At 38.6% G+C, this 57,671-nt stretch carries 51 protein-coding genes; 35 read left to right on the forward strand and 16 right to left on the reverse strand.

Going from position 1 to position 57,671, the window contains the following annotated elements; all coding sequences use genetic code 11:
• Positions 1-390 precede the first annotated feature (390 nt).
• The 5 genes from ACIQXP_RS23065 to porW all read right to left on the reverse strand — a co-directional run bounded on the left by ACIQXP_RS23065 (position 391) and on the right by porW (position 9,438).
• Positions 391-1,764, reverse strand: a complete 1,374-nt coding sequence (locus tag ACIQXP_RS23065) for a DNA/RNA non-specific endonuclease (protein WP_387508123.1) — start codon at positions 1,762-1,764, stop codon at positions 391-393.
• A gap of 34 nt (positions 1,765-1,798) precedes the next feature.
• Positions 1,799-2,197: a nuclease A inhibitor family protein gene (locus ACIQXP_RS23070; RefSeq protein ID WP_387508125.1), complete on the reverse strand. Its 399-nt coding sequence runs from the start codon at positions 2,195-2,197 to the stop codon at positions 1,799-1,801.
• Positions 2,198-2,325: 128 nt separating this feature from the next.
• Positions 2,326-4,128 carry an excinuclease ABC subunit UvrC gene (gene uvrC / locus ACIQXP_RS23075; protein ID WP_387508127.1) on the reverse strand — a complete coding sequence of 601 codons (1,803 nt, stop codon included), beginning with the start codon at positions 4,126-4,128 and terminating at the stop codon, positions 2,326-2,328.
• Between the two features lie 191 nt (positions 4,129-4,319).
• Positions 4,320-6,539 (reverse strand): transglycosylase domain-containing protein, encoded by a 2,220-nt coding sequence (locus ACIQXP_RS23080; RefSeq protein WP_387508129.1) that lies wholly within the window; start codon positions 6,537-6,539, stop codon positions 4,320-4,322.
• 136 nt (positions 6,540-6,675) lie between these two features.
• Positions 6,676-9,438, reverse strand: a complete 2,763-nt coding sequence (gene porW / locus ACIQXP_RS23085; RefSeq protein WP_387508131.1) for a type IX secretion system periplasmic lipoprotein PorW/SprE — start codon at positions 9,436-9,438, stop codon at positions 6,676-6,678.
• A gap of 109 nt (positions 9,439-9,547) precedes the next feature.
• Between porW and ACIQXP_RS23090 the strand changes: the two genes are divergently transcribed.
• From ACIQXP_RS23090 to ACIQXP_RS23130, 9 genes are all read left to right on the forward strand, one after another.
• The gene (locus tag ACIQXP_RS23090) at positions 9,548-9,772 is read left to right on the forward strand and encodes an AtpZ/AtpI family protein (protein ID WP_293745196.1); all 225 of its coding nucleotides are present in this window, start codon (positions 9,548-9,550) and stop codon (positions 9,770-9,772) included.
• 327 nt (positions 9,773-10,099) lie between these two features.
• Positions 10,100-10,489, forward strand: a complete 390-nt coding sequence (locus ACIQXP_RS23095; protein WP_293745195.1) for a hypothetical protein — start codon at positions 10,100-10,102, stop codon at positions 10,487-10,489.
• A gap of 14 nt (positions 10,490-10,503) precedes the next feature.
• A complete protein-coding gene (gene atpB, locus ACIQXP_RS23100; protein ID WP_387508133.1) occupies positions 10,504-11,637 on the forward strand; it encodes a F0F1 ATP synthase subunit A in 1,134 nt (377 codons plus the stop codon).
• Positions 11,638-11,679: 42 nt separating this feature from the next.
• On the forward strand, positions 11,680-11,892 hold the full coding sequence (atpE, locus tag ACIQXP_RS23105; protein WP_025144011.1) for an ATP synthase F0 subunit C: 213 nt from the start codon (positions 11,680-11,682) through the stop codon (positions 11,890-11,892).
• Positions 11,893-11,981: 89 nt separating this feature from the next.
• On the forward strand, positions 11,982-12,476 hold the full coding sequence (locus tag ACIQXP_RS23110) for a F0F1 ATP synthase subunit B (protein WP_090983248.1): 495 nt from the start codon (positions 11,982-11,984) through the stop codon (positions 12,474-12,476).
• Between the two features lie 117 nt (positions 12,477-12,593).
• Entirely contained in the window at positions 12,594-13,133 is a 540-nt protein-coding gene (atpH, locus tag ACIQXP_RS23115) for an ATP synthase F1 subunit delta (protein WP_293745192.1), read from the forward strand.
• Positions 13,134-13,327: 194 nt separating this feature from the next.
• Positions 13,328-14,902 (forward strand): F0F1 ATP synthase subunit alpha, encoded by a 1,575-nt coding sequence (gene atpA / locus ACIQXP_RS23120; RefSeq protein WP_184465557.1) that lies wholly within the window; start codon positions 13,328-13,330, stop codon positions 14,900-14,902.
• Between the two features lie 85 nt (positions 14,903-14,987).
• The gene (gene atpG / locus ACIQXP_RS23125; RefSeq protein WP_293745191.1) at positions 14,988-15,881 is read left to right on the forward strand and encodes an ATP synthase F1 subunit gamma; all 894 of its coding nucleotides are present in this window, start codon (positions 14,988-14,990) and stop codon (positions 15,879-15,881) included.
• Positions 15,882-16,081: 200 nt separating this feature from the next.
• Positions 16,082-17,209, forward strand: a complete 1,128-nt coding sequence (locus tag ACIQXP_RS23130; protein WP_387508137.1) for an ATP-binding protein — start codon at positions 16,082-16,084, stop codon at positions 17,207-17,209.
• A gap of 58 nt (positions 17,210-17,267) precedes the next feature.
• Here ACIQXP_RS23130 and ACIQXP_RS23135 read toward each other — a convergent pair whose 3' ends face one another.
• Positions 17,268-17,972, reverse strand: coding sequence for a hypothetical protein (locus ACIQXP_RS23135; RefSeq protein ID WP_387508139.1), 705 nt, complete (start codon positions 17,970-17,972; stop codon positions 17,268-17,270).
• Positions 17,973-18,166: 194 nt separating this feature from the next.
• Between ACIQXP_RS23135 and ACIQXP_RS23140 the strand changes: the two genes are divergently transcribed.
• From ACIQXP_RS23140 to ACIQXP_RS23150, 3 genes are all read left to right on the forward strand, one after another.
• On the forward strand, positions 18,167-18,931 hold the full coding sequence (locus tag ACIQXP_RS23140) for a 5'-nucleotidase, lipoprotein e(P4) family (protein WP_387508141.1): 765 nt from the start codon (positions 18,167-18,169) through the stop codon (positions 18,929-18,931).
• 57 nt (positions 18,932-18,988) lie between these two features.
• A complete protein-coding gene (locus tag ACIQXP_RS23145; RefSeq protein ID WP_090983263.1) occupies positions 18,989-19,207 on the forward strand; it encodes a hypothetical protein in 219 nt (72 codons plus the stop codon).
• A 1,028-nt stretch (positions 19,208-20,235) separates the two neighbouring features.
• Positions 20,236-21,105, forward strand: a complete 870-nt coding sequence (locus ACIQXP_RS23150) for a DUF4349 domain-containing protein (RefSeq protein ID WP_387508143.1) — start codon at positions 20,236-20,238, stop codon at positions 21,103-21,105.
• A gap of 296 nt (positions 21,106-21,401) precedes the next feature.
• Here ACIQXP_RS23150 and ruvC read toward each other — a convergent pair whose 3' ends face one another.
• The gene (gene ruvC / locus ACIQXP_RS23155; RefSeq protein ID WP_293745186.1) at positions 21,402-21,989 is read right to left on the reverse strand and encodes a crossover junction endodeoxyribonuclease RuvC; all 588 of its coding nucleotides are present in this window, start codon (positions 21,987-21,989) and stop codon (positions 21,402-21,404) included.
• A 40-nt stretch (positions 21,990-22,029) separates the two neighbouring features.
• On the opposite strand from ruvC, the gene ACIQXP_RS23160 reads away from it, so the two are divergent.
• The 3 genes from ACIQXP_RS23160 to ACIQXP_RS23170 are packed head-to-tail and all read left to right on the forward strand — an operon-like array spanning position 22,030 to position 25,263.
• The gene (locus tag ACIQXP_RS23160) at positions 22,030-23,007 is read left to right on the forward strand and encodes a lysylphosphatidylglycerol synthase domain-containing protein (protein ID WP_293745185.1); all 978 of its coding nucleotides are present in this window, start codon (positions 22,030-22,032) and stop codon (positions 23,005-23,007) included.
• Entirely contained in the window at positions 22,985-24,121 is a 1,137-nt protein-coding gene (locus ACIQXP_RS23165; RefSeq protein ID WP_387508146.1) for a glycosyltransferase family 2 protein, read from the forward strand. Before ACIQXP_RS23160 ends, ACIQXP_RS23165 begins: the two co-directional genes overlap by 23 nt.
• Positions 24,121-25,263, forward strand: a complete 1,143-nt coding sequence (locus ACIQXP_RS23170; protein ID WP_387508148.1) for an ABC transporter permease — start codon at positions 24,121-24,123, stop codon at positions 25,261-25,263. Before ACIQXP_RS23165 ends, ACIQXP_RS23170 begins: the two co-directional genes overlap by 1 nt.
• 154 nt (positions 25,264-25,417) lie before the next feature.
• On the opposite strand, the gene ACIQXP_RS23175 is transcribed toward ACIQXP_RS23170, so the two are convergent.
• The 5 genes from ACIQXP_RS23175 to pgi form a co-directional block, all read right to left on the reverse strand.
• Positions 25,418-25,870, reverse strand: a complete 453-nt coding sequence (locus ACIQXP_RS23175) for a QcrA and Rieske domain-containing protein (RefSeq protein WP_293745182.1) — start codon at positions 25,868-25,870, stop codon at positions 25,418-25,420.
• 26 nt (positions 25,871-25,896) lie between these two features.
• Complete coding sequence (locus ACIQXP_RS23180; protein ID WP_293745181.1) at positions 25,897-26,844, reverse strand: DUF5777 family beta-barrel protein; 948 nt, start codon at positions 26,842-26,844, stop codon at positions 25,897-25,899.
• 5 nt (positions 26,845-26,849) lie between these two features.
• Positions 26,850-27,392 (reverse strand): YceI family protein, encoded by a 543-nt coding sequence (locus ACIQXP_RS23185; RefSeq protein ID WP_387508149.1) that lies wholly within the window; start codon positions 27,390-27,392, stop codon positions 26,850-26,852.
• 47 nt (positions 27,393-27,439) lie between these two features.
• Positions 27,440-27,802: a hypothetical protein gene (locus ACIQXP_RS23190; RefSeq protein ID WP_387508151.1), complete on the reverse strand. Its 363-nt coding sequence runs from the start codon at positions 27,800-27,802 to the stop codon at positions 27,440-27,442.
• 184 nt (positions 27,803-27,986) lie between these two features.
• Complete coding sequence (gene pgi / locus ACIQXP_RS23195) at positions 27,987-29,633, reverse strand: glucose-6-phosphate isomerase (RefSeq protein WP_293745179.1); 1,647 nt, start codon at positions 29,631-29,633, stop codon at positions 27,987-27,989.
• A 273-nt stretch (positions 29,634-29,906) separates the two neighbouring features.
• On the opposite strand from pgi, the gene ACIQXP_RS23200 reads away from it, so the two are divergent.
• The 8 genes from ACIQXP_RS23200 to ACIQXP_RS23235 all read left to right on the forward strand — a co-directional run bounded on the left by ACIQXP_RS23200 (position 29,907) and on the right by ACIQXP_RS23235 (position 37,809).
• Positions 29,907-31,100: an NHL repeat-containing protein gene (locus ACIQXP_RS23200; RefSeq protein WP_293745178.1), complete on the forward strand. Its 1,194-nt coding sequence runs from the start codon at positions 29,907-29,909 to the stop codon at positions 31,098-31,100.
• A 122-nt stretch (positions 31,101-31,222) separates the two neighbouring features.
• The gene (locus ACIQXP_RS23205; protein WP_293745177.1) at positions 31,223-32,527 is read left to right on the forward strand and encodes an amidohydrolase; all 1,305 of its coding nucleotides are present in this window, start codon (positions 31,223-31,225) and stop codon (positions 32,525-32,527) included.
• 125 nt (positions 32,528-32,652) lie between these two features.
• Positions 32,653-33,727, forward strand: a protein-coding gene (gene prfB, locus ACIQXP_RS23210) for a peptide chain release factor 2 (protein ID WP_293745176.1) whose coding sequence is annotated in 2 segments (ribosomal slippage) — positions 32,653-32,712 and positions 32,714-33,727 — 1,074 coding nt in all. Because the reading frame shifts where the segments join, the coding sequence is not laid out codon by codon here.
• A gap of 43 nt (positions 33,728-33,770) precedes the next feature.
• Positions 33,771-34,316: a hypothetical protein gene (locus ACIQXP_RS23215; protein ID WP_387508153.1), complete on the forward strand. Its 546-nt coding sequence runs from the start codon at positions 33,771-33,773 to the stop codon at positions 34,314-34,316.
• Between the two features lie 2 nt (positions 34,317-34,318).
• A complete protein-coding gene (locus ACIQXP_RS23220; protein ID WP_293745174.1) occupies positions 34,319-35,230 on the forward strand; it encodes an alpha/beta hydrolase in 912 nt (303 codons plus the stop codon).
• A 39-nt stretch (positions 35,231-35,269) separates the two neighbouring features.
• Positions 35,270-36,106, forward strand: coding sequence for a hypothetical protein (locus ACIQXP_RS23225; RefSeq protein WP_387508154.1), 837 nt, complete (start codon positions 35,270-35,272; stop codon positions 36,104-36,106).
• 329 nt (positions 36,107-36,435) lie between these two features.
• Entirely contained in the window at positions 36,436-37,263 is an 828-nt protein-coding gene (locus ACIQXP_RS23230; RefSeq protein ID WP_293745172.1) for a glycoside hydrolase family 16 protein, read from the forward strand.
• 63 nt (positions 37,264-37,326) lie between these two features.
• A complete protein-coding gene (locus ACIQXP_RS23235; protein ID WP_387508155.1) occupies positions 37,327-37,809 on the forward strand; it encodes a CAP domain-containing protein in 483 nt (160 codons plus the stop codon).
• Here the strand turns inward: ACIQXP_RS23235 and ACIQXP_RS23240 are convergent.
• Complete coding sequence (locus tag ACIQXP_RS23240; protein ID WP_387508156.1) at positions 37,776-38,912, reverse strand: glycoside hydrolase family 18 protein; 1,137 nt, start codon at positions 38,910-38,912, stop codon at positions 37,776-37,778. The genes ACIQXP_RS23235 and ACIQXP_RS23240 overlap by 34 nt on opposite strands.
• 19 nt (positions 38,913-38,931) lie before the next feature.
• Complete coding sequence (locus tag ACIQXP_RS23245; RefSeq protein WP_293745169.1) at positions 38,932-39,795, reverse strand: transglutaminase-like domain-containing protein; 864 nt, start codon at positions 39,793-39,795, stop codon at positions 38,932-38,934.
• Between the two features lie 44 nt (positions 39,796-39,839).
• Between ACIQXP_RS23245 and ACIQXP_RS23250 the strand changes: the two genes are divergently transcribed.
• The 4 genes from ACIQXP_RS23250 to ACIQXP_RS23265 all read left to right on the forward strand — a co-directional run bounded on the left by ACIQXP_RS23250 (position 39,840) and on the right by ACIQXP_RS23265 (position 43,653).
• Positions 39,840-40,622, forward strand: a complete 783-nt coding sequence (locus ACIQXP_RS23250) for an O-methyltransferase (protein WP_293745168.1) — start codon at positions 39,840-39,842, stop codon at positions 40,620-40,622.
• Between the two features lie 6 nt (positions 40,623-40,628).
• Entirely contained in the window at positions 40,629-41,297 is a 669-nt protein-coding gene (locus tag ACIQXP_RS23255) for a DUF1345 domain-containing protein (protein WP_293745167.1), read from the forward strand.
• 302 nt (positions 41,298-41,599) lie between these two features.
• Complete coding sequence (locus tag ACIQXP_RS23260; RefSeq protein WP_293745166.1) at positions 41,600-41,968, forward strand: BlaI/MecI/CopY family transcriptional regulator; 369 nt, start codon at positions 41,600-41,602, stop codon at positions 41,966-41,968.
• Positions 41,965-43,653: a M56 family metallopeptidase gene (locus ACIQXP_RS23265; RefSeq protein WP_293745165.1), complete on the forward strand. Its 1,689-nt coding sequence runs from the start codon at positions 41,965-41,967 to the stop codon at positions 43,651-43,653. The genes ACIQXP_RS23260 and ACIQXP_RS23265 overlap by 4 nt, the downstream gene beginning before the upstream one ends.
• 223 nt (positions 43,654-43,876) lie before the next feature.
• Here the strand turns inward: ACIQXP_RS23265 and ACIQXP_RS23270 are convergent, their stop codons facing one another.
• Positions 43,877-45,007 (reverse strand): BamA/TamA family outer membrane protein, encoded by a 1,131-nt coding sequence (locus ACIQXP_RS23270; RefSeq protein ID WP_293745164.1) that lies wholly within the window; start codon positions 45,005-45,007, stop codon positions 43,877-43,879.
• A gap of 134 nt (positions 45,008-45,141) precedes the next feature.
• Positions 45,142-46,338 carry an esterase-like activity of phytase family protein gene (locus ACIQXP_RS23275; protein ID WP_387508158.1) on the reverse strand — a complete coding sequence of 399 codons (1,197 nt, stop codon included), beginning with the start codon at positions 46,336-46,338 and terminating at the stop codon, positions 45,142-45,144.
• A 534-nt stretch (positions 46,339-46,872) separates the two neighbouring features.
• Between ACIQXP_RS23275 and ACIQXP_RS23280 the strand changes: the two genes are divergently transcribed.
• The 8 genes from ACIQXP_RS23280 to ACIQXP_RS23315 all read left to right on the forward strand — a co-directional run bounded on the left by ACIQXP_RS23280 (position 46,873) and on the right by ACIQXP_RS23315 (position 57,649).
• Positions 46,873-47,853, forward strand: a complete 981-nt coding sequence (locus tag ACIQXP_RS23280; protein ID WP_090986771.1) for a deoxyhypusine synthase family protein — start codon at positions 46,873-46,875, stop codon at positions 47,851-47,853.
• 254 nt (positions 47,854-48,107) lie between these two features.
• Complete coding sequence (locus tag ACIQXP_RS23285; protein ID WP_293745162.1) at positions 48,108-49,406, forward strand: c-type cytochrome; 1,299 nt, start codon at positions 48,108-48,110, stop codon at positions 49,404-49,406.
• A 49-nt stretch (positions 49,407-49,455) separates the two neighbouring features.
• Complete coding sequence (locus ACIQXP_RS23290; protein WP_387508159.1) at positions 49,456-52,494, forward strand: TAT-variant-translocated molybdopterin oxidoreductase; 3,039 nt, start codon at positions 49,456-49,458, stop codon at positions 52,492-52,494.
• A 26-nt stretch (positions 52,495-52,520) separates the two neighbouring features.
• Complete coding sequence (gene nrfD, locus ACIQXP_RS23295; protein WP_090765459.1) at positions 52,521-53,993, forward strand: NrfD/PsrC family molybdoenzyme membrane anchor subunit; 1,473 nt, start codon at positions 52,521-52,523, stop codon at positions 53,991-53,993.
• Positions 53,994-53,995: 2 nt separating this feature from the next.
• Positions 53,996-54,532: a DUF3341 domain-containing protein gene (locus ACIQXP_RS23300; protein ID WP_090986764.1), complete on the forward strand. Its 537-nt coding sequence runs from the start codon at positions 53,996-53,998 to the stop codon at positions 54,530-54,532.
• The gene (locus ACIQXP_RS23305) at positions 54,504-55,109 is read left to right on the forward strand and encodes a c-type cytochrome (RefSeq protein WP_387508160.1); all 606 of its coding nucleotides are present in this window, start codon (positions 54,504-54,506) and stop codon (positions 55,107-55,109) included. The genes ACIQXP_RS23300 and ACIQXP_RS23305 overlap by 29 nt, the downstream gene beginning before the upstream one ends.
• 14 nt (positions 55,110-55,123) lie before the next feature.
• Positions 55,124-56,347 (forward strand): quinol:cytochrome C oxidoreductase, encoded by a 1,224-nt coding sequence (locus ACIQXP_RS23310; protein ID WP_090986760.1) that lies wholly within the window; start codon positions 55,124-55,126, stop codon positions 56,345-56,347.
• 69 nt (positions 56,348-56,416) lie between these two features.
• Positions 56,417-57,649, forward strand: a complete 1,233-nt coding sequence (locus ACIQXP_RS23315; RefSeq protein ID WP_293745160.1) for a cytochrome c oxidase subunit II — start codon at positions 56,417-56,419, stop codon at positions 57,647-57,649.
• Positions 57,650-57,671: the final 22 nt, after the last annotated feature.

Consider the following 57,671-nt stretch of genomic DNA (forward strand, 5'->3'; position numbering starts at 1 on the left):
TTAGTACTAAATAATGTTAAATTCAAGCTTATCCTTAGAATGTTCTCCCTGGTAAAGAGAAAGGAAAAATATGTTGAAGAATATCTAAGATCAGCTTAGAAATATTTTTTTAAAAATAAATTTGGATGTATCATAAACCTAGAATACGAGCGGAGTCGAGAAATCTACCTCGATATAGATCGCTTTTCCCACTATTCGCGACTGCGCTTTATCCGAAATGGCTACCTTCTTTTGAATTGATAAAATGGGCAGAAGAATATAAGTTTATCCTTTGCAATGTATTTCATCGGGTATCTATCTGATCACGATAAAGGATACATATGGATTAGATGAAATAAAAAAGCGGTAATACAAATCGATGGATTACCGCTTTAAATTTGACTAATTAGCCTACTGGTTATCAGTAGCAGCTTCTATTACATTTTGAATTGATGTAGGTACATTCGATAAAAGATCATATCCTGTGGCAGATTCAATTGAATTAACCGAGGTACGGAATGTTTTCCAGTTGGTATTTAAACCATTTGTATTGGGCATATTTACTGCAATTACTCTCGTAGATGATGTAATCCTGCTTAAATCATTATTTCCGTTTGATAATACCACAATAACTTTCCATGTATTTGATGGTACGTTAATGCGGCCATTATCAATGGTATATGTCGTGCCACCGTTGCTTCCGGTACCGCCAGAACCATAAGAACCACAAATGATATAAACTTCGTTACCTGCAGTAACCAATGAGCGTATGTAATTTTCTAGGTCGGCCCAAGGACCCTGGTTATTGTTAGGTGCCTGTGGCATCATGTTGCTCATCAAGAATGTGGACGAGTTAGAAGTTACGGAAGCAGTCCGATCAGCAGATGGGCAGTTATGGCCACGATCGAAACCTGAACCGGAATAGCTGCTGTTCGATACCTCGTACCAACCTGAAGGTAAAGCAGTATCGGCTCTGAAATCATTCTGACGTGAATTTGAACCTAAATCAGACGATCCAATATGCCAGCTCACCCAGTTTGGTGTAGCCCTGCTTCTACTGTAAGAACTTGTATAATAAGTGTGATCCATCAGGTAATTTTCAGGAGAAGATGTGCTGGCAATAGCATTACTCGGATTACCCAGTAAAAGGTTACTATCATCGCCAGAAGTGGTTGGTGGGGGAGTTGTTCCACCGTCGCCAGTTGAAATACTAAAATCGTCGATATTGATGCGGGCAGTACCTCCACTTATTTTACGGATTTGGAAGCGAACATTTCCAGAAATGGATACATTGAATGTTGCGGTAGTTAAAGTTGTTGAGCTGGTGCTAATGGTACTACCAGTTTGTTGCCAGCTCGAACCGCTATCGGTAGAGTACCAAAGCTGCCAGGTACTATTGGCATCAGTACCATATTTGGCGTGAGCCACCGTTACTACATCGGCTCCAGCGACGTTGAAATTCATGCTTAGTGTGCCCGTGTTACGGATACGTACTGATTGACTGCCATTCTTGGCATCTCCGGCGAGATTTCCAATTAAGGCATCGTCCAGGCTCCAGCTTCCGCTATTTAAAGTTACTGACCCAATTGAGTAACTTCCTTTGCCGCCAGATTCGAATGTTTCGGGGAAACCAGCAACTACCGCCTGGGTACCAGCGGTAGCTGCTTTACTGTTTAACTTTTGCTCAAATTGGCTGTTGCCCGGCTGCGTTGGGTTGTCTTTTTTACAGGCAGCAAGGCCAAGGCATAATACGGCCAATAAGCTTAATTTTTTTAATGCTTTCATTTTTTTTAGGATTATTTAAAGGATATAAGGGGTTTTAGGTTTCGATAGCAAAAGTTTCAATCACGATACAGGTACCATCTGGTAAATAACCAGCAATAAGCACAGGAATCCGGCTGGCGCCTTCTACTCTGACCACTGTAATATTGGATAGGTTTTGCTTTAAAAAGGTGTACCAGGTGGCGATTTTGCCTGCATTTTCAACCATTGTTGCATCTGCTTTATCGACTTTTGATATTAAACTATCAAAAAATGCAGCTTGATTTATTTGTTTTAAATCGGAAGGATCAGCATTATAATGAATAGCAATTTTCTGCAATAGTGCTGAAGGTGTAATTTCGCCCCAATCTGCTGCTTTAAAAGGGCTTTCAGACTCGGTAAAATACCATACGCCCAACAAAAGTTTGCTTATGGTAGACAAGATTTCATTATTCATGTAAATAGGGATGTTTTTACAAGCGTATTAACAGCCCTAAATTAGTAGAAAAGGATTTGAATATTGTGCAATGTAGATTAACGAAATGTTAACAATTTTACAGCTGTACTGTTCTTGTTCTAATGAATTTATACTTCGTTAAAATGGGTAAGTAAGGTAATTACCTGTTTTTTGTTGAGTACTGCTGAAAGTTCTTTTTCTGTAGCTTCTTTAATCTTTTTAACCGATTTAAAATGCGTTAACAGTTTATCTGCAGTTGTTTTGCCAATACCTTCAATTTGTTCAAGCTCGGTTTTGAGTGTCCCCTGGTCGCGTTTCTTGCGGTGAAAGGTAATGCCGAAACGGTGGGCCTCATCACGCAGTTGCTGTATCACTTTTAAGGTTTCGGATTTCTTGTCTAAATATAGTGGAAAGGAATCTCCGGGATAGAACAATTCTTCTAATCGCTTGGCAATACCAATTACGGTTACCTTGTTCTCAATGCCCAATACCTTCAAACTCTTCATCGCTGATGAAAGCTGACCTTTACCACCATCAATGATGATGAGCTGAGGCAAAGCCTGGTTTTCATCTAACATTCTCCTGTAACGGCGGAAAACAGCTTCTTCCATGGTGGCAAAATCATTGGGACCATCAACCGTTTTCACATTAAAATGGCGGTAGTCTTTTTTAGAAGGTTTGGCATCTTTAAATACCACAATTGCTGAAACCGGATATTTTCCCTGAAAGTTAGAATTATCAAAACATTCAATGTGTTTTGGAAGCTGCGTTAAACGCAGATCTTTTTGCATGGTGGTTAAAATCCGATCGGTGCGTAAATCGGGATTTAACTTTTCGTATTGGTTAAGCTTCTCTTTTTTAAAGAACAGTACATTCTTTTGCGAAAGCTCTAAAAGTTTTTTCTTTTCACCGAGTTTTGGAACGGTAAATTTTAAATTCTCATCTTCGAGTGAAAGCTCAAATGGAACAATGATTTCTTTTGAGGTGCTGTTAAATTTAGTTCTGAATTCTAACATCGCCAGTGTTAAAATCTCATCGTCGCTTTCATCCAGCTGCTTTTTAACCTCAATGGTCTGCGTTTGGATAATGGTTCCATTCATTACCTTCAGATAGTTCACAAAGGCATAGCGTTCGTCTGAAGCAATGCTCACCACATCCACATTGGTAATGGCACTGTTTACTACGGTAGATTTGCTCTGGTATTTTTCCAGTACTTCTAATCTCCTCGCGTATTGATGCGCAAGTTCAAAGTTCAGGTTTTCTGATGCTGACTTAATAACGCCTTTAACATCGCGGATAACATTTCCGATTTTACCGTTTAGGATTTCCTTGATCTCGCCAATATTTTTATCATAATCGGCTTCAGTCTGGTAGTTTTGGCAAGGTCCTTTGCAGTTGCCGATCTGATATTCGAGGCAGACTTTAAATTTGCCTTCATCTATATTTTTCTCTGTTAGGGGCAAACTACAGGTGCGCAACGGATAGGTTTCTTTAATCAGATCCAAAATGGTATGCATCATGCCTATCGAACCGTAAGGACCGAAATAGGTTGAGCCATCCTTAATCACTTTACGTGTCCAGTAAATGCGTGGGAAATTTTCATTTTTTACGATAATCCATGGATAAGTTTTATCATCTTTTAAATTGATGTTAAATTTCGGCTGATGTTTTTTGATCAGGCTGTTTTCCAATAGCCAGGCATCAATTTCCGTATCAACAATAGTAAAGGTGATTTTGCGGATCTTGGAAACCAATACCCTGGTTTTGCCATTAAACTGGTTTCTGTCGCTGTTAAAATACGAGCCTACACGGTTGCGCAGGTCTTTTGCTTTACCAATGTACATGAGCTTTCCATCGGCGTCCCAATACTGGTATACGCCGGGTTTATGTGGAATTGCGGTTAATGCTGTTTTATGGTCGAAACTGCTCATGATTACAAAAATAGGATTCGGGTGGAAAAATTAGTTTGAATGCCCCGATTTAATGTATTTATAATTTGGGCGTGCCCCTAAGCTGCGCAAAGGGTCAGGCTATTCGTTACAATCTTTTGCTGCGTTTTCGCTACACTCAACGTTGCAGCAAAAGGATTTCCACTGCTATCCTTCACGCAGGAGTTGAGGAATTAAAATCCCAACTTCTCGTCCAGTTCACTGGTACCTTCTTCCTGTTGCTGATACTGGTTACAATCAAAAGTAATGGAAACACCTGATTTTGGCGCCTCGAAATCGGCATGACTAATTTTTAAAGCCGGATTGGCATAAACTCTTTTTATAAATCCTGCAAAAATTGGTAAAGCAGTATTTGCACCCTCACCCTGATTAGTGCTGATAAAGTGGAAAGCCCTGTCTTCACAACCGGTCCATATACCCGTTACCAGTTGTGGGGTTATGGCCATAAACCAACCGTCGGAGTTGTTTTGGGTGGTACCGGTTTTGGCTCCAATTGGTGCATTCACCTTATATTTATAGTTTAATCTGGATCCGGTCCCATTGGTTACCACACCTTTAAGCATCCGTGTCATTACATAAGCCACTTCTTCGCTCATAATGGGCTTTGGTATTTCTTTTTGAGAAAATAATACCACACCGTTTTTATCTTCAATTCTTAATAAATAAATGGGTTTGGTATAAATTCCTTTATTGGCAAAGGCTCCGTAAGCACCTACCATATTATAAACAGAAGAATCGAATGTGCCCAAACAAATCGACGGAAACGCAGGAACATTTGGAATACCCATTTTTGTAGCCAGGGTAGATACAGCCACAGGGCCAACCTGTTTCATCAAATAGGCGGTAACAAAGTTTTGTGAGTAAGCCAACGCTTTTTGTAAGGTGATACTGCCAGGTAATGGTTTGCCTGAGTTTCTGGGTGTCCACGGTTCACCGTAACCTTCAATCGTTACCGGAACGTTGGGTACGGTATAACAAGGCGAATAACCATTTTCTATGGCTACAGCGTAAGTAAATGGTTTTGCTGTTGAACCTACCTGGCGCGTTCCCATCTTAACCTGGTCGTACTTAAAGTGCTCGTAATTAATTCCGCCCACCCATGCTTTCACATGTCCGTTGGTCGGGTCCATGGTCATCATGGCATTCCTAAGCAGCATTTTATAATAACGTACCGAGTCGATCGGTTTCATTACCGTATCGATATTACCTTTCCAGGTAAAAATGGTCATTTCTGTTTTGGTGTTGAAATCATCTTTGATTTCTTCATCCGATTTTCCTTCCAGTTTTAAGGCTTTATAGCGATCAGAGCGTTTTATTCCCTGTTCAATCTGTAAAGCTTTATCCTTAAACGGGTTTCTGCCCTTCCAACTCGCGATAAACTGCGCTTGTAGCACTTTCATATATTCCTTTTGCGCTTCCTCGGCATATACTTGCATATCATAATTCAAGGTGGTATAAATTTTTAAACCATCTCGGTCCAAATCATACGGTGTACCATCAGGCTTGGTAATGGATTGCTCCTGGAAAATGTTTTTGATATCGTTCTTTAATACCGAACGGAAGTATGGTGCAATACCATCATTAACGGTTGCAGCATTGAAATGCAGGTTTAAAGGTTTTTCCTTTTGCTGATCAAATTCTGACTGGCTCAAGAGATCAGCTTTGACCATGAGGGCCATAACGGTATTTCTACGTTCTCTGGAACGCTCAGGGTGGCGTGTTGGCGAATACATGGTAATACCTTTTTGCATGCCCACCAGGGTGGCAGCCTGTGTTAAATTCAACTTATCGGGAGTGGTATTGAAATAAACCCTTGCCGCAGATTTAATCCCATAAGCCTGGTTACCAAAATCTACTGTATTTAAATACATGGTAATGATTTCTTCTTTGGTATAGTTGCGCTCCAATTTCACAGCCACAATCCACTCTTTAAATTTCGTTAATACCAGGGAGAAAAAATTAAGGTTCGATTCACGTGGAAAAAGATTTTTTGCCAATTGCTGGGTAATGGTACTGGCACCTTGTTTTTTGCCGATCAAATTGTAACCGATAATGGTAAAGGTACGTTTAAAATCTATTCCTGAATGTTCTTTAAAACGGGTATCTTCTGTTGCAATTAATCCATTGATTACATTTTCAGAAATATCTTTATAAGTAACATTCGATCTGTTTTGCACAAAATAAGTACCTAAAGGACGGCCATCTTCGGCAATAATTTCTGATGCCTGATTGCTTTTCGGGTGCTCAATGTCCCTGAAAGAGGGTAAAGCACCAAATAGCCCAAATCCAATCATCGAAATGAAAATAGCAAATAGGGCAATTCCTCCAATCAATAATTTCCAGATGAGTAAACTGTATCTTTTTGTATCCTGTGGGGAAAGGGATTTGTTCATTTTGTGTTTTTATTTTCCAAAACACCGGGATAGGTGATTTTGGATGCAAATTTATTAATTTTTTATAGAATCAAATTTAAGCTTTGATGTTTATGCCTTCTGCTTTGGTTTTTGAGCTTTGCTCTTTTACTTTCGCTTACTTGTAATTGTCTTTTAAAAACTCCAGGTATTCATTAATCCTTGTTCTGTCTGTCAGTTTTTCAAAATTTTCTTTACTGATGATAAAGCCTTTATACAGGTTGGCCGGAACTTTCATAATATTCTTTAACTGACCAGCAATGCTCGATTCGTAAAGTTTGGCATCCTCTAAATCGATAAAACTGGTAATGTAAATCAACTGATCGTTATCCAACTCGACCAATTTATGTTCCAGATCGTTGTCCGGATAATTTCCGCGGTTAAACTGACCAATGCCGAAGCGTGATGAACTTAGGGTTAAAGTGGCGTCGGCTACGTCTATTACGTAATAATATTCTTCTGATTTTGCCGTACTGAAAATACTAACAGGTTTGGTTGGATCAACTGGCTTAACCTCAACTGGTTTGGCTACAGGAGTCGGTTCAGCTATTTTTGCTACAGGATTTTCAGCTACCAGCGGTTTTTTTGGGACTAAAACTGTAGCGGCCTGGCTTACAAAACGCGGCGTATTTGCGTCAAAATCAACAAGGGCTACAGGGCGCTGTTTAAATTCGTCAAGATTGGCCTCAATATACTTCAAGTGATCGCGTACCAAAGGCGTAATAATTTTGTCGTTAGGATAGCGATTGGTGATGAGGTTAAATTCGGTGAGTAGCGGATCAACCTTTGCTGTACGTCCAACAGCGATGGCTTTTAAATAAGCATATTGCGGCGCCAGATCATTTTCAGGGAAAGCCGCGATATTATCATCAGCCTGTTTCACCACATTGGCATAATCTTTTTTTACATAAGCATCAAAAGTTGCATTGTAATTGTTAATGGCCATATTTTCCATCTCTGTTTGCTTGGCCGAGTACGATGGATCTAAAATATTCTTCGCAAAGTTTGATTCTGGGAATTTGGTCAGCACCAATTGCTTATACTGCTCAGATTTTACTTCATCAATGCCTTTATAATTGAGATATAAACTATAGTAAATGGCAACTAAATGATTATTTTCGGGATATCGTTTAATCAGTTCCAGATATATTTTATTTGCTTCCTGCTTATCATTCAATTCTTGTTGGTAGAAACTGGCAATTTCGAAATAGGCATCAATAATTTTTTGATCCGATGATGCCAATAGTGCTGGTGTGGTGGGTAAAGCATCCAAAAACTGTTTTTCCAGCGAGGTTTGATCTGCTGTCGTTTGGTTGGTTTGGCCATTTGCAGGTATAATTTCGGTAGCTACCTTTCCTCCCGCTAAAACCTGATTGGTTTCCTGTGCTGACGACCGGATGCTTTGGCGCCAGTTATCTTCCAGCTGTCTTGTTCCCCACCTTTTTCTAAAATCGGCAAAACCATTACTAATTGCTGCATTATTATTGAAATAAAAAGTGTTGCCAACAGTATTGTTTGTCGTATTTAAGCTTCTGTTTGGAAAATCCGGATCATTTAAAAGTTGGTTGCTCATTACCCCTTCTGTACCGCGCACTTCAACCTTTGGTGTTAAATAAGCTTTTACTTTAGCCTCCCGCTCTGCAGCCGGAAGTTTGGCAAAAGCCTGAGCGGTGTCTTCTTTGGCGATAATGGTATACCGGTCTGTTAAATATTGCAGGTTATCTGCCTTTTTAACAATGTTGTCGTAATCAGGAAAGTTTTTAGGTAAAATCATCACAGTACTATCGTAGTACAGTTTTGCTTTAACATAGTTGTTAAATTCTTTAAAGTTTAAATCTGCAATTCTTAAAAAAGATAGCGCCTTTTGCATTTGGTTTCTGGTGCTTTTTAAAACCGACTTATGGTAGTTTTCTTCTGCCTTTATAAAATTTCCATCTGCCGAGAAAAGCTCCCCAACCTGATAATAAATCTGATCGGTATAATCAGTGTTTTTATCGTCTTTCAATAAAGCTAAAAGTTGCTGCTCCTTATTAAGTTTTTCTCCATTTAATAGTGCTTTCAGCTTAATCCGGTTTAAATTGGCATGGAAATACATCTCAAAAGGTGCATTGCTTTTTTCAACTTTTGTGAAGTTGGCATAAGCATCCTGAATATTTTTTTCTTTTTCCTGTAGCTGTGCCAATATAAAGCGCCAGCGGATCCGTAACTGTTTTTCTGCAGGTAAAGCAATGGCCGATTCTAATAACAAGATGGCTTCTTTATTGCGTTTCTGGTAAATGCGCATCTGGGCGGCTGTGGCCAGGGGTTCGGCCAGGTCCTTTTTTAACTCATCAGACGCGCGCAGCATGGTATCGATAATCTTATCGGCCAGTACCATATTGTTGAGTTCCATTTGGCTACGTGCTTTCCAGTTCATAGCGAGGATAAATGTCTTCAGGTCACTATTGTAAGTTTTCGCCGTGTAATCAAAATACTCTGATGCGATAAAATAATTCCCTTTAAGGTAATTTGCCTTGCCCAGAAGCATGTAGGCATCGTCGATATAGTTACTGAAACTTTTATCGTTGATAATGGTTTGTCCTTTGGCAATTACATCATCAAGCTGTTTATTGGCAGCCCCGGGTGTGAGTACTAAATTTATCTGTGGCTCAGGATCAAGGTAAACCGGTAGAATCTTTTCGTAATTATCCGCATAACTTTGCAGCAAACCCTCATTGTATTCGCTTAGTAAAACATTGGCGTTATAGATATAATTGTATTTTGCGGTTAAATTCTGAAACCTACGGTCAACTGCAGTATCTTTATTTGCAACACAGCCATAAATAAAAATACTGATGAGAATAATGAAGGGATTTAAGTTTTTGTTCGCGTAATTTTTCAAGTATGATCAATCTCTTAGGTAATGTATAATAAACAATATAGATAGAAAAATATTTTAATTGGTAACAAATTTTAATTATTCAAAGTTAATTTAATTATTGCATTAAAAAATGGAAAATCAGCGAGGAGAAGATACAAAGAAAAAGGTAAATGCAGCAGCAAAGTATTCTGCCATTGGTTTCCAAATGATCGCTACCATAGGCCTGCTTACTTTTATAGGTTATAAAATTGATGAACACCGAAACAGCAAAACCAACTTAATTACTGCAGCTTTTGCCCTGGCCGGTGTAGGGATTGCACTTTATCAGGCCATTAGGCAGGTTACCAAGGATTAGTTAATTATTAAATTGCTAAATGGCTATATTGTTGGCCGTTCCATTCCTCTTATCTTTATGGGATTTTTAAATTGCTTGATGGCTTTATTGTTAGGCAATAGCTTATTACAATCTGGCAATAAAACAATCCAACAATTTAACAATAGTTCTTTACTATTAAGCACTCGCCCTAGTAACCGATTAACCCCTTGAGCTTTGCCGAAGGGTAACCAGTTAACCAAACAATTCAGCAATAAAACAATAATAATAATTAAGCAATCTTCATTAGTTACTTGATACTAAAAACCTTATCTTTGCAAAAAGTTTTATCTGCTAAGAAATTATACATTGACCCTAGCCAAATTTACCAGTATCTATTTTATTTTCGTAGGCCTGTTAATAGGTGTGATCGCCGTTTTACCCCTGGTGTTTCCGGCTAAGCAGCTTTATGTAAACAATTTTTGGGTAATGTTCGGCTTTTTGGCTGGTATTACTTATATCGCTTACATGTTGGTTGATATCGGTGTAAAACGCGATCCTGAAGTGGGGGTGATGGCTATTATGGGATCAATTGCTGTGAAAATGATTTTTTGTATGGCTTTCGTGTTGATTTACAGTATAAAAGCAAAGGGAATCGGGGCTATGTTTCTGCTTAATTTTTTTTCTTTATATTTATTGTTTACGGTCTTTGAAGTTTACTGTTTGTTACGTAACTTGCGCCACCAAAATTTAAAGTAAAAAACTGCCAATAAATGGATTGTAACCGAGTTTTTGTGTCTAAAGTTAAAAGGCTAACTATTGTTTTTACGCTTTTAATCGCGTTTTTATCTATCAAAATTGATGCTTTCGCTCAAGTTGATAGCGCTGTTGTACCTGTTGATAGTGCTGTTGCAGAATCTGCTCATGCTGTTTCAGGAGAACATGGAGCTGAGGCCAATCATGGTAAAGAAAAATTTGAGCCTACCAAAGTAATTATGGAACACATTGCCGACTCGCACGTGTGGCATCTTTGGGGACATACTTCGTTGCCTCTTCCGGTAATTTTATATACGCCTAATGGTTTAGAGTTTTTCTCTTCAGGTAATTTTCACCATGGTGAACATGATTATAACGGTAAATACAATAACTACCGTTTAGAAGAAGATCATGTGAAAGTGGTTGGTGCTGACGGAAAAATCGATGAAGAAGCAAGTAAATCTGTTTTGGATTTTTCGATCACTAAAAATGTTGCGGCCATGTTTGTGGCGATTTTGGTAATCCTTATTGTATTTATTTCGGTTGCCGGAGCTTACAAAAAACGTGCCGGTAAAGCACCAAGAGGTTTGCAGTCTTTTATTGAGCCTGTTGTTCTTTTTGTAAGAGATGATATTGCTAAGCCCAACATTGGTCATAAATACGCGAAATTTATGCCTTATTTGTTGACTACTTTTTTCTTTATCCTATTTAATAACTTATTCGGTTTGATTCCGATTTTTCCGGGTGGTGCCAACGTTACCGGTAATATTGCCCTAACTTTTGTAATGGCTTTAGGTACTTTGATTATCGTTAACATCAATGGTAATAAATATTATTGGAAACACATTTTCAGACCGGATGTTCCTTTTTGGTTATATCCGATTATGATCCCTGTGGAATTGATCGGTATCATTTCTAAGCCTTTCGCTTTGATGGTGCGTTTGTTTGCAAACATTACAGCTGGTCACATTATCGTATTAAGTTTAATTTCCTTAATCTTTATTTTCGAAACACTGGCTATTGCCCCGGTTTCAGTTGCGTTCGTATTGTTTATGGATGTGTTGGAATTATTGGTGGCATTTTTACAGGCCTTTATTTTTACCTTATTAACTGCCCTGTTTATTGGCATGGCAGTAGAAGAACATCATTAACAGAAAACTATTTTTTACAAATTAATATAAATTAAATTAGTTATGGTAGGTTCAATCGCGGCAATCGGTGCCGGTTTAGCAGTAATCGGTGCAGGTATCGGTATCGGTCAAGTAGGTGGTAAAGCAATGGAAGGTATTGCTCGTCAACCAGAAGCTGCATCAAAAATTCAGACTGCAATGATTATCGCTGCTGCCCTTATTGAGGGTGCTGCTTTATTCGGTGTGGTAGTTGCATTATTAGGCTTAAACGGTTAATAAGCACTGAAAAAAATTAGGCTGGGTATTTAACGATTGGTTATTTACCCCGCCTTATTAAAAAGATTGTTTTTAAAAATTAGATAAAAATGGAATTAGTAACCCCAAGCATAGGATTGGTTTTTTGGACATCGTTAGCATTCATCTGCTTACTGATCTTACTTAGAAAATTTGCATGGAAACCTATTTTAGGTGCAATTCACGAGCGTGAGCAAAGCATTGATGAAGCTTTAAACAAAGCTGAATTGGCTAAACAGGAAATGGCCCGTTTAACCAGCCAGAATCAGGATTTGATGCAGCAGGCCCGTGCGGAGCGTGATGAGATTTTAAAGGAAGCTAAAACCTTAAAAGATAGTATCTTAAATGAGGCTAAAAAACAGGCTCAGGTTGAAGGTGCTAAATTGATCGAGAAAGCTAAAATCGAGATTGAAAACCAAAAGAAAGCTGCTTTAGCTGAAGTTAAAGACCAGGTTTCCACTTTATCATTAGAAATTGCTGAACGTGTACTACGTACGCAGTTAGATGATAAAACCAAACAGGAAGCTTTAGTAGCTAACTTGTTAAAAGACGTTGAATTAAACTAGTTTGAGAAAATAGATAGGAGATACTAGACTTGAGACATTAGATATGAGAGAGGAGATTACTCTGAATACTCAATCTCACATCTCACATCTCACATCTTCCATCTCACACCTAAATATATGTCAGAAATTAAAGTTGCAGGCAGATATGCCAAATCATTAATAGACCTAGCCGTTGAAAACAACGCGTTAGAATCAGCTTATAATGATATGGTTTTGTTTGAAAAAGTGGTTGATGAAACCCCTGAACTAGAAGCAATATTAAAAAACCCGATTGTACCTTTAGATAAGAAAACTGGTATTTTAAACGGAATTTTTACGGATAAAGTAAGCAAACTAACCATCTCTTTTTTCAAGGTTGTGGTAAGCAAAGGTCGTTCGGCGATTTTATTTGCAACGGCAAAACAGTTTATACAACAATATAATTTAATTAAAGGTATTGTTACTGCTGATGTGACTACTGCAGCTGCTTTAAGTCCTGAGGCCAAAGAGCAGATTATAACGATTGTAAAAAAAGAATTAGGCGCCAACCAGGTTATAGTTAACGAAAAAATTAACGAGAAACTGATTGGTGGTTTTATATTAAAAGTTGGAGATAAGCAATTCGATGCCAGTATTGCCAGCGGTTTAAGTAAACTTAAAAAAGAATTTGCGCAATAGCGGATAGCGTTTTGCGTAGGGCGTTTAGCGTTAATTTGCAAATTCCCAAAAGACATAGTGAAGCGTGAGGGTAAGGCGATAGAACGCCAAACGCATGGCGCCAAACAAAAATATTGCGATAAGCGGATGGCGAATAAATGCCAGGCGCCATGCGCTAAGCACTAAACATTTATAAAAAGATATAAAGTAAAATTATGGTAGAGGTAAGACCAGACGAAGTATCGGCAATTATCAGACAGCAATTGGCGGGCTTCAAATCAGAAACCGAACTGGAAGAAGTTGGTACCGTGTTGCAAGTGGGCGACGGTATTGCCCGTGTTTACGGTTTAACTAAAGTTCAATCGGGAGAGTTGGTTGAATTTGCAAACGGCCTGCAAGGTATTGTATTAAACCTTGAAGAAGATAACGTTGGTGTGGTACTTTTGGGTGCTTCTGACGAGATCAAAGAAGGTGATACCATTAAACGTACCAAGAAAATTGCCTCTATTAAAGTTGGTGAAGGTATGCTTGGCCGCGTAGTGAATACTTTAGGTGAGCCTTTAGATGGTAAAGGTCCGATCCTGGGTGAAACCTACGAAATGCCTTTAGAGCGTAAAGCACCAGGTGTAATTTATCGTCAGCCGGTAAACGAGCCTTTACAAACTGGTATTAAAGCAATCGATGCAATGATTCCAATTGGTCGTGGTCAACGTGAGTTGGTTATTGGCGACCGTCAGATTGGTAAAACTGCTGTTTGTATTGACACCATTATCAACCAAAAAGAATTTTATGAAGCAGGCCAGCCTGTGTTTTGTATTTATGTAGCTATCGGTCAGAAAAACTCTACCGTTGCCAACATTGTACGTACATTGGAAGAAAACGGCGCTTTACCATATACTGTTGTGGTTGCTGCTTCTGCTGCAGATCCTGCTCCAATGCAGTTCTATGCTCCGTTTGCAGGTGCTGCAATTGGTGAGTTTTTCCGTGATACAGGTAAACCAGCATTAATTGTTTATGATGATTTATCGAAACAAGCGGTAGCTTATCGTGAGGTATCTTTATTACTTCGTCGTCCACCGGGCCGTGAGGCGTATCCAGGTGACGTTTTTTACTTGCACAGCCGTTTATTGGAAAGAGCTGCGAAAATCAACGCTAACGATGATATCGCTAAAAACATGAACGATTTGCCAGAATCGATTAAACACATCGTTAAAGGTGGTGGTTCATTAACAGCTTTACCAATTATCGAAACACAAGCGGGAGACGTTTCTGCATATATTCCAACCAACGTAATTTCGATTACTGACGGTCAGATTTTCTTAGAGTCGAACTTATTCAACTCTGGTATCCGTCCGGCAATTAACGTAGGTATCTCGGTATCACGTGTGGGTGGTAATGCGCAGATTAAATCGATGAAAAAAGTAGCAGGTACTTTAAAATTAGATCAGGCTCAATATCGTGAATTAGAGGCTTTCTCTAAATTCGGTTCTGACTTGGACGCTGCAACTAAATCGGTATTGGATAAAGGTGCACGTAACGTAGAAATGTTGAAACAAGCGCAGTTCTCTCCGTTTACTGTAGAGAAACAGGTTGCAATTGTTTATGCTGGTACTAAAAACTTAATGCGTAGCGTTCCGGTTAACAAAGTGAAAGAATTTGAAACTGAATTCTTAACTCAACTGGAATTACGTCATCCTGAAACTTTAGCGGCTTTAAAAGCTGGTAAATTTGATGATAACATTACTGGTGTTTTAGATACAGTAGCAAAAGAGATTTCAAGTAAATATTAATAAGATTTGAGACATGAGATTTGAGATTTGAGATGGGGACTTAATGTCTCACATCTTACATCTCACATCTCACATCTAATAGAGAATGGCTAATTTAAAAGAAGTAAGAAACCGGATTGCATCGGTACAGTCAACACAGCAGATTACCAAAGCTATGAAAATGGTTTCGGCAGCCAAGTTGAAACGTGCTACCAATGCAATTATCGCTTTACGTCCTTATGCAACCAAACTGAAAGAGATTTTAGGTAATCTATCGGCAAGTTTGGAAGGCTCTTCATCACCTTTTATTCAGGAACGTGAGCCCAATAAGGTTTTAATTGTTACTGTTTCATCAAACCGTGGTTTGGCCGGGGCTTTTAACATGAACGTAATTAAAGCGGCCAATAATTTAATTGCTGAGAAATACAGCGAACAGTTGAAAAACGGTAATGTGAGCATTATTTCCATCGGTAAGAAAACTCAGGATTTCTACGAGAAACGCAAGTACAACGTTATCGGTAACAATAACGAGATATTTTCGGCCTTAACATTTGAAAATGTAACCAAAATTACTGACACGATTATGGCTGGTTTTATTAAAGGCGACTTTGATAAAGTAGAAGTGGTGTATAACCGTTTTAGAAATGCAGCAGTTCAGTTTATTACTACTGAACAGTTATTGCCTTTGCCTAAAGCTGAATCTGTAACTGAAACAAAAGTAGATAAGAAAACAACTAACGTTGATTATATCTTAGAGCCTTCTCAAGAAGAAATTGTAGAACAATTGATTCCTAAATCTATTAAAATCCAGTTGTACAAAGCAGTATTGGATTCACATGCTTCTGAACATGGTGCACGTATGACATCAATGGATAAGGCAACTGAAAATGCAGGTGAGTTATTAAAAGCTTTAAAACTTTCATACAACCAGGCACGTCAGGCAGCAATTACAACTGAGTTAACCGAGATTGTAAGCGGTGCAGCAGCATTGAACGGATAAGTCAGTCTAAGGTCGGAAGTCTTTAGTCCTCAGCCAAAAAATTATAAAGCCTATTTCTTAATTGAAATGGGCTTTTTTAATGTTTTTTAAACTTTTAATCCAGAATTATTATAATTTTTATGGATTGTAATCCAAAATTATTATGTTTTCTATGGATTGTAATCCAAAATTATTATACTTTTGTGTGGGAATTTTTTATTATGATTGTTCGTAAACAGTTGGATTATGCGTTTGCCAGGCTTTTTAAAGGAAAAGCCTTTATCATCTTTGGTCCAAGGCAGACCGGAAAAACTACTTTTGTTGAACAGTTATTGGCAAAGGTTGATAAAAAGACCCTGTACCTCAATGGAGATGATGCTGATGTAAGAGAAACATTAGCTAAACCGAATGCTATACAAATTAGCCAAATGCTTGGTGATTATGAAGTTCTGTTTATTGATGAGGCACAAAGGATAAATGATGTAGGGTTACTGATTAAAATCATTGTAGATCGGTTTAAAAATGTTCAGGTGATTGCAACAGGTTCATCAGCTTTTGAGCTTTCAGGAAAAATAAATGAGCCTTTAACAGGGCGTAAGTATGAAATGATGCTTTTGCCCTTCTCTTATGCCGAACTGGTACATGATACTGATTTTATTACTGAAGAAAGGTCATTGGAACAACGTTTAATTTATGGTTCCTATCCCGAAATCATCAACGATCCACAACATGCAGAAGAACATTTAAAGTTACTTGCAGACAGTTATCTCTATAAGGATCTTTTCACTTTAGAAGATGTTAAAAAACCTTTATTGTTCGAAAAAATTGTGAAGGCTTTGGCACTACAGATGGGTAGCGAAGTTAACTTTTCTGAACTGGCACAACTGGTAAAGGCTGATCAGAAAACAGTTGATAAGTACATCAGTCTGCTCGAAAAATCGTTTGTGGTGTTTAGTTTACCTGCTTTTGCTGGCAATGTGCGCAATGAGATTAAAAAAAATAAGAAAATCTATTTTTACGATACGGGTATTGTGAATGCCATTACCCGAAATTTCAATCCCTTAGCCAATAGGAATGACGTTGGCGCGCTGTTTGAAAATTATATGATTGCTGAAAGGATGAAGTTTCTGCATCAGAACCAGGTAGAGGCTGAATGCTTCTTCTGGCGTACCACACAACAACAGGAAATAGATTATATAGAAAAAACTAAAGAAAAATTTTTGGCTGTCGAGTTTAAATGGAGCGAAAGGGGAAAAAATAAAATCCCGCTTACCTTTACACATGCTTACCCTGATACAGAAACATTGTTAATATCGAAAGTTGACAGGGGGATTTTTTTGAACAGTTGATCGGTTGTCGATAAAATTAAGATACCCATTCTTAAATTGGAACGGGTATCTTAGTTATTTATAAGATTGAGTCATATTTACCCATAGCTAATCTCAAATATCCGTTTTCTAATTTTTTACTCACATTCTTTTCATTGTAAACCATTGCATTAAATTTAGCTTCTAAAATATATGTGCCCGATTTTAATTTCTTTAAACTTGTGATTTCAAATTTTGAATTCTTTTGAGCATCAGAGCTTAATTGTGGAGGTCTTCGAAAATCGTCTGAACCATATGTTTTATATCCATCAGATAGGCTTATTGCAACACCATTTTGTATATTATCCCTACCATAGTCCAGCGCATAATTTCTTGTCCCGATTGTAAATAAATCCATAACATCTTTTGGCCTCAAAATCAGTGATTGTATCATCGATGCTTTTTTATAAGTTTTAATAAATATTACATCGACTGTTTTTCCATTTGTATATATTCCATAATTCCGTGAGTATAAAACTGAATCTTTAATGCCAGATATATAATAAGCATTGCCGACAATTGAATCTACTTTTGAATACGGTTGTCTATTACTGGCTCTGTAGAAACTGGAATATTGAGATAGCTTATAAGTGATCCCATCAATACTATAAGAAATGCTGTCGTGAGCATATTCTAAGGGATCTTCTTTTTCAGTTACCGGAGGTTCAATAATCGGATTGTTCTTCTTACAGGCCGCAAAGAAAAGTAGGGCAATAACTATCCCTAGTAAGTGTTTGTTTTTCATCGTAATTGATTTTAATTGTGTGTGGCCGAAAATAGTTATTTTTATAACTAAAAACTTAATTGATAGTAAAATTATTCTGATGGCTAAGGTTGGTAGTTATCCTATCACGGAAATGTATTTGCCTCAAAGTTTATAGTTTTTTTTGGTCGGGTTAATTATCGGCTTTTAATATCTTTGTAGCCCAATATCAGGTTATGAAAAAATACATCATCATTATTTTATTAACTCTCCCGGTGCTTGTCAAAGCTCAAAATCCTGCAAGAGACTATACCAATGCGGTACTTTGGCAACAAACTTCGGGTGAGTACCGTGCGCTATGTTTCCAGGCTTATAACTTTGCTCGTTTATCATTAAAAGAAGCACTATGGGCGGATACAAGTAAAAAGCCAAACTGTGTGATTGTTGATATTGATGAAACAGTTCTGGATAATTCCGCTTTTCAGGGCCATGAAATTAAAAAGGGACTAAGTTATGTGCCTGCAGACTGGACCGAATGGACCAACCTGGCACAGGCCGATACGGTTCCGGGTGCATTGGCTTTTTTAAAGTTTGCCGCATCAAAAAATATCGAAACCTTTTATGTGAGTAACCGCGATGAAAAAGATTATGCAGCTACCTTAAAAAACCTGCAGCACTTTGGTTTCCCTTATGCTGATGATGCGCATTTAGTGGTTTCGAAAGGAACTTCAAATAAAGAACCAAGGCGCCAACAGATTAGCGAAACACACCACATTTTATTGTTATGTGGCGACAATTTAAGTGATTTCAGCAACATTTTTTATCGCGAAAATAAAAATACCTTCGAGCAGGTAAACGCCAGCCAGAACCTATTTGGAACAAAATATATTATGTTGCCGAACCCAATGTACGGGGATTGGGAAAAGCCTTTGTATCAGGGAGAAAAACTAAGCGATAAGGATAAAGCAAAGCAAAGATTAGAACGATTAAAAAGTTACTAAGTTTTATAAATATTCAGCAATAAGTATTACTTTTGCTGCATCATAAAAATAAACATTATGGAGAACAACGAATTAAAGCACAATACAGAAAGTATGAAAACGGCTAACCAGCCCGGAATTTATAAATTAATGATTTTTGGGGTACTGGTTTGCATAGTGGGTACTTATGCGCGTTTCGCTTACGATTCTTGGCAAGTATCTTTGGCATCCTGGATTGTTTTGTTCATCGGTGCAATTATTGCCATTAAAGGTGTATTCAAAATATTAGACGCATAAGCGTACTATTATCAAAATATAAAGCCGGTTATGTTCATTCATAATCGGCTTTTTTGTTATTAAATAAAGTAGTGTTCTTTTTTTGAAAAGCAGGTTCCTGTGGCTATCGGTTCCGAAAGCCCTGCCATCCGCTTTACTTCACTGCGTTCGTGCCTGCTCCTGTCAGGTTTAAATTACTTAGGTAAACCTTTCTATGCCAAACCCGACTGCCGCGGCAGCCCCTGATTCTTTACCGATGAATCGGCACTAAATTAGCATCAGGGCTAAAGCAAAAGGCGGGACTGCTATAACCCAACTGCTTCTGCATTTGCTTTCCAAAAAATAACGCATAGTTTCAGGCATCAACAGTAAGGTTACTAAAATACAATCTTCTTTTTTTGAAAAGCAGGTTCCTGTGGCTATCGGTTCCGAAAGCCCTGCCATCCGCTTTACTTTACTGCGTTCGTGCCTGCTCCTGTCAGGTTTAAATTACTTAGGTAAACCTTTCTATCCTAAACCCGACTGCAGCGGCAGCCCCTGATTCTTTACCGATGGATCGGCACTAAATTAGCATCAAGGCTAAAGCAAAAGGCGGGACTGCTACAACCCAACTGCTTCTGCATTTGCTTTCCAAAAAATAATGCATAGTTTCAGGCATCAACAGTAATGTTACTGAAATACAATCTTCTTTTTTTGAAAAGCAGGTTCCTGTGGCTAGCGGTTGCGAAAGTCCTGCCATCCGCTTTACTTTACTGCGTTGATGCCGGTTCCTGTCAGGTTTAAATTACCTGGGCAGATTTTTCTACACTCAATAAAATATGTTTTTTTGTAGCGTTCTGATTATAAGGTAATTATCATTTTCATTTTTTAATTTATGGAAATGCAGGTTATATCACATCGTTATATAAACATTTTGTTTTTTGGGTTACCTAAAACGCTTTGTAGTATTAAATGAAAAAGAGGGTTACAAAATAACCCAAAACGCAAAACTTCTCATGGCCATTTGAAGCAAATATTTAAAATGATTATTTATTTAGAAACACTCAATCATGAAAAGGAATATTATTGCTATAGCCATAGTTTTAACAATTTTTGGCTGCCAAAAATCGAATGAAAAGTATGCCAGCTCCGACGTCATCGTTGCAAATGAATTAAGAGTGCCTACAGATAGTACTGTTGCTGAAAAAATCATTAAAACTGCTGATATGCGGTTTAGGGTTAAGAATGTCCAAAATACCAAAGAGCAGCTAAGCAAAACGATTAAATCGGAAGGAGGAACTGTTGCGGAGTTTTCTATCGAAAGCACTATCCAGGAAACGGATAAAGTAAAACAATCTACAGATTCTTTAAAAGAAATAACAGCCTATCGCACTGAAGGTTATCTGGTGGCGAAGATTCCATCTGAAAAACTAGATGAATTTACCAATACCATTGCAAAAATAGCGGTCTTTGTCGATCACCAATCGATGAAGCTGGACGATCAAAGCATTGCTTATTTAGCCAATAAACTAAAGGCTCAGAATAGAGTTGATGCGATTGAAAAAATCAATAAAGTGGCATCTAAGAAAAGTGCCAACGTAGAATCATCGCTTTACATCAAAGATGATTATGTGGATAAAAGAATCGATAATATGCAGATTGATAACCGGGTTAAATTCAGTACCATTACCCTTAATTTTTATCAGGATAATACGGTAAAAACCATGATTGTTGCCAATGATAATCTGTATGATTACCGTCCGGCATTTATAAACAGGCTTTGGTTAGGAATTGTAAATGGCTGGGCGATTTTTAAAGAAATCATTATTGCTATTTCCAATTTGTGGATGTTGATATTGGTTGGTTTTGCAATCTTCTTCATCATAAAGTATTTTATCCGGAAGAATAAACTGGCAATGATCAAGCGACTAAAAACATGATCGATCAGGCCAGGCAATAAGAATCTATCCTTATGGTTCGTGTCCGCACGAACCATTTTATATTTTCTATCAAGACAGATTGTTTCACTCTGATGATCGTTGAGCCAATAACCATTGAATCGTTGATAACGATGAACTATATTGTTTTAATGAAGCTATAATAAATTTTAATTCAATCGAATTTGTCACGTTGAGCCTGTCGAAACCCCTTGTAAAACATTTAAAACAGGTCCTTCGACAAGCTCAGGATGACAATTTTATATTTATGATATAGCATCATCGAATTCATTTTAATATTATTTCTTTGTCTTAACCGTTATACCTTTAACCTTGGTTTTATTATCGCTTACAAAAGATTCCCAGCCCGAATAGGTTTTAGATTTACCCCCTGCGGTAATTTTTTGAAAGGAATGGCAAACCGCAACAGCTAAGCCATCGGTAGCATCTAAAAACTCAGGTGTTTCCTTAAAGTTGAGTAAACGTTGCAGCATGGCCGCTACCTGTTCTTTGGTGGCGTTTCCGCTGCCTGTAATGGATTGTTTGATTTTGCGTGGAGAATATTCGGTTACAGGTACATTTCGGGATAACGCGGCTGCAATGGCAATGCCCTGAGCACGGCCAAGTTTTAACAGCACCTGGATATTTTTACCATAAAATGGCGCTTCTATGGCCAATACATCAGGTTTATATTGCTCCATCAATACTACCGTTTTTTCAAATATTCGCTGAAGCTTGAGAAAAGGATCGTCTAAATGAGTCATTTTAACTACGCCCAAACTGATAAGTTCCGTTTTATTACCCTTCTCCAGAATTACGCCATAACCCATCACCGCAGTGCCCGGATCGATGCCCATAATTACCCGTTCCTTTTTTTCGTTCAACATTACGGCAATATTAAGCATATTTGCAAATAAAAACAGAATCTTGACTGGCAGGCAAAAAAAAATACTATCACTTCTTATCAAAGTTGCAATTGTAATATTTGCCTTTTGGTTTATTTACCATAAACTGGTTGCAAATAAAAATCTTCACGATTTTAGTACCTTATTAGAGGGAATCCCCCAGGCAGAAATGATCACGGTAATCGGAATAGTGGTACTGATGATGTTTGTAAACTGGTTTCTAGAAGCTGGCAAATGGAAATACCTGATGAGCCATATTGAGCCCATTAGTTTTTACAGGGCCGTCGAATCTGTTTTTTGTGGGTTAACATTGGCTATTTTTACGCCAAATAGGCTAGGCGAATATGGTGGTCGCGTATTTTTTCTTTCTCCCCGGAGAAGAATTGTTGGAATAGTGGCCATGAGCGTAGGGAGCATCGGTCAATTGGTGTTAACCAATGTTTTTGGGGCTATTTCAACCTGCTTTTTCGTATATCGATTTATACCGATTGATCGGGTACTGTTTATCGTTCTGGTTTTCTTTGCTTTAATTTTTTGTCTGTTTTTTCTGGTCTTTTACTTTAATATCCGTTGGTTGAACGGGATTTTATTGTCTTTCAAATTCACCCGGAAATACAAAAAATTTTATAGCATTTTAGCCCGGTACAGAAAAAAAGAACTCTTTAAAATTATAACTTATTGTTTTGCCCGTTACCTGATATTCAGTTCGCAGTACTTTATTCTTTTTGTTTGGCTGGTGCCTGGACTGCAATATGCTGATATTGTAATGATGACCTGTTTGCTATTTTTGGTACAGTCGGCATTACCTTCGCTTGATCTTTTTGACGTAGGCATCAGAAGTGTTACGGCGGTTGAGCTTTTTAAACATGTAACCGATCAGCACGTGGCCGTTATTGCATGTACCGCCAGCATTTGGCTTATTAATATTATAATTCCTGCTATCTTAGGCACTTATTTCGTTTTTAAACTCAATTTTTTTGGAAATCTTAAATCTAACTAGTTTATTTTCTGCTGCCCTAACCTTAATTTATGGTTTTTTGGTGTTCAATTTCATCAGGGGGTGGCATAACCTCACCTATTTTAGCCCACAAAAATCTGATCCTCGAACCAAGGTTTCTATTATTGTTGCTGCAAGAGATGAAGAGGAGAATATCAACAAAACGATTGATGATCTGATTGCTCAGGAATACCCAAAAGCTTTAACAGAGATTATTATTATTGATGACCATTCTACTGACAGGACCGCAGAAATTGTGCTAAGTTATGCCGATCGTAATGTAAAACTAATTATGTTGAATGAGGATCGGGCATTAAATTCTTACAAGAAAAAAGCCATCCAAACCGCTATTGGTACCTGCACTGGAGACTTGATTATTACTACTGACGCAGATTGCCGGATGGGGCCCAATTGGTTGACCACGATTGTAAAGTTGTATGAAGAGAAAAACTATAAAATGATTTCTTCTCCCGTTGCTTATTTTCAGGAGAAAAGTTTTTTTGAGCGGTTACAGTCTTTAGAATTTCTTTATCTTATAGGATTAGGCGCTTCTACCATTGGAAATAAACAGCCTTCGACTTGTAACGGTGCAAATCTGGCCTATGAAAAAACAACTTTTTATGAAGTCGGGGGCTTTCAGGGGATAGATGATCTGGCATCAGGCGATGATGAATTACTGCTGCATAAAATTGCTGCCAAATATCCAGATCAAATCGGTTTCCTTAAAAACAGAGAGGCCATTGTGTATACCCATGCAAAAGAAAACCTGGGAGCATTTATCCAGCAACGTAAACGCTGGGCCTCTAAAAGTACCCGTTATAAAAACAAGGCGATTATCGTTTTGGGCGTGCTGATTTGGATCTTTAATCTTTCTATTCTTGCAAATTTTATAACCGGACTTTTTATTCCTGGCTTTTTGGTTATTACATTTTATCAATTATTGGTTAAAATGGTTTTAGAAACCCTATTTTTATGGAATGTAACGGGCTTTGCAAAGCGGCGCAGTTTACTCATTTTAATACCTGTTTTAAATGTGCTCCATGTAATTTACATGGTGTATATCGGCATTGCCGGAAATAGTGGAAAATACAATTGGAAAGGCAGAATGGTTAGGTAATGGATAATAGCCCATCAAAAAAAGTTTGGTTAAAGTTTAAGCGGAATAAGCTGGCCTTTGGCGGGCTGATCTTTATCTTAATCCTGATGCTGATGGGCATTTTGGGCTATCTGATTATGCCCGATGATTCTCCAAATGCGAATGTGCAAACACTCCAGTTAAACAAAAAGAAGCCAGGCAGTACCTTTACATTCTTAATTACCAGTCGAAATCCAAAAGTAGAAAAGGTTAACCTTTTGGAGCGGATGTTCTATGGGCAGGCACCTGCTTTTAAAGGTATTCCGATCACGTCATATAAGATAGATGGTGACGCGGTTTATGTGCAGGAGTACATTGGAAATGATGAAAAAGCAAAGGAAACGATATACAAGCTTAAAGATTTATGTCCAAGTTGTGTTCTGCCTTCAAAAATAGGATCGCCAGAAGCAGTTTTCGAAAAAAATAACATCTACACTCGCACCTATATTTTAGGAACTGATATTTATGGACGCGATTTGTTAAGCCGATTGATTTTGGGCATCCGTGTGTCGTTATCCGTTGGTTTGATGGCGGTGCTGATTTCACTTTTTATTGGGGTAAGTTTAGGTGCCATTGCAGGGTATTTTGGAGGCCGGGTAGATGCCTCCATCAGCTGGTTTATGAATGTGGTTTGGTCGCTGCCATCACTTCTGCTCGTTATTGCCATATCATTTGCTTTAGGGAAAGGATTCTGGCAGATATTTATCGCTGTAGGTTTATCAACCTGGGTAGATGTGGCCAGACTGGTGCGTGGGCAGGTAATGGCTTTAAAAGAAGTAGAATTTGTAGAAGCGGCAAGGGCCCTGGGTTTTAGCACAGCCAGAACCATTATCAAACATATATTGCCTAATATTGCCGGACCTATACTGGTTGTGGCCTCTTCTAATTTTGCATCGGCCATATTGCTCGAAACCGGATTAAGCTTTTTAGGCTTTGGTGCACAGCCACCTATGCCAAGCTGGGGAAGCATGATCAAAGAACATTATGGCTATATTATTATGGATGCTGCGTACCTCGCCATTTTACCAGGTTTAGCCATTATGTTGACGGTTTATGCCTTTAATGTACTTGCAATAGGTTTACGTGATGCCTTTGATGTTAAAGGACAAAATGTAACGGTCTAAGGTTCTTCAATAAAAAGAGAGTTGCTCATAAATATAGAATTGTCATCCCTGAGCTTGTCGAAGCACCTATTTTATAAGGCGTTTCGACAGGCTCAACGTGACAAATTAAAGTAGTTACAATTTATGATACAAACCTTTTCCCTTAAAACCAAAATTAAGCTGTTGCGGTCAGCTTATTTCCTGAAACAGTAAGCGGATAAACTTTTAAAGCGCTGGTGGTTCCACCGCCAATCGGTTGGGCTAAAACGCTGCCTGACGTGGTATACCTCGAACTGTGTAAACCACATTGAATATAATTACTGTCCTGAATAAATGTTAATGCTCCTCCCTGGTGCGGACAAACTGCTTGTGTAGCCACAAATGAAGTACTGGTATTTCCTGTTGCAGTACGGATAAATAATATGCTGTTTACCGTGACAGATGCACCAACAGTTAATAATTGCGTGCTCAGGTCAACACTTGCTGTAGTACCTGAAGGAACACCCCCACCATTTGACTGGTTGGGTTCTGGTGCGTCACTTTTTTTTCCGCAAGCAGAAAAGCAAGCTCCGGTACAAACCATGGCAACACCTAGTCCCAATGATTTAATAAATTCGTTACGTTCCATAATTGTTTAGTTTTGTTTAATTTGTTCTATTTTGATTTTTTCTTATCAAATGAAAATCTTCGCGCTATACTGAAGCCCCAGCGGTATTGCCCTTTCAGCCACGAAGTATTGGTGTCGGTAATAAACTGCGATTCCTGAATGGCGGTTGCATTGGTGAAATTAAGGTGAAATATATGTCCACCGGTTTCGAATTCCAATCCGGCACCAAGCGTTTTGTAGTATTTGGTCCCCAATGTGCTTTCGAGATATGCCTCTTTATTTTTATCCCTGAATGGAATGGTGTAATCTGCCACAAAAGCCATACGTTTGGTAATTTTGATACGTCCGCCAACGGATAGGGCAAGCATATCGTTCTGGTCGCCAAAAACGGTAAAATTGCGGTGTATATACGATGGCATCACCAGCATTGAAAAGTTTGAGTTAAACTTGCGTGCAATTACCGCCTGCACCACATAAGTCAAGCGGTCTTTAAATCCGTCAAATGCATTTGCAGCCGTAGGATCTGTTGAAGCTTTTGCTGCTGAAACGGTGGTGCTACCGAATAAAGTTACCGCCACCGGTATTTTATCATCAGCGGTTTGCTCCAGCAAGCGGTATTTTAAGTTTCCTTCGTAAAGCTGCGTAACTACACCAGCTCCTTTTGCCCTTGCTAAACCTACGGAAAGCCTGTCGCTGATCCCGTATTCAAAACCAATGCGGATATCTGTTGATTGATCCAATCCGAAAAAGTTTTTGGTACCACCTGCACTACCCGCAATATCGCCAAAACGGTGATCTACCCTAAAATCAAGCTCATTTTTATAAATGGTTTCATTGGTTTGTATGTTGATGAGTTTGGGCGCTTTAAAAGTTGCCTTTACATTACTTTTTTCGGTAGGTAGCTCCAATGCTTTCTCAAGCGAATCTTGTGCAGAAGCCAAAGCAGGCAGAAGAATAACGGATAGATATAAAAGAGATTTTAGACGAAATTTCATAAATTTTATTTTTTGGGTTGATAAATGGCAGTTACTTTTACCTGGATGGTTTCTGCAATCTGTTTAAAAACGATCGTTGGGATTTTGATATCATGATCGGCCAGTTTTACATTAAATGCAGAAGTAGCTTTAACCTCGTCGGTGGTAATCACGATTAATCCTTTTGTGGTATATGCCTTGGTTACACCGTGGAGCTGCAGGTTACCCTTAACCGTTACCGGATAAGTGCCAGGTTTTGAAAAATCGATCTGTTCTACAATTTTTCCTTTGAAATCAGAAGTCGGATACTTATCACTTTCTATATAATTTTCGTTAAAATGCTCCTGCATCAGTTTTTTCTTGAACTGAAAAGAAGTATTGTTAATTTTAAAAATGATATCGTTGGTTTGGGTATTAAGGGCCGAAGCGCCTGTTTTGCTTTGGGCATCAATATCTTCTACAGGTGTTGAAGAAAAAAACGAAGAATTAACGCTTTTACTTACCAGAATCTGCGCCTTTGTACCTGTGCATAATACCAGGGCTATTAATGTGAAAAATAATTTTTGCATTTGTAATATGTTTAATTGCTAATAAAAACCGGAGTTATTTCGGTGAATTATTCTGGCATACCCTTATCAACCCAGGCTTGTAATAATGCTCTTTCACTGGCAGTTATTGATCCACCTTTTGGCATTGTTTTGGTAACCAGAACAGCATTCGCTACGCGCGCATCATTTTTTATCGAGGCTATGCCGTTGAATAACCAAACTGATGCAATTGCCCCGTTTGAACCATGGCAGCTACTACATTTGGTTTGAAAAAGTGCGCCTGCAAAATTACTATAGGTTACATTGGCTGTCGTTACCGGGGTCGGATCCGTTGGTGTTGCTGGTTTTAATTCTTCCGATTGTTTTTTAGAACAGGCAAAAAGAAGGGCCGTGATTGCGGCTAACGAAAAGATTACATTTTGTTTTTTCATAGTTAATCGATTATTAAAACTAGTGATGGATTCATTTTTCTATCCTGATGTTTGATTTTGGTACAATTGAAATATTAACCGTTACGTGGCTTTATCCAGAATGGTTGCCCGTAATAAAAAAATAAAAAAAGCCGTTCTGACTTTACATCAGAACGGCTTTCAGGACAAATATTTAATTAAAAGCTTATCTCCAGGCCTTATACTGGTTAATTAAGCCATTAGTAGAACTATCGTGACTCGAAACTTCTTCGTTGCCCACCAGTTCAGGAAGAATCTTTTTGGCCAGTTGTTTACCCAGTTCCACTCCCCATTGATCGAAACTAAAAATATTCCATATAATACCCTGAACAAATATTTTATGTTCGTAAATGGCTACTAAACTCCCTAATGTATAAGGAGTTATTTTCTTTAATAATATGGAGTTTGTCGGACGGTTTCCTTCGAAAACCTTAAATGGTGCGATTTTTTCAATTTCTGCATCAGATTTACCTTCTTTCTTTAACTCGGCAGTTACTTCTTCTGCGGTCTTGCCGTTCATTAGCGCTTCAGTTTGTGCAAAGAAATTCGATAATAAGATAGGGTGATGATCGCCCAGTGGATTTAAACTTTGTGCCGGTGCAATAAAGTCAGCGGGAATAATCCGGGTGCCTTGGTGAATTAATTGATAAAAAGCATGTTGGCCATTTGTCCCTGGCTCGCCCCAGATAATCGGTCCGGTTTCATAATCAACCTCATTACCGTTTCTATCCACATGTTTACCATTACTTTCCATATCACCTTGTTGAAAATATGCCGCAAAACGGTGCATGTATTGGTCGTAAGGCAAGATCACCTGCGTTTCTGCATTATAGAAATTAATGTACCAAACGCCTAGTAAACCTAATATTACAGGAAGATTACTTTCAAACTCTGTAGTTTTGAAGTGGTTATCAATAGCATGGGCACCCGCTAGTAGTTGCTTAAAATTGTCGAAACCTATACTTAACGAGATAGACAAGCCGATAGCGCTCCATAATGAGTATCGACCGCCCACCCAGTCCCAAAATTCGAACATGTTTTCGGTATCGATACCGAAAGCAGAAACGTCTTTAGCATTGGTAGATAATGCGGCGAAGTGTTTGGCAATATCGTTTTCTTTACCACCATTTTCTAAAAACCAGGTACGGGCAGAGTGCGCGTTCGTCATGGTTTCCTGTGTGGTAAAAGTTTTTGATGCTACCAGGAATAAAGTGGTTTCAGCATTCACGTTGGCTAAAGTTTCAGCAATGTGCGTACCATCGATATTCGAAACGAAGTGAATATTTAAATGGTTTTTATAGTGTTTTAAAGCTTCGGTAACCATTACTGGACCTAAGTCTGATCCGCCAATACCTATATTTACCACATCAGTAATGGCTTTACCGGTATAACCTTTCCATTCACCGCTGATGATACTGTTGCTAAACTTCTCCATTTTAGCCAGTACAGCATTTACTTCTGGCATCACATCCTTTCCGTCAACTAAAATCGGGGTATTGCTCAAATTGCGTAAAGCGATATGAAGTACTGAGCGGTCTTCGGTTTCATTGATCTTGTCTCCGTTGTACATCGACTTTATGGCCTCATCTAATTTACACTCACGCGCCAATTGAATCAATAACGCTAATGTTTCGTCGCTGATGCGGTTTTTGCTATAATCAAGCAGGATATCTTCAAAAAAAACAGAGAACTTATTGAAACGATCTGCATCTTCAGCAAAAAGATCTTTAATGTTCTTTTGATTAATATCTATAAAATGGTCGGCTAAATACTTGTAGGCCTCAGTTTCTGTAAAATTTATTTTAGGTAACATAATCTTTGTTTTTTGTAAAAGTAATAAAGCAAAAATTTAAAATGATCTTTTTAATGTGTTAAATCATTAAGAATTTTTTAATTTATGATAAACTAAAAAAAATGCTGGCGGTTCATCAATTTCGCAATGTATATGTCAACTAATGTGGATGATGTAACTGGGAGATTCGGTACGAAAATCCTTCGAGGTTTGTCGAATAGTTTTTTAAAAAAAATCAGATACCAACTTTTACGTGCTTTGAAATAAGTACCTTTGTAAAAAAAATATAAAAGTATGTTTAGATCGCTCTCTCTTTTGGCCGCCTGCTGGCTGTTTTTTTCTTGTTTCTTTTTCTCCTCATGCGAAAAAGAAGGGATAACTAAAATAGATACTTTACGAATTATTGATACCCTTGATGTTGATCGCCCGATAAATTTAAAAGCAACAAAAGGTGTTTATGGCTCGCGTATTACGGTATCATGGACACCAATGCCCTTGGCTCAAAAATATCAATTATTTAAGTTTGATGTTACCTCTCAGAAATATATTTTACTTAAAGAGTTAGCTGATACAACTTTTGATGATTTGACTATTAGCAAATCCTTAACCAAGAATTTTTATAAGGTAAGAACCTATAATGGTATAAAATCGTTTAGTAGATTTAGTGATGCAGATTTTGGTTATACTTCTGCGTATAACTATTATAAAGCGCTTACTTTTGGCTCTGAAGGATATGGTGCTTCACAATTTAAATTTAATATGCACATTGAGGTTGATAAGACCGGAAATGTTTATGTAAGTGATGAAGAACTGAATAGGGTTCTTAAATTTAGTGCTACCGGCAGTTTCATAGAGCAGTTTTATACTGGATCTGCGGCCAGAGCCATAGCATTTTTTGATAATGGAAACTATGTTGCTACCCGAACACAGAGCAGTAGTTATGTCCAGATATTTAACTCAAATAAGCAATTAATCAGAGAATGGGGTACTTACGGAACAGGAGATAGTAACTTTGGGAATATCGAATGTTTAACCATTGATGATGAACAAAATATTTGGATTGTTGATGGTGTGAATCATCGGATTAAAAAATATGATCAGAATGGGAATTTATTGCTGAAATTTGGTAAGCAGGGAAAAGCAGAAGGAGACTTTGATGCCCCGTTTGGTATCTGCTATTTCAAAAGCAAAATTTATGTTTCAGATACAAGGAATAATCGTATAGAAGTTTTTGACAAGAGTGGTAAATTCTTAAAAGTTTTTGCTGTAAAGGGTTACCTCTTTGGCATACGTGCTTTTGGCGATAATATTTATATCGCCAATTCTGGCGAAAGTGTTATTATCAAAACCGATGAGAATGGAGATATTCAAGAAAAAATAGGTGCTGGTTCATTTTTGAATTTAGTAGATGTAACCGTTGCGCCAAATGGAGATGTTCTTGCCTGCGATGTTTATGGCAGAAGGATAATTGTATTTAAAAAGGGTTAACATCTTAGATTTCTAAATTTATTAAAAAGCCATTCTACATCAGAATGGCTTTTGTCATTTACGCAATTCTATCTCTCCATAAAATTGTTTAGCTTAGAACACCTAAACCAAATTACCATTTTATGAAGAAGATATACCTGATCGGTTTTTCATTCCTGGCATTAAATACTTTCGCTCAAAAATCAGATTTAAAGCCATTAGTCTCGAATAAAGCAGATGCCATAGAACAAAAGGTAATTACCTGGAGACGTGATTTTCACGAACATCCTGAACTGGGGAATACTGAAGTAAGAACAGCTGGTATTATTGCAAAACATTTAGAATCGTTAGGTATACAAGTGAAAACGGGCGTGGCAAAAACAGGAGTGGTTGGTATATTAAAAGGAGGGAAGCCCGGACCTGTTGTGGCATTACGTGCGGATATGGATGGTTTGCCCGTTACAGAGCGGGTTGATGTCCCTTTTGCCTCTAAAGTGAAAAGACAATATAACGGTCAGGAAGTTGGGGTAATGCACGCCTGTGGACACGATAGTCATGTGGCTATTTTAATGGGCGTAGCAGAAGTGTTGGCCGCCATACAAAAAGATATACCAGGCACGGTTAAATTTATTTTTCAGCCTGCGGAAGAAGGAGTGCCCGAGGGAGAGGAAGGCGGAGCAGCTTTAATGATCAAAGAAGGCGTACTCGAAAATCCTAAAGTGGATGTCATTTTCGGTCTGCATATCAATTCACAAACTGAGGTTGGCGATGTAACGTACCGTCCTGGTGGTACCATGGCTGCCGTAAACGATATGAAAATTACGGTTACCGGCAGACAGGCACATGGCGCATACCCATGGAGCAGTATTGATCCCGTGGTGGTTTCGGCTCAGATTATCAATAACCTGCAAACCATTGTTAGCCGCAATTTAAATGTTACCGAGAATCCGGGTGTGGTTACCATTGGTGCCATTAACGGTGGTGTTCGGTCGAATATTATACCTGAAAAAGTAGAAATGCTGGGTACTGTTCGCAATTTCAGCAAAGAAGATGAAGCCATGTTTATTGAACGGATCAAAACCATCGCTACCAAAACTGCAGAGGCAGGGGGCGCAACCGCGGTAGTGAAAATTCCATACAGCAACCATTACCCGGTTACTTTCAATAATATTGCGCTTACCGAAAAAATGCTACCCAGTATGCAGTTAACGGCAGGGAAAGAACATGTAAAGTTAAAACCGCCAGTTACCGGCGCAGAAGATTTCTCTTTCTTTCAGGAAAAGGTACCAGGCCTATTTGTTTTCTTAGGTGGTATGCCGAAAGGTAAAGATCCTTTAAAGGCACCCTCGCACCATACTCCTGATTTTTACCTTGATGAAAGTGGTTTCGTATTAGGCGTCAAATTACTTTCCAATCTTACGCTGGATTATATGACCATGAAGAGATAGGCGATAGTTCATTTGTTACATGCATGATTGATCAGGGAAAATCAACTAGTCCGTTAGCTGTCGGCCGATAGTTTTAATTGAAATCGCTATGCGCTATGCTCAAAGCGATTTCCTATATTTGTTTCATGACGAAAGAACAGATTCAGGATTTAAGAGACAGGGTAACGTCTCTGAGGAGGTACCTTTGACGTTGATGAGCTACTTTACGCCATTCGCGAAGAAGAAAAATTAACCATGGCGCCCGATTTCTGGGACGATCCGAAAAAAGCAGAAAAAATTCTGGCCGAAATTAGTTCAAAGAAAAAGTGGACTGATGGTTTTAACCAAACCTATAATGCGGTTGAGGATGCAGCTGTGATGTTCGATTTTTTTCAGTCCGGAGATGCTTCGGAAGCTGAAATGAAAGAGCAGTACGAAATCGGTAAACAAGCTGTAGAAGATCTTGAGCTTAAAAATATGCTGCGCAGTAAAGAAGACCAGCTTTCGGCCGTCATGCAGATTACCGCCGGTGCCGGTGGTACGGAGAGTTGCGACTGGGCATACATGCTGATGCGCATGTATTTGATGTGGGGTGAAAAAAACGGGTATAAAATTACAGAACAGGATAGCCAGGAAGGGGAGGTTGCGGGCATTAAATCGGTAACACTCCAGTTTGATGGCGATTTTTCTTACGGCTACCTTAAAGGTGAAAATGGCGTTCACCGTTTGGTTAGGATATCACCATTTGATTCAAATGCCCGCCGGCATACTTCTTTTGCCTCCGTATATGTTTATCCTTTGGTTGATGATACCATTCAGATTGATATTAACCCAGCCGATATTGAATTTGAAACGTTCAGGGCTGGCGGTGCTGGCGGACAAAATGTAAACAAGGTTGAAACCGCTGTGCGGTTATACCACAAACCATCAGGCATTATTATTAAAAACCAGGAATCGCGTTCGCAGTTGCAGAATAAAGAAAATGCCATTCGTTTGCTTAAATCTCAGTTATTCGAAATAGAAGAAAGAAAACGCAACGAAGCCATTGCTGCAGTGGAAGGATCGAAGAAAAAGATAGAATGGGGCTCGCAGATCAGGAGTTATGTACTGGATGACAGACGCGTGAAAGACCATCGTACCAATTACCAGACCTCTAACCCTGATGCCGTGTTAAACGGTGATATCAATGATTTTTTAAAGGCTTATTTAATGGAGTTTTAGATTGATAATATAAAAAAGCAATTTATAAGCTAATTAGTTTATTATGAATATAATCATTGAAGACAATAGTGTTAAACAAAACATGCTGGAAGCGAGTCAGCTTATCTGGCGTGCCCACGGAAAAAAACTTTTGATTATTATATTAACGTTTTTTGTCTTGGGTTTTGTATTTTATGGTTATTTAAATAATTTGATTAAAAATACGCCCATAACTCAGGCAATGGACAGGGAAATAGATGTGGAAATATTATTTATTTGTTGGTTGTTATCCCTTTTGTTTTTAATTATATTTTTTAGAGCTAAACAGACTTTTTTTACCCAGGTAAAGCGCGGTTTAAATCAGGCTTTTAATGATTTTAGCGTTAGAAAAATTCTGATCACAGATGAGGGAGTTGAAGGTATAACGGAGTATTACAGGACGTTTGTTAAATGGGAAATCGTTGCCGATTTTAAAGTTTATGATCGATATATTAGTATCACAAATTTATTGAGTTCCTCACCATTTTTTATTCCAACTTATTTAATGAGCGATGAAAGCTATAAATCGCTATTGTTTTATCTTCGGTCGACTAAAAAAGAAATTAAATAGATATGAAATTCCGTTTAACCCTGGTACTCCTCTCCATGTTAGTGATTGATCTGAAAGCACAAGAAGTAATTCCATTGTATGATGGCGATATTCCAGGTGCAAAACCTACGCCAGCAACCTATGTAGAAAATACAGAAGTACGTTCAAATGGTACGTTAAGTGTTACAAAAGTATCTATACCTACAGTAACGGTTTTTGAAGCGCCTAAAAATATTGCCACCGGAACGGCCGTAATTATCTGCCCGGGTGGCGGTTATGGTGCTTTGGCCTTTAGCCATGAAGGAACGGATGTAGCTAAACGCTTTAATGCCATTGGTGTAACCGCTTTCGTATTAAAATACCGTTTGCCGAGTGATGAAATTATGGTTGATAAAACCTATGGTCCGCTGCAGGATGCACAGCAGGCCATTTATCTGGTGAGGAAAAATGCAAAGCAATATGGAATTAAGGCCAATAAGATTGGAATTATGGGTTTTTCTGCCGGTGGGCATTTTGCCTCAACTTTAGTGGCGCATTATAAAGATCTTAAAATTTCTAATCCTGAAAAGATTAATCTGAGACCAAACTTTGCCGCATTAATTTATCCTGTAATCAGTTTCGAAGAATCGGTACATACAGGCACCATGAAGAATTTATTGGGTCCAAATCCTGCCGATAGTTTAAAACATTATTTCTCGGCCAATGAAAATATAAATAAAAAAACACCCCCTGTTTTCTTTGTACATGCTAAAGATGATAAAACTGTTCCTTACGAAAACAGTAAACTGATGAATGGGGCATTAAAGCAACACGATATTGATACCGATATTTATTTATACGAAAATGGTGGGCATGGATTTGGTTTGATTAATAAAACTTCTGACGTGGATTGGTTTAACTTGCTGATCAGCTGGTTAAAAAAGGAGAAGTTTTAATATCTTTGCGGATATTTTAACCTCTTAACCGGAATTTTAATGCAAAAAACAATCAAGTTTGTAATGGTAGCCCTGGTTGCTATTATTGCTGTGGCAGGCTGTAAAAAAGAAATTAATTGGAATGCCAGGCTTAATCCTAAGGGGAATGGCTGTCAGCTGGCGAGTTTAAAGGCTGATATCGATTTATTGGGAAGCTATACGATTACCTTTAACTATGATGCTCAAGGTCGTGTTTCAAAGCTAAACAGTGGAGCAGAGACCAATACCTACGTTTATGCCGCAAATAAAATTACGGCTACTGATGAAACAGGACGCGTAGCAGAAATTGTGCTTGAGAATGGCCGTGCAATTTCCAGCGGTGCTGAAGGTATCGTTACAGTAGGGGGGATTTCTTATGCCTATTCCCGAAAATATACCTACAATGCTGAAGGATATTTAATTCAGGTAAAGAATTATTTGAATAACGAATTAAGCACAACTGATAACCTGACCTATGCAAATGGTAATCTGGTAAGTGCAGTTTCACTGGCAGCGCATGGAGGTTATAAAGAAACTACAACCTACAGTTACTCGAATGAAATTGCAATGAACGTGTACGAAATCTCCGACCCTCTTTCTTATCATGTTGATTATTTTCCCGGAGGATATTTTGGCAGGCAATCTAAAAATGTATTGATTAAAAGCGTTTCTAAAACGGTAGATCAGGATGGCAGCCCTTTTAGCAATGAAACCATGGCCTATACTTATCAATATGATGCCAAAGGAAATGCCACCTCTTTAAGCTACGTCAATACTTCTACGTTTTATCCGTCAGGCGGACCTGCTGAAACCGAAAGCTATGCCGGAGAATTCCTATTGACGTACAGCTGCAGATAGCTTTAACTTGAATAAGAGCCTGATCATGATTTTTGGTCAGGCTTTTTTTGAATAAAATGTTTTTTGATTCTTCAAACCAAAATCTGTAAATCCCATTTTACCACTCTATTTTTACGATTTAGTCCCTTATTTTTTAGAAATGATGTGTATATATTTGATTACATCGATGTGATTTTAATATATTAAAATGTATATGATCTAATAAGACTAAACCTGTCAATTGCAAATGGGCTGAATTTTTAGCTGTACATGCGTTAGTATGTCAGGTTTTTTAAGGTTAGGCATGGATAAAATTAAATAATTAACCAAATATTTACCTAATTAAAAAAATGAGCACAGAAACAATGAAACGGTGGCTGCTATTGGTATGCCTGTTTACCGGCCTTTTATCTTGTAAAAAAGATCAAACTAAAATTAAATCTGAAAATGGTCAGGTTAAGGCCTGGGAAACATTAATTGACGGCAACTCTTTTGCAAGTTATGCTAATTTTGAGGCGCAATGGAATTACAATTATCCATGGGGTACCGATCATAATGGTTCAGCGCGGATGGTGGGTAGTTCTTCCAACCATAATCAGATCTCGTTAAGCGGCGGTGTATTAACTATTAAGGCTACCCGTTTGGCTTCATCGCCCGGAAACAGTACAGCTAATGGATTTACCAATGTAGCCATATGGTATAACTCTGGAGCGTGCCATGCCAAGCAGCAGGTGGTCATTAACGATCAGTTCCCAAGTTATACCATCTCAGGAGATTTTGCCGTGCCAACAAGTAAAGGTACCTGGCCTGCCTTTTGGATTACAGGTGTTAATTCCTGGCCTCCGGAAAGCGATATTATGGAATTTAAAGGCAACAGCACCAATTGGCAAAACACTTATGATGGTGGTTGGGAAAATAAACTTACAACAGTTTCCAATGCAGGTTCTTACCATAATTACAAATGCTGGTACAACAAGGTTAGCGCAACTGATGTAGATTGCCATTATTATATCGATAATGTTTGGGTAGCCAAACATACCATGAGCAATTCGGTAAATAAACCGATGTGGTTAATCATCAATATGCAGATGGAAGGCGACAGCGGCTCTCCTGGTCCATCTGGCAATACAATTTATACTGGTAGGAACATTTATCTGGGCAGAGAACGGGCATTTTAGTCAATTAAACAACAACTAATTTGGAGGCAGCTTTACAGCTGCCTCCGTTGTAGCTTATCATATATGAACAGATATTTGACCATGTTTGCCGTTGTATTACTCTGCGTTTTATTTGTGCAGTGCAAAAAAGATGGAATAACAGGCCCGGTAAATAGTCTTGCCTCATTGGTTAACAAAATTAATTTGGTAAGACAGCGCGGATGCAATTGTGGTGTTGAATATATGCCTCCGGTGGCTGATTTATCTGTGAATAATCAGCTGCAAAATGCGGCAATCATGCATGCAGCAGACATGGCTGAGCAAAACTATTTTGATCATTTATCTCCGGACGGTGGTACTCCGGCCGAACGGGCAACAAGCGCAGGTTACAAAGGCGATTTTAGGGCAGAAAACTTAGCCAAAGGATATCCTGATGCGGATCAGGTTATTAATGCATGGAAAAATAGTGTAAGCCATTGTAAAGCCATGATGGATGCCAAAAGTAAAGAGGTAGGGGTAGGTACGGCACAAAATTATTGGGTAGTAACTTTCGGGAGTCCTAAATAATCTTTTATCGTCTGGTCAATTACATCTAACAGGCCATTATTATATTTATCGTCAGTTAACTCCCAAAACATGATGCCATTTAATTTCTGATCAATTGCATATTTCGTTTTTAATGAAACTGATTTAGGGTCATCAAAAGTAGCAAAATACCGGGTTTGTGGGTTATAATAATAGGGCGCTTCGGCAATCCCGTCCCAAAAATATGTATAGCCATTTTCGGTTGAAAATTGCTTGCCAAAATCTTTAAAAGAGACGCCTTTTAAAAATTTTGTTGGCTGATATAATCCATGGTCGGCATCTATAGTGTTTTCAAAAATACGGGCATAAAATGCTGCGCCTAAGGCAATTTTCCGTGCAGGTACACCTAAACCAATTAAAGCTTTTACAGCATAATCTCCGGATAGTGTTTGTTGCGGAGTAGAATATAAAGGAGTATGGTGGCCACTTTGTGTTGCATACCCACTTACAAGGTCGTAACTCATTACATTAACGCGGTTTACCAGTGGCATTACCCGGTCCCATTCGAAGCAAGAATCAATGCAGTTTTGAGTGCCGCCCGCCGCGAAACTGATCTCTGCTTTTTTACCAAGTTTATTTCTCAGTTCTTTAACCAATAAAGTAAAGTTATGCTTGTCAGCTGGCATATACCGATGCCCGGGATAACCCAAAACTGCCGGGTATTCCCAATCGAGGTCTATCCCATCCGCCTTAAAGAAATCTAAAAGCGCTTTGGTTGTTTTGGCGAATGTCTTTCGTCCTTTATTTCTGCTAAATACTTCCGAACAAGTAGCGCACCCACTCCAGCCACCCATGGCAATCATTACCTTTAAGTCGGGGTTCCGTTTTTTCAGCTCCACCATTTTCGAAATCAAGGCCGAATCTTTGGCTGCCCTGATGTTCAAACTATCGCCCTTTAAGTGTCCGAAACTATAGATCAGGTGGCTGATCTTTTCAATCGGAAAACTATCTATAACTGAACCCTGGCCCGTATAGTAAGCAATAACATTTGGCTTAACTGTTTTTTGTGCCTGTAAATTGTCCGGGAAAAGTGAGAAGGCTGTTAAAAGACAGGTTAAGGATAGATTTCTGATATTTTTAAACACAGGTGGCGGTATTTACGGACTATTTTTCTGCTAAAATGTTTTGAAGTTCGTTTAATTCTGCTACTTTTTCAGTGGCTCCGGCATTTTCATAAGCCGAAATCAGGTTTCTGATTACCCGGCGGATAATATCAGTATTGCTGCACGGTTTATAATATTCAGGCAAAGCTTCTAAGTTTAACTGACGCAAAAACTGATCTACATCGTGTTTGCCAAAAATGTTGCCCCGGTTAAAAGCATTGATGTAAAAGAGTACACCATACTCGGTACCCTCTTGCTTACTGTCATCAATATAACCCAAAATAAAGTGCTGCGGCAAATTGATCCCGTACACGGGCAGGTCTAGTTTTTGGGCCAGGGTAGAATAAATAATGGCTAGAGAGATCTGGTTGCCTTTTTTGCTTTCTAAAACCTGGTTTAAGTAGGAGTTTTGCGGATCATGGTGGTTTTTGGTATTGCCGCTAAAGCCATATTGCTGGTATAAAACATGGTTGATCAGTTTTACTTTCTCAACTGAACTCATTTCGTATTGCAGGCCCAGCCAGATATCCCTTTTAATCTCTTCAATCTGATTAATTACCTTTTGTTCGTCTAAGTCAGGATATTGGTAGCGGTTTATGATCAAAGTGCCCTGCAATAAATCAAAAGCACCACTTAAATACCAAAGGTTTAGATCTTCTTTTACCGTTTTGAACTGGATTTGATGAACAATGTTTTCAATGCGTTCCTGCATCAGTCCATCGAAGGATTGTTCCCATGCATTTTCTAAGTAATGGATAACTTCACCACCATATTCAAGCAGTTTTTTCTCCACATGGTGATACACTTCCTCGTCGGGATCGTCCAATAATTTAACTAAAGCACTTATCTCTGCGATATTTTCCATAAAACATACATACGTTTGCGGTGTTTAATTACTTTTGCAATATTATGTTATTTCAATTTATTAAAGATTATCTTAAACACCGTTTAACAGCTAAGAGCCGGCACGGAACGCATTCGCCATTTGTGTATAAGCTCGCTGATGAGGTAATTTACGATTTTAACGATAAATCTGAATATAAAAATATAGAAGAGCAGCGAAAAAAACTTTTTAATGACGATTCCGTTATCACTGTTACCGACCTGGGGGCAGGGTCTCTCCTTAATAAAAACCGAACAAAGAAGGTAAGTCAGATTGCCAAAAATGCGTTAAAAAGCCCAAGATTAGCCAAGCTTATTTATCGGCTGGCTAAAAACACTAAAGCAAAAAGTGCGATCGAATTGGGTACTTGTTTGGGAATTACGACTGCTTATTTAGCGAAAACAGATGCCCAAACCGAGGTAACTACAATAGAAGGGTGTCCACAAACCGCAGAGGTTGCCAGAAAAAACTTCCAGGAACTGAATTTAGAAAATATCGAACTTCATGTTGGGAACTTTGATTTGATTTTGCCAGATATTATTGCCCGGCAGCCCAGACTGGATTTTGTTTACATTGACGGAAACCACCGTAAAGATGCTACCTTAAATTATTTTAAATGGTGCCTGCCAAAAGTAACGGAAAATTCATTGCTGATTTTTGATGATATTTACTGGAGCGAGGGCATGAAAGAAGCCTGGACCGAAATTAAAAACCACCCTGATGTTACCGTGACCATCGATCTGTTTTGGATCGGTTTGGTTTATTTCAAAAAGGGGCAGGCTAAAGAGCATTTTAAACTTAAGTTTTAATCGTTCATGAAGGAACCAAAATTGGCAGGTATTCAAAAACGATCGGCATTATTTGTTCTGCTGATCAGCCTTTTCTCTGGCATTGCAGCCTACCTGCTTTCGTTTCTTTGGAAAATGGATGCCCTTACGCATATTATGTTTGGGTGGGATATTTTTTGCCTTGTACTCAATACCCTGCATTGGTACATGTTTTTTCATACTTCTGCTGCCGAAACGCATTTGAAAGCGAAAATGCAGGATGAAACCCGAGGAGAAATTTTCGCCATTGTGGTGGTGTCTACCTTTGCAGGTTTACTGGCCGTAGTTTTACTGCTTATTAACAAGGATGTTGAGCCTCTTGATCTGGTTATCGCCATACTGGGTATGTTTTTATCTTGGTTTTTGGTGCATACTACTTTTACGATGCGTTATGCTCATTTATATTATGGTGACAAACGGAAAGAAAAATCGGAAAAAGGTGGTTCAGGATTGGAGTTCCCGGGCAGTGATGAACCTGATTTTATCGATTTTGCTTATTTTTCCTTTGTGTTGGGTATGACTTTCCAGGTTTCGGACGTTGAAATTTCGGATAGAGAAATCAGACGGCTGTCTCTTTTACATAGTCTGATTGCTTTTATATTTAATACCGTAATTGTGGCACTGACGATTAATGCGTTGGCAGGACTAAGCAAATAATTCTGGTTAAAAGACTTGCGAAGTTTGATTTGGTCTAGGCAGATTCTTTAGGAGATAGCAGCTTTTTGGAAATCAACGGTCTATCTCTTTTGGCGGTCTTTAGTCCCGCTCCCGCTTCTGCCGATGAAGAATCGGCATCCGGCTTAGATTGGTTTAGGTACGAAGGATAGATGCCTTATGGGAAGAAATAAATCTATTATTTTATTTGTCTGTTGGTCAGTATTTTATGTGATAAACTGATTTTTCAGTAATATAACTTATTTTTCAGTTGTTTAACTTAAAAATAAGTTATAGATTTGGATATGGAAGAATTAACCAAAGCTGAAGAACGCATAATGCAGGTTTTATGGAAACTGCAGAAAGCATTCGTTAAAGACATGATAGATGAATTGGAAGAGGATCCTAAACCGCCTTATAATACCATTTCGTCTATTGTGCGTTTGCTAGAAAAGAAAGGTTACGTAAACTATAAAGCTTACGGTAAAACCTATGAATATTTTCCGGCCATTTCTAAGGATGAGTATGCTAAAACTACCTTCTCCAAATTGTTTTCAGGTTATTTTGATAATTCTCCAACCAGCCTGTTATCATTTATGGTAAAAGAGGAAAAACTAAGTGAAAAAGATATAGAAGAAATTAAGAAAATCATTAACCAGGATACAAAACCATGATTTTATTCTATCTGCTCAAAGTTACGGCCTGCACTATATTATTCTTCGGATTTTATGTGTTGGTTTTACAAAAACTTACCTTCTTCAAAATCAATCGTTTTTATCTGCTGGTCACTTTACTACTGAGTTTTGTAATTCCAGCTTTGCAATTTGAGATTAAGCACGAAGTGGTGACATTGGATACAGACCCTGTGGCCAACTTGTCTGAAGTGAAAATGGCTGAAAAACCATCACAGCTAATTCAATCCTTAGCGGTCGAACATCAACCAGAAACAAAGCCCGAAATAGATTGGTTAAGTTTAGTTCCTTTTGCTTATGGCGCCATAACTTTGGTTTTGCTGCTTATTTGCATTTGGCGGTTGTTCGGCTTGATTAAATATACTGGAAACTATACTGAAAGTGATGAGGGATTAAAACTGATCAACAAAACTGCTGGCTTTACCAATTGCTCTTTCTTTAATTATGTTTTTATTGATGGAGATAAATTAGGTGATGCTGATTTAGCTGTTTTACTTAAACATGAGCTGGTGCATGCCAGGCAATACCATTCGATAGATAAAATTATTTTAATGGTTTTTAAATCCGTTTTATGGTTTAATCCTATAGTTTACCTGTATGATAAAGCTTTAGAGCAGGTGCATGAATATGAGGCAGATGAATTTACTTCAGCAGCTTATGGAAGTGAGGCTTATGCCAGTCTGTTATTGAAACTGGCCATTGCCAAAAGTGATATGCCCTTGATCCATAATTTTGTGAAAAGCCCGATTAAAGCCCGCATTAAAATGTTGTTTAGTTCAAAATCTCCGGATAAGAAAAAAAATGCCTATCTTCTGATGTTGCCTATGGTTTTAATGCTGTTGTGGGTATTTGCTGTTAAATCTGTGTATGCTGTCAGGCAAATCCGGGTTGAAAATACATCTCAAAAAGGTTTAGCCGAGACCGGACAATCATTATTAAATGATAATGGTACTATTGAGAAGCATTTAATGGCGGGATCTGTTAAAAATATAAAAAAGCGTAATGTGGTACCTGGTAACCAAGGTGCTGTAGAATTTCATGGTTTTAAGAATTCAAAAGAATCAGCGCGACCGGTTAAACCCCGAATTATCTCTTTTACTAAAATTACCGGGGACATAAAAGAGAAAGTTTCTTTTATGGAAAATGCAGTAATTGATATTGTTGATTGCAGATTAAATGCTAAGTATGTACAGCTGGATGAACCAAACCACAAAATGATAGCTAAAAATGCGGTATTAAAAACTAAAGATGGAAATTCATTAACAGCATCGGTTATTGTTTTTGATTTGAAAAATGGAAATTTTAATGCAACACCCGATAACGGAAAAGCAGCAGATCCAAAGAAACCTGGCTTAGAGCGGCAGTTAAAAAATGCCCTTTTAGCTCAGCCAGTTAACGAAACCGACGCGAAGGTAGAATATCGAGCTAAAGATTCTGTTAAGATGAGTAAGGATAAAAGCATCGTTTATTTATTTGGAGACGCAATGGTTATTTATAATGGTATTAAACTTAATGGTTCAAAAATAACTTATAATAAAACGAATAACACATTTTTGGCTAATGGAGCTACTGTGTCTTCAAATAAAATTGATGGGTTGATTAAAGCAGACAGTATTTACCTCGATCTTAAAACTTCGAAAGCTACACTATTCGGTGAAAATTTTTAAACTTATCTGTCAGTCATATTGATTTTATAAAATAAATTATACCTTCAGGATGACATATCAACGAGTGGTAAACAGTAAGTATTTTCCGTGCTTTCCGTGTTTCCGTGGCAATAAACCATCTGTGAGGGTTAGTCGCTAAAAAATCCTTCGACTCCGTTCAGGATGGGCAATAGGCTAAGGTCACTATGCCATCAACTCTTTTCCATCTTACCTTATCCATCCTCTAAAACGCTTCCGCTAAACTGATATAAAATCCTGCCTGGCGCTTTTCATTTGGCAGTTTTTCGCCAATACCGTAATCAAGGCGCACACTCAGACCTTTTGCCGGATCAAAAAAGTAACGGCCGCCAAGGCCATAATTAGGCTTTAGCCCATCGGCACTGAACTGGCCATTGCTAAATACCTTACCCGTACCTGCAAAAGCTACAATGCCAAAGCGGTTCATAAAACGGTACCGGATTTCAGCCTGTGCCGCCATTAAATTCTCATCGCGGTAGCGGCCGCTGTAATAGCCCCGCATCATTTGGTCATTCCCCAATTGCGGGAGCAAGTAAAATGGGGTGCTTTTGCTTTGAATGGTATAATAAATTCCCTGGACGCCCAAAACCACTTTTGGGGCTATGCTAAAGAAACCGCGGAGATCGATCTTAACCTGTGAGCCATTGAAATTATCTCCTCCAAAAAAATCAGGGGCATATTGGTAAGTAACCCTTCCGAAAAAACCTTTGGTTGGATAGTTGTTGCTGTTACGGGTGTCATAACTCTGCGAGGCACCGATCCAGGCTACAGCACCACCATCTCTATCTAAAATCTGTGGGTTAGTAGAATAAATACCGCCTGGCTGCCGGTCTGTAAAATGATGGTTCTCAAAACCCAGTGAAATACCGGTATAAGCCTTTGGTAAAGTATTCATTTCGGCATCGAAAAGTGTTTTAAAAATCCTTTGGTCTAATTTGTCTTCATCCGATTTTGTAGTGTAGTTTCCAATACCATAAAAATTAAAAGGTTGGTTTTTGAAACGGACATCGCCGATAAAATGGTATTTATTGCCTTTAGTCCACATATCGCCCTTTAGCATAAAATTAGCTGTCTTTTTGGTAGAGTAAGTGGTGTTCAGTGCGAAATTAGAACTTCGGTTTAGTGTATCTTTACGGTCCACATAAAAAGAATAAATCGCCCCAACACCAAATTCAAACCCGGTTTCCTGACTATATCCAAAAGCTGGCAAAGGTAAAAAGCTGGCTTTGCGTGTAGTATCCTTTTCGTTCGAGAGCATCTTCCTGATCAGTTTCATCTGTGCAAATGAATTGCCTGAAACAAACGCAAGTAAGATAACCAGATAATATTTTTTCATCGGCGCAAATTACTCATTTTATTGATTTGATCGGATGCTTTTGTCTCTGGATCCCGAAATCCAAACCCAGGTTATAAAAATAAAGGAGCTGTTTTTTTTATTACCGCTCCTTTATTTCTGAGTTTTTATCGTAGTTACAGATTTACTTTAACGAAATAAAGCCTGTTCCGGTCTACCGATTTTGTAGCAGGTAAAATTTTCTGTGCAAATCCACTGGCGCCATTATCCACTACGCCAAAATCATCATCATTGGAAATTACCAGGATGTTTCCTGGCAGTAACGCCAGCCCTTCTGCTTTATCGTGAGGGTAGGAGCCTGTTAGATCTTTAATCAGGTCCAATACCTGCGATTTGCTTACCGGTACAATTCCGGCATCGCTGAGTCCTTTGGCGTTTAACAGTTCTTCAACGGTTTTTCCTCCGTAGAGTTTTCCGTTTTCGCCATTTGCCACATCTGAAATATCTGTGGCTTTGCTAATGTCAATTTTGAATACTTTTTTAAACGGTACAGCGGTGTTACCGGGATCTATACCGTAATTACCATCGCGCTCAAGGGTTAAAAAAGTAGTACTGTTTATGGCTACAATTTCGCTTACACCGGTCAAGGAAGCGTTTTCCATTAAATAGGCAAACTGTCTGGTATTACCGATAGCAATATCAAAAGTTAGGATTCTGATCACCGTTGAACCGGAAACCGCAGATTTTGAAGGATTATACATCGGCGATTGCATGATGCCTACGAGGGTTTTGCCGTCGGGCGTTATGGTTAAGCCTTCCATGCCACGGTTAGCTCGTCTTTTAGCAAAAACAGCTGGGATTTTACGGCCACCGGTGCCGTTTCCGAAGGGATTTATTCTTTCCAGGGTTTTTCCGTTGGCATCAAAGTGTACGAGGTGAGGGCCATATTCATCACTTACCCAGTAAGAACCGTCTGACGTCCTAACCAGTCCTTCTGAATCAATTCCATCGGCACTCGGACTAATGGCGTTGCCATTCAAATCAAAAGGGGTTTCTCCGGTAGCACCCATACCAGTTGGATTGGGTGTTCCAGTTAATTTGTTTCCTGATGTATTTTTCAGTTCTATGGTTTGTTCGAGATATAGTTTACCATCCTTAAGTCTGAACTTACCAATCTGTGGAGCAAAATCTGGTTTGCCGATAATGATAGAGTTTGATGCCTGTCCAGCTACATTGGCACCGCGATCGGTAAGCATATAAAATACATTTGGATCTGTCGGATCAGCAGCTAAGGCCGAACCGAATCCCCCGTTATATACATTTACGCCGTTGGCTGTAGTAAACAGTATAGCCGGTGAATTGACTTCGGCCATATCCGGGTAATTAACTGTAGGGGAAATTTCTTCTCCTTTGTTTTTTTTCAGGAAATGGCCGCAACCGCATATAATGCGGTGATAAAAAGTAATTTTTTATTCATTTGATTGGATTGGATGCGCGAAATTAGAACGGGCATGTTAATCCACTATTAAATAAGGGTAAAGAAAATACGTAGGTACTAAGGGGGATAGCTGTTGTCATTGCTTCCCAAGAAATAGATTTGATCACTTATCTGCATGGAAGATCCTGAAACAAGTTCAGGATGGCGATCGCCGGGAATTGTTGCAATGGCCTCCGCCACCTAAACCGGAGTAATAAAGGTAGCTGCAACTGCTTTCCAAAAAAAAATATAGTAATAAATTCTTCGGATAATAGATCCTTCGGCTCCGCTCAGGATTAACAATTGCTGGGAATCGTTTAATTGCCGCCATTCCTTACGCCCTAAACGCTACACTCTAAACGCTATACGCTTTTAAGTTTTCACCTTTCGGCCTAAATACCTATTTTTGCGGCAAACAATACAAAACGAAATGAGCAATACAAGAGGACCAATATCTCAGTTTATGGAGCGTAATTACCTCCATTTTAATGCTGCTGCAATGATGGATGCGGCTAAAGGATATGAAACGCATCTGGATGAAGGTGGTAAAATGATGATCACACTTGCTGGTGCAATGAGTACTGCAGAATTGGGAATTTCACTTGCAGAAATGATCCGCCAGGATAAAGTGGCCATTATTTCTTGTACAGGTGCGAACCTTGAAGAAGATATTATGAATCTGGTGGCACATTCCCATTATAAACGTGTACCAAATTATCGTGATTTAAGTCCGCAGGATGAATGGGATCTTTTAGAGAACCACTATAACCGTGTTACTGATACCTGTATTCCGGAGGAAGAAGCTTTCCGCCGTTTACAAAAACATATCCACAAAATCTGGAAAGATGCAGATGATGCAGGTGAAAGATATTTTCCACATGAGTTTATGTATAAGATGTTGCTAAGTGGTGATCTGGAGCAATATTATGAAATCGATCCTAAAAACTCGTGGATGCTTGCTGCGGCAGAAAAGAATTTGCCAATCGTGGTACCCGGATGGGAAGACTCAACCATGGGTAACATTTTCGCTTCTTATGTAATAAAAAACGAATTCAAAGCAACCACAATGAAAAGCGGGATTGAGTATATGGGCTGGCTGGCCGATTGGTATGTTAAAAATTCAGAAGGAAAGGGAATTGGTTTCTTTCAGATTGGTGGCGGTATTGCCGGCGATTTCCCGATCTGTGTAGTGCCGATGCTTTATCAGGATATGGAAATGGAAAATATTCCTTTCTGGAGTTATTTCTGCCAGATTTCTGATTCGACCACTTCTTACGGTTCATATTCTGGTGCCGTACCGAACGAAAAGATTACCTGGGGTAAACTGGATATCCACACACCTAAATTTATTGTAGAAAGTGATGCTACTATTGTAGCGCCATTAATGTTTGCCTGGATATTAAAACAATAATCAGAAAAAATAAATAAACCAAATTGGTTTGTACTATGCCCATTGAAGATTCTTCATCAAAATGGGCATTTTTATTGTCAAAATGGCTTGAAATGGCATTTGTTTAGAATGATTATAAATTGTATTTCAAGTCACTATTATGTCATGGGATTTATTAATAAGTTATACTTTTGTTCAAGTTTTGGTGGGGCTACCCCTAGTTCAGCATCAAGTTCACAACAAAAAGTAAATTAAATAAGTATAAAGTGTTCATTATGAGAGATATCTCGATGATTTTAAAAAGCGTTTGGAAGTCGTTATTCGTATTTTCAGCAATTTCCGTAATAGCGGTTTCTACCGTAAATGCGCAGGATGCTAAAGAAGGAAGAACGCTTTTCAAAGCAAAATGTTCTTCGTGCCACGCATTAGATGCTAAATTAGTTGGTCCGGCCTTAAAGGGTGTAAGTGATCGGCACTCGGAAGAGTTCCTTTTAAAATGGATTCCAAATTCGCAAGGCCTCGTAGCTTCTGGTAACCCTGAGGCTGTTAAACTTTTTAACGAAAATGGAAAAGTGCCAATGACCTCTTTTCCTGAGTTAGACGAAACCAAGGTAAAAGATATCTTAGCCTACATTAAAGAGGGGGAGCCAAAAGCAGCTGCAGATCCAAATGCGCCAAAGGCTGGTGCTGAAGATAAAGGTACCTCAGGTTTGTCAATTGCAGGTATCGTAGCTATCGTAATTTTAGCCATCGTTATTTTGGTTATCTTGGGTCGTGCTTCTAAGTTATTAGAGCGTTTGATTCTACAGAAACAAGGTATTGAGATCGAGGAAGACGTGCCATTAAAGGTTGGTGTGCGCAAGATGTTCAAAAACAAGAAATTTGTGATGTTCTTTATCTTGTGTTTAATCATATGTTTAGGTTCATTCGGTTGGATGGGCATGTGGAATACAGGTGTTCATACTGGTTATCAACCGGTTCAGCCAATTAAATTCTCACATGAGCTGCATGCGGGTATCAATCAGATCGATTGTCAGTATTGCCACTCGGGTGCATTTAAATCTAAAAATGCATCTATACCATCATTAAATGTTTGTATGAACTGCCATAAAGCAGTACAGGCAAGAGATAAATATGATGGTGAAGTTTCTCCTGAGATCAAGAAAATCTATAATGCTTTGGGTTACGATCCTGAAACACAGAAATATGATGAGAGTAAAGCTAAACCAATGGAGTGGGTACGTGTACACAATCTTCCTGATTTTGCTTACTTCAACCACTCTCAGCACGTAGTTGTTGCCGAAGATGCCATCCGCAAAGCAAAAGGATTACAACCAACAGAGCCTGTATGTTTCGCCTGTCACGGCCCGGTTAATACGATGGAAGAAATTTATCAATATTCTCCGTTAACCATGAAATGGTGTATCAACTGTCATAAAGAAACAGATATTTCTGGTCAGAAAAATAATGCTTTCTACGCTAAGGTGATCGAAGCGCATGAGAAAATTAAAAAAGGCGAGAAAATTACACCAGCGTTATTGGGTGGTTTAGAGTGTGGTAAATGCCACTATTAATAGATTAGAGTTTAGTAAGAACGTTCGAATAAACAGTAATATAGCTTAAATGGAAAGCAACAAAAAATACTGGAAAGGCTTAGAGGAGTATAACAATACACCCGATTTTGTTAAAAATAACAAAAACGAATTCGCCGAGCCACTTCCAATAGAAGATGTTTTAAATGAAGCAGGGTTAAGTACCGTTACCCCACGCCGCGACTTTTTAAAGGCGTTAGGTTTTGGTTTAGGTGCAGTAACTTTAGCAGCCTGTCAAACTGCTCCTGTTCATAAATCTATTCCTTACCTGGTAAAACCTGAAGAGGTTACTCCGGGTATTCCTAACTATTATACTTCGAGCTTTAATGGCCAGAGTATTTTAGTTAAGACGAGAGAGGGCCGCCCAATTAAAATTGAACCTAATCCAAATGCAGGTCAGTTTTTGTGTGGAACAGATGCGAGAGCGCAGGCGTCGGTTTTAGATTTGTATGATGTATCTAAGCTAAAAGCACCAGCTTTAGTAAAAGATGGAAAAGTTGAAGAAACGACCTGGGCAAAAATCGACAGCTTTGTAAAAGGTGAGTTGGCAAAAGCACAGGCTGGTGGCAAAAAAATCCGCTTGGTATCATCAACTGTAAACAGCCCGTCAACCAATGCGGTTATTGCGCAGTTTATTTCAAAATATCCTGCAACTAAACTGGTACAGTATGATGCTGTATCTTATACTGGTATCATCCAGGCCAATCAAAACAGTTTCGGTAAAGCAGTTTTACCAAAATACAACTTTGATAAGGCTGACTTAATTGTAAGTTTCGGTGCCGATTTCTTAGGTACGTGGATCAGCGGAGAAGAGTTTACTGCTCAATATACTGCTAACCGTAACTACAAGTCGTTAGAAAATAAAAAAATGAGCCGCCACATTCAGTTTGAAAGTGGAATGAGCTTAACAGGTACCAATGCAGATACCCGTGTTCCGGTTAAATTATCGGAAGAGGGACCTGCTTTAATTGCGTTGTATAATGCAGTTACGGGTAATGCTTTACCAGGCGGAACATTGGGTAACAATGCTACTGCTGATAAAGTAATTAAACTGGTAGCTAAAGAATTGGTTCAAGCTAAAGGTAAAGGCCTTGTGGTTTGTGGCTCGAACGATGTTTCTACTCAGATTTTAGTAAATGCCATTAACGCCGCTATCGGAAGTTATGGTACTACGATTGATTTAGATAACCCTTGTTATTTATATGCAGGTAACGATGCCGAATTTAGTGGCCTGGTTGCTGAAATGAACCGCGGCGAAGTTGGAGCTGTTTTATTCTTAAACACTAATCCGGTTTATGATGCTCCAAATGCAAAAGCATTTACTGATGCATTAGCGAAGGTTCCTGCTAAAATTTCATTCTCTGATCGTGCAGACGAAACGGCTACGGTTTGTGATGCTATTGCCATCAACCATAACTATTTAGAATCATGGGGTGATGCAAATGCTTACGAAGGATATTATTCAATTGTTCAACCAACAATCAACCCTGTTTTCAACAGCCGCCAGGCTGAAGAAAGTTTATTAACCTGGGCTGATGCTCCTGTTAAAGATTACTATCAGTTTGTACGCAGCAACTGGGAAGCTAAAATGTTACCAGCTGTTGGTTTGAAATGGGAAGAGGTTTTGGAAAAAGGTGTGGTTACCGCATCCGCTAAACCGGCTGGTACCTATTCATTCACACAATCTCTAGCACAGGTTGCTACATCAATTGCAAATAGCAGCAAAGCTTTTAAAGGTGGCGATCAGATTGAGTTACAGGTTTACGAAAACGTACCTATGCGGGATGGTAAAAATGCCAATAACGCATTCTTACAAGAATTGCCTGATCCGGTATCGAAAGTAACCTGGGATAACTTTGTTGCCCTTGCCCCTAAAACTGCAGAGAAATTAAAAGTTAAAGAGTTTGACGTAGTTTCTGTTAAAGGAAGCAACGGATATTCAGTAGATCTTCCGGTGTTGATCCAGCCAGGGCAAGCACAGGGAACTGCATCTATAGCATTAGGTTATGGCCGTACCAAAGCAGGTAAAGCGGGTAATGAGGTTGGTAAAAATGCTTTCCCGTTTATTTCTTTTGTAAATGGAACCATGCAATATGCTACAAACGTAACCATCACCCCAACAGGTGGTTACTACGAGCTTGCACAAACACAAACTCACCATTCTTTCGAAGGCCGTGCCGTAATTAAAGAAGCTACATTTGCCGCATACTTAAAAAATGCCGGTGCTGGTAACGAAAAAGGAGAGCATAAAAATTACGATCTGTGGGATCAATACGAAAAACCAGGCAACAACTGGGTAATGGCAATCGATTTGAATGCTTGTACAGGTTGTGGTTCTTGTATTGTTGCCTGTAACGTTGAAAACAATATACCCGTTGTAGGCCGTGATGAGGTTCGCCGTCGTCGTGAAATGCACTGGATCCGTATCGATCGTTATTACAGTTATGAAACCAAGAATGGTGATGTAACCAAAGAGAAAGAGATTGCTAAGTTAGAAGACTTAGATCATGTTTCGGTGGTTCACCAGCCAATGTTGTGCCAGCACTGTGATCATGCACCTTGCGAAACGGTTTGTCCGGTATTAGCTACTGTACACTCAAGTGATGGTTTAAACCATATGGCTTATAACCGTTGCGTAGGTACACGTTACTGTGCCAATAACTGTCCATACAAAGTACGTCGTTTCAACTGGTTTAACTACTGGAACGATTCACGTTTCGATAACTATTTAAATAACGAGTTTACCCAATTGGTTTTAAACCCTGATGTAACTACACGTTCAAGAGGGGTAATGGAAAAATGCTCAATGTGTATTCAACGTATACAAGGTGGCAAATTGCAAGCTAAACTGGAGAAACGTCCACTAAAAGATGGCGATATTAAAATGGCTTGTCAGGAAGCTTGTTCAGCAAATGCGATTGTATTTGGAGATGCAAACGATCCAAATTCAGAGGTTTCAAAAGCATTACGTTCTGAGCGTATCTACTACGTATTGGAAGAGATCAATGTGAAACCGGGTATCGGCTACATGACAAAAATTAGAAATACAGATACAACAGTACAAGCGTAAGCTTTAGTATATAGAAAATACAAATTATGTCAGGACATAACGAATCAATACTTAGAGAACCATTAATTACCGGCGATAATATCACGTACGCAAAAATTACGGATGATATTTTGATGCCGGTAGAAAATAAGCCAAATAAGGCTTGGTGGATTGGTTTCATCGTTTCAGCATTGGGTGCTTTACTTTGGGTAGTAGCTGTTAGTTACACCTTTTGGAATGGTATCGGTGCATGGGGCTTAAATAAAACAGTAGGTTGGGCTTGGGATATCACCGGTTTCGTATGGTGGGTAGGTATCGGTCACGCCGGAACACTGATTTCAGCAGTACTATTACTCTTCCGTCAGAACTGGCGTAACTCCATCAACCGTTCGGCAGAGGCGATGACTATTTTCGCCGTAATCTGTGCCGCAACTTATGTGGTGTCTCACATGGGCCGTCCTTGGTTGGCTTATTGGGTTTTACCTTTACCAAATCAGTTTGGATCGCTTTGGGTAAACTTTAACTCGCCACTGGTATGGGATATGTTTGCGATCTCTACATACTTCTCTGTATCATTATTATTCTGGTACACCGGTTTATTACCAGATATCGCAACCATCCGCGACCGTGCCGTTGGTACCCGTAGAAAAATTTATTCTATCTTTTCTTTTGGATGGAGTGGAAGTGTTAAAACCTGGCAACGTTTCGAAGCGGTGTCTTTAATCTTGGCCGGTATTTCTACACCACTTGTGCTTTCAGTACACACCATTGTATCAATGGACTTTGCAACATCCGTAATACCAGGATGGCACACCACCATCTTCCCTCCATACTTCGTGGCAGGTGCGATTTTCTCTGGATTCGCGATGGTATTAACCTTATTATTGGTTGCACGTAAAGTACTGGGCTTAGAGAATTACATCACCATGTTCCACATCGAGTCGATGAATAAAATCATCATTTTAACCGGATCAATCGTAGGTGTAGCTTATTTAACCGAGTTCTTTATCGCATGGTATTCAGGTTCAGAGTATGAGCAGTATGCATTTATCAACAGATCTACCGGTCCTTACTGGTGGTCGTACTGGATGATGATGACTTGTAACGTAATCTCTCCACAATTGTTATGGTTCAAAAAAATCCGCTTAAGCATTAAAGCAACCTGGATTTTATCGATCGTGGTAAACGTAGGTATGTGGTTTGAGCGTTTTGTAATTATCGTTACTTCCTTACACCGCGATTATATTCCGTCAAGCTGGGCTATGTTCTATCCAACCTGGGTTGATATCAGTGTATTCGTTGGTTCAATTGGATTATTCTTCACCTTATTCTTATTGTTCTTAAGGGTATTGCCGTCAATCGCTATTGCAGAGGTTAAATTATTATTAAAATCTGCGAGTGAGCAAGCTAAAATGAAACAGATTAAAGAAGGGCATGAGAATAAAGAATATGTAGCAGAGTACATAGAGTCTTTAGAAAAATTTGATAGTGTTAAACAAGAAGATTACGCAAAAATATAACAATGAGTGATATCAAATATATTTTAGGCAGCTTTGGCGATCCTGACGAAATGATGCATGGCATCGAAAAGCTTCAGGAAAATAACATCAGTATTTATGATGTATATACACCGATGCCTATACACGGAATAGAAGCCAAATTAGGAATAAAAAGATCTAGAATCGATATCGCGGCATTTTGCTTTGGTATTACCGGTACCTGCTGTGCATTTGCTTTGATTTATTTCTGCGCGGTAATCGACTGGAGAGTAAACATAGGTGGAAAACCATCATTCGCGTTACCGGATTTTATTCCAATAATGTTCGAGCTTACAGTATTATTCTGTGCTTTCGGTATGGTGTTAACTTATTATGCATCTACTCACTTATTTCCAGGAAGAGCACCAAGAGTGATGGATCTACGTGCTACTGATGATCGCTTTGTTATTGCAGTTGATGCAAAAGATAATACAGCGCATACTGTAATTGATGGATTATTAAAAGATGCAGGTGCTTTAGAAATAAAGTATAATGAAAGGAAGTACATTAGCTATGAATAAGAATAAATTTGTTTACACAGCGTTTTTAGCTATCGCTTTTGCAGCTACCTTTTCTGCTTGTAAAGATAAACGCAGTACTGGCTTAGAATATGCCAGAAACATGTATGATCCGATTGCTTACAATCCGGATCAGCCAAACAAAAATTTTAAGGATGGTAAAACAGCTCAGTTACCACCTGCCCATACTAAACCAGTAGGTTTTACTGAATATGATGAGTATCCTAATACTAAAGAAGGATATGAAGCAGCAGGAGCGAGTATGGTAAATCCTTTACCAGTTGATACTGTTAATTTGGCCCAGGGTAAACACTTATTTACCGTTTTCTGTAGCCCTTGCCACGGAGATAAAGGTGATGGACAGGGACACCTGGTTAAAATTGAGAAATTTAGTGGTGTACCTGCTTATCAAACCGGTTCATCATCCAGAGGTGGTAACATGGTTGATCTTACCGCAGGTAAAATTTATCATACCATTACATACGGTGTAAATAACATGGGGTCGCATGCTTCGCAAATCTCACCAACAGATCGTTGGAAAGTGGTGATGTATGTTCAACAATTACAAAAAGGACAATAGTAAAGCAAATATAAATGGGAACTCACAATATTAATTTTAGTGAACAGTTTGAGTTTACAGGGAAAGTAAAAACGTTAAGCATTGTTGGTATCGTTATCGGTATTGCGGCTGTATTGTTCGGTTTTTTGGCTGGCGATAAAGTAATGCATGAGCGTACTTTTGCTAACCTGTTGCTTATGGCATATTACTTTGCATGCGTTTGTATGTCTGGTACGTTTTTCCTGGCTGTTCAATATGTAGCGCAGGCAGGTTGGTCTGCATCAATTTTACGTGTACCACAAGCTATGGCCAAAACTTTGCCTATAGCAGCTGTAATACTTGTAGTGGTTATTTCAGCAGGATTATACTCGCACAATTTATATCACCACTGGCATGCTGAAGGTTTAACCGACCAGAACAGCCCTAATTATGATGCTATTATCGCAGGTAAATCGGTATTCTTAAATGTGCCTTTTTTCTTAGGCCGCCAAGTGGTATTCTTAGGTGTTTACAGTATATTTTCGATCATGTTTGTTAAGTTTTCTTACAATGAAGATTTGGCAGGCGGTTTAAATTCATACAGAAAGAGCTTCAAAAATGCCTGTATCTTCCTGGTAATTTACGGTTTTACTACACCGGTATTTGCTTTCGATACGATCATGTCTTTAGAGGCACACTGGTTCTCTACCATGTTTGGCTGGTATAACTTCGCTGCAATGTGGGTAAGTAGTTTGGCAACTATTGCTGTTATCCTGATCTTATTAAGAAGAGCTGGTTATATGCAATGGGTTAACAATAGCCACTTGCATAACTTAGGCCAGTTTATTTTTGGTTTCTCTATCTTCTGGACTTATGTATGGTTTGCTCAATTCCTATTGATTTACTATGCAAATATGCCTGAGGAAACTGTATATTTCTACAAACGTTTTGAATATTATAAGTTCTGGTTTTTCTTAAATCTGGCCATGAATTTCTTAGCGCCGGTATTATTATTAATGGATAGAGATAACAAAAGAACAGATGCCAAATTATTATTCGTTTCTATTGTGGTATTGTTAGGTCATTGGGTAGATTATTACCAGATGATTATGCCAGGTGCGGTTGAAGATGGTCATAATGGTTTTGGAATTGTAGAAATCGGTATTGCATTAGGTTTCGTAGGATTGTTTACCTTTACGGTTTTATCATCATTAAGCAAAAAGCCGTTAATTGCAAAGAATCACCCATTATTACAAGAAAGTTTGCATCATCAGCTTTAGTGGTGATAAGATAGAGCAAATATTTAATTATTATTATAATTAGCAGTACAGCGTACTACTTTTAAGAAAATGAGTTTAAGAAAGTTTATAACGAATAAAACGACCGCAGCTTTGGCAGTATTGATTACTGCTTTTGCAAACACTAGCGTATTTGCGCAAGATGCAGCAGCAGGTGCTGCCGCGGCACCGAAAGTTGATATGGGCGAGGTTTATAAATCGGTAATATTTTATATTCTGGTTTTCCTTGCGGTATGCTTATTCATTGCTATTATTGGTAAAGCAATAAAAGTATATGAGTTAAGCCGCGAAGCACAAGGTAAACCCGTTGGTATCAACTGGAACAGGGTACATGCAAGTTTGTTTGCATTGTTTCTTGTGATCGGTTTATATGGGGTATATTGGGAATATACGGTACATGGATCAATGTTACTTCCTGATGCTGCATCTGAGCATGGAAAGAAAATTGACAGAATGTTTAATTTAACATTAATCATTACCACAATCGTTTTCATAGCAACACACATCCTGTTGTTCGGATTTTCTTACATCTATAAATATTCTGCAAAGAGAAAAGCTTACTACTATCCACACAATAATACCATCGAAAAAATCTGGACCATTGTTCCGGCTTTAGTATTAACTGTTTTGGTTTTAATGGGTTTCTTAACCTGGAGATCTATTTTCTTCAAAGTTGAGGATCCAAATAACAAGCCATTGCAGATTGAGGTTACTTCTGAGCAGTTCAAATGGTCTATCCGTTATCCTGGAGCTGACGGAATTGTAGGTAACAAGAATTATAAGTTGACTACAGCAACCAATACATTGGGTATTGATTTTAAAGATGTTAATTCTCGTGATGATGAAATGGCAGATGAGATGGTGCTTCCTGTGGGCAAACCAGTTAAACTTATTCTGACGAGTAAAGATGTAATTCACAGTTTTTATATGCCACACTTCAGGGTACAGTTAAACACCGTGCCAGGTATGAGAACGGTTTTTGAATTTACGCCTACAAAAACTACTGCAGAAATGCAGCAGGAAACCAACGATCCGAATTTTAATTACCTTTTCTTATGTGCAAAAATCTGTGGATCTGGTCATTATAACATGCAAAAAGTTGTTCGTGTAGTATCAGAGGCTGAATACAAAACCTGGATTGCAGAACAGAAAACATACTTAAATGACGATTTAAGAAAACAATTTAATTTGCCAGTGGCACCTGCACCTGTAAAATCAGAAGCAGATTCAGCAGCTAAAGATTCAGCAGCTGTAAAAACTAACCAAATGGCTTTAAATAAATAATATTAAGCAGGAGCGAACGAAT

The sequence above is a fragment of the Pedobacter suwonensis genome, assembly GCF_044762335.1.
Classification (GTDB): domain Bacteria; phylum Bacteroidota; class Bacteroidia; order Sphingobacteriales; family Sphingobacteriaceae; genus Pedobacter.

Coding starts and splice junctions, on each gene's coding strand:
- ACIQXP_RS23205 (WP_293745177.1), top strand. CDS start 31,223: ATGAAGAAGATATACCTGATCGGTTTTTCATTCCTGGCATTAAATACT.
- ACIQXP_RS23220 (WP_293745174.1), top strand. CDS start 34,319: ATGAAATTCCGTTTAACCCTGGTACTCCTCTCCATGTTAGTGATTGAT.
- uvrC (WP_387508127.1), bottom strand. CDS start 4,128: ATGAGCAGTTTCGACCATAAAACAGCATTAACCGCAATTCCACATAAA.
- ACIQXP_RS23285 (WP_293745162.1), top strand. CDS start 48,108: ATGAGAGATATCTCGATGATTTTAAAAAGCGTTTGGAAGTCGTTATTC.
- ACIQXP_RS23070 (WP_387508125.1), bottom strand. CDS start 2,197: ATGAATAATGAAATCTTGTCTACCATAAGCAAACTTTTGTTGGGCGTA.
- ACIQXP_RS23145 (WP_090983263.1), top strand. CDS start 18,989: ATGGAGAACAACGAATTAAAGCACAATACAGAAAGTATGAAAACGGCT.
- ACIQXP_RS23170 (WP_387508148.1), top strand. CDS start 24,121: ATGGATAATAGCCCATCAAAAAAAGTTTGGTTAAAGTTTAAGCGGAAT.
- ACIQXP_RS23315 (WP_293745160.1), top strand. CDS start 56,417: ATGAGTTTAAGAAAGTTTATAACGAATAAAACGACCGCAGCTTTGGCA.
- ACIQXP_RS23090 (WP_293745196.1), top strand. CDS start 9,548: ATGGAAAATCAGCGAGGAGAAGATACAAAGAAAAAGGTAAATGCAGCA.
- ACIQXP_RS23110 (WP_090983248.1), top strand. CDS start 11,982: ATGGAATTAGTAACCCCAAGCATAGGATTGGTTTTTTGGACATCGTTA.
- ACIQXP_RS23190 (WP_387508151.1), bottom strand. CDS start 27,802: ATGAAAAAACAAAATGTAATCTTTTCGTTAGCCGCAATCACGGCCCTT.
- ACIQXP_RS23265 (WP_293745165.1), top strand. CDS start 41,965: ATGATTTTATTCTATCTGCTCAAAGTTACGGCCTGCACTATATTATTC.
- pgi (WP_293745179.1), bottom strand. CDS start 29,633: ATGTTACCTAAAATAAATTTTACAGAAACTGAGGCCTACAAGTATTTA.
- ACIQXP_RS23180 (WP_293745181.1), bottom strand. CDS start 26,844: ATGAAATTTCGTCTAAAATCTCTTTTATATCTATCCGTTATTCTTCTG.
- ACIQXP_RS23140 (WP_387508141.1), top strand. CDS start 18,167: ATGAAAAAATACATCATCATTATTTTATTAACTCTCCCGGTGCTTGTC.
- atpE (WP_025144011.1), top strand. CDS start 11,680: ATGGTAGGTTCAATCGCGGCAATCGGTGCCGGTTTAGCAGTAATCGGT.
- ACIQXP_RS23235 (WP_387508155.1), top strand. CDS start 37,327: ATGAACAGATATTTGACCATGTTTGCCGTTGTATTACTCTGCGTTTTA.
- nrfD (WP_090765459.1), top strand. CDS start 52,521: ATGTCAGGACATAACGAATCAATACTTAGAGAACCATTAATTACCGGC.
- ruvC (WP_293745186.1), bottom strand. CDS start 21,989: ATGTTGAACGAAAAAAAGGAACGGGTAATTATGGGCATCGATCCGGGC.
- ACIQXP_RS23135 (WP_387508139.1), bottom strand. CDS start 17,972: ATGAAAAACAAACACTTACTAGGGATAGTTATTGCCCTACTTTTCTTT.
- ACIQXP_RS23185 (WP_387508149.1), bottom strand. CDS start 27,392: ATGCAAAAATTATTTTTCACATTAATAGCCCTGGTATTATGCACAGGT.
- ACIQXP_RS23200 (WP_293745178.1), top strand. CDS start 29,907: ATGTTTAGATCGCTCTCTCTTTTGGCCGCCTGCTGGCTGTTTTTTTCT.
- ACIQXP_RS23150 (WP_387508143.1), top strand. CDS start 20,236: ATGAAAAGGAATATTATTGCTATAGCCATAGTTTTAACAATTTTTGGC.
- ACIQXP_RS23225 (WP_387508154.1), top strand. CDS start 35,270: ATGCAAAAAACAATCAAGTTTGTAATGGTAGCCCTGGTTGCTATTATT.
- ACIQXP_RS23275 (WP_387508158.1), bottom strand. CDS start 46,338: ATGGCCGAAGTCAATTCACCGGCTATACTGTTTACTACAGCCAACGGC.
- ACIQXP_RS23280 (WP_090986771.1), top strand. CDS start 46,873: ATGAGCAATACAAGAGGACCAATATCTCAGTTTATGGAGCGTAATTAC.
- ACIQXP_RS23260 (WP_293745166.1), top strand. CDS start 41,600: ATGGAAGAATTAACCAAAGCTGAAGAACGCATAATGCAGGTTTTATGG.
- ACIQXP_RS23255 (WP_293745167.1), top strand. CDS start 40,629: ATGAAGGAACCAAAATTGGCAGGTATTCAAAAACGATCGGCATTATTT.
- ACIQXP_RS23290 (WP_387508159.1), top strand. CDS start 49,456: ATGGAAAGCAACAAAAAATACTGGAAAGGCTTAGAGGAGTATAACAAT.
- ACIQXP_RS23245 (WP_293745169.1), bottom strand. CDS start 39,795: ATGGAAAATATCGCAGAGATAAGTGCTTTAGTTAAATTATTGGACGAT.
- ACIQXP_RS23080 (WP_387508129.1), bottom strand. CDS start 6,539: ATGAACAAATCCCTTTCCCCACAGGATACAAAAAGATACAGTTTACTC.
- ACIQXP_RS23130 (WP_387508137.1), top strand. CDS start 16,082: ATGATTGTTCGTAAACAGTTGGATTATGCGTTTGCCAGGCTTTTTAAA.
- atpG (WP_293745191.1), top strand. CDS start 14,988: ATGGCTAATTTAAAAGAAGTAAGAAACCGGATTGCATCGGTACAGTCA.
- ACIQXP_RS23310 (WP_090986760.1), top strand. CDS start 55,124: ATGGGAACTCACAATATTAATTTTAGTGAACAGTTTGAGTTTACAGGG.
- ACIQXP_RS23175 (WP_293745182.1), bottom strand. CDS start 25,870: ATGGAACGTAACGAATTTATTAAATCATTGGGACTAGGTGTTGCCATG.
- atpH (WP_293745192.1), top strand. CDS start 12,594: ATGTCAGAAATTAAAGTTGCAGGCAGATATGCCAAATCATTAATAGAC.
- ACIQXP_RS23250 (WP_293745168.1), top strand. CDS start 39,840: ATGTTATTTCAATTTATTAAAGATTATCTTAAACACCGTTTAACAGCT.
- ACIQXP_RS23065 (WP_387508123.1), bottom strand. CDS start 1,764: ATGAAAGCATTAAAAAAATTAAGCTTATTGGCCGTATTATGCCTTGGC.
- atpB (WP_387508133.1), top strand. CDS start 10,504: ATGGATTGTAACCGAGTTTTTGTGTCTAAAGTTAAAAGGCTAACTATT.
- ACIQXP_RS23305 (WP_387508160.1), top strand. CDS start 54,504: ATGAAAGGAAGTACATTAGCTATGAATAAGAATAAATTTGTTTACACA.
- atpA (WP_184465557.1), top strand. CDS start 13,328: ATGGTAGAGGTAAGACCAGACGAAGTATCGGCAATTATCAGACAGCAA.
- ACIQXP_RS23270 (WP_293745164.1), bottom strand. CDS start 45,007: ATGAAAAAATATTATCTGGTTATCTTACTTGCGTTTGTTTCAGGCAAT.
- ACIQXP_RS23215 (WP_387508153.1), top strand. CDS start 33,771: ATGAATATAATCATTGAAGACAATAGTGTTAAACAAAACATGCTGGAA.
- ACIQXP_RS23230 (WP_293745172.1), top strand. CDS start 36,436: ATGAGCACAGAAACAATGAAACGGTGGCTGCTATTGGTATGCCTGTTT.
- ACIQXP_RS23300 (WP_090986764.1), top strand. CDS start 53,996: ATGAGTGATATCAAATATATTTTAGGCAGCTTTGGCGATCCTGACGAA.